58 protein-coding genes and 1 pseudogene are annotated in these 54,379 nt (G+C 69.3%); 29 read left to right on the top strand and 30 right to left on the bottom strand.

The window, feature by feature from the left end; translation table 11 throughout:
* Positions 1 to 55: 55 nt before the first annotated feature.
* Positions 56 to 1,126 carry an SIS domain-containing protein gene (locus tag ABD355_RS36735; RefSeq protein WP_344405353.1) on the top strand — a complete coding sequence of 357 codons (1,071 nt, stop codon included), beginning with the start codon at positions 56 to 58 and terminating at the stop codon, positions 1,124 to 1,126.
* Between the two features lie 39 nt (positions 1,127 to 1,165).
* On the opposite strand, the gene ABD355_RS36730 is transcribed toward ABD355_RS36735, so the two are convergent.
* Positions 1,166 to 1,918 carry an SDR family oxidoreductase gene (locus ABD355_RS36730; protein WP_344405352.1) on the bottom strand — a complete coding sequence of 251 codons (753 nt, stop codon included), beginning with the start codon at positions 1,916 to 1,918 and terminating at the stop codon, positions 1,166 to 1,168.
* Positions 1,919 to 2,015: 97 nt separating this feature from the next.
* Between ABD355_RS36730 and ABD355_RS36725 the strand changes: the two genes are divergently transcribed.
* The gene (locus ABD355_RS36725) at positions 2,016 to 2,648 is read left to right on the top strand and encodes a TetR/AcrR family transcriptional regulator (protein ID WP_344405351.1); all 633 of its coding nucleotides are present in this window, start codon (positions 2,016 to 2,018) and stop codon (positions 2,646 to 2,648) included.
* A gap of 387 nt (positions 2,649 to 3,035) precedes the next feature.
* On the top strand, positions 3,036 to 4,502 hold the full coding sequence (locus tag ABD355_RS36720) for a sensor histidine kinase (protein WP_344405589.1): 1,467 nt from the start codon (positions 3,036 to 3,038) through the stop codon (positions 4,500 to 4,502).
* 209 nt (positions 4,503 to 4,711) lie between these two features.
* Here ABD355_RS36720 and ABD355_RS36715 read toward each other — a convergent pair whose 3' ends face one another.
* Both ABD355_RS36715 and ABD355_RS36710 read right to left on the bottom strand, forming a co-directional pair.
* Positions 4,712 to 4,969: a WhiB family transcriptional regulator gene (locus tag ABD355_RS36715; protein WP_016639615.1), complete on the bottom strand. Its 258-nt coding sequence runs from the start codon at positions 4,967 to 4,969 to the stop codon at positions 4,712 to 4,714.
* Positions 4,970 to 5,288: 319 nt separating this feature from the next.
* Positions 5,289 to 6,257: a diacylglycerol/lipid kinase family protein gene (locus ABD355_RS36710; RefSeq protein ID WP_344405350.1), complete on the bottom strand. Its 969-nt coding sequence runs from the start codon at positions 6,255 to 6,257 to the stop codon at positions 5,289 to 5,291.
* A gap of 168 nt (positions 6,258 to 6,425) precedes the next feature.
* Here ABD355_RS36710 and ABD355_RS36705 point away from each other — a divergent pair, with 168 nt between their 5' ends.
* Positions 6,426 to 6,875 carry a hypothetical protein gene (locus tag ABD355_RS36705; RefSeq protein ID WP_344405349.1) on the top strand — a complete coding sequence of 150 codons (450 nt, stop codon included), beginning with the start codon at positions 6,426 to 6,428 and terminating at the stop codon, positions 6,873 to 6,875.
* A gap of 36 nt (positions 6,876 to 6,911) precedes the next feature.
* On the opposite strand, the gene ABD355_RS36700 is transcribed toward ABD355_RS36705, so the two are convergent.
* The 3 genes from ABD355_RS36700 to ABD355_RS36690 all read right to left on the bottom strand — a co-directional run bounded on the left by ABD355_RS36700 (position 6,912) and on the right by ABD355_RS36690 (position 8,988).
* The gene (locus ABD355_RS36700; RefSeq protein WP_344405348.1) at positions 6,912 to 8,027 is read right to left on the bottom strand and encodes an RNA polymerase sigma factor SigF; all 1,116 of its coding nucleotides are present in this window, start codon (positions 8,025 to 8,027) and stop codon (positions 6,912 to 6,914) included.
* A 17-nt stretch (positions 8,028 to 8,044) separates the two neighbouring features.
* Positions 8,045 to 8,458, bottom strand: coding sequence for an ATP-binding protein (locus ABD355_RS36695; RefSeq protein ID WP_004925829.1), 414 nt, complete (start codon positions 8,456 to 8,458; stop codon positions 8,045 to 8,047).
* 269 nt (positions 8,459 to 8,727) lie between these two features.
* The gene (locus tag ABD355_RS36690) at positions 8,728 to 8,988 is read right to left on the bottom strand and encodes a UBP-type zinc finger domain-containing protein (protein WP_344405347.1); all 261 of its coding nucleotides are present in this window, start codon (positions 8,986 to 8,988) and stop codon (positions 8,728 to 8,730) included.
* A 62-nt stretch (positions 8,989 to 9,050) separates the two neighbouring features.
* Here ABD355_RS36690 and ABD355_RS36685 point away from each other — a divergent pair, with 62 nt between their 5' ends.
* The gene (locus ABD355_RS36685) at positions 9,051 to 10,655 is read left to right on the top strand and encodes a Na+/H+ antiporter (RefSeq protein WP_344405346.1); all 1,605 of its coding nucleotides are present in this window, start codon (positions 9,051 to 9,053) and stop codon (positions 10,653 to 10,655) included.
* Here ABD355_RS36685 and ABD355_RS36680 read toward each other — a convergent pair.
* Both ABD355_RS36680 and ABD355_RS36675 read right to left on the bottom strand, forming a co-directional pair.
* Complete coding sequence (locus tag ABD355_RS36680) at positions 10,628 to 11,560, bottom strand: 1-aminocyclopropane-1-carboxylate deaminase/D-cysteine desulfhydrase (RefSeq protein ID WP_344405345.1); 933 nt, start codon at positions 11,558 to 11,560, stop codon at positions 10,628 to 10,630. The two genes, ABD355_RS36685 and ABD355_RS36680, sit on opposite strands and share 28 nt — an antisense overlap.
* A 62-nt stretch (positions 11,561 to 11,622) precedes the next feature.
* The gene (locus tag ABD355_RS36675; protein WP_344405344.1) at positions 11,623 to 12,213 is read right to left on the bottom strand and encodes an N-acetylmuramoyl-L-alanine amidase; all 591 of its coding nucleotides are present in this window, start codon (positions 12,211 to 12,213) and stop codon (positions 11,623 to 11,625) included.
* Between the two features lie 295 nt (positions 12,214 to 12,508).
* On the opposite strand from ABD355_RS36675, the gene ABD355_RS36670 reads away from it, so the two are divergent.
* The 4 genes from ABD355_RS36670 (at position 12,509) to ABD355_RS44790 (ending at position 16,168) form a co-directional block, all read left to right on the top strand.
* Entirely contained in the window at positions 12,509 to 13,915 is a 1,407-nt protein-coding gene (locus ABD355_RS36670; protein WP_344405343.1) for a family 2B encapsulin nanocompartment shell protein, read from the top strand.
* Positions 13,916 to 14,028: 113 nt separating this feature from the next.
* Positions 14,029 to 15,114, top strand: a complete 1,086-nt coding sequence (locus ABD355_RS36665) for a family 2 encapsulin nanocompartment cargo protein polyprenyl transferase (protein ID WP_344405342.1) — start codon at positions 14,029 to 14,031, stop codon at positions 15,112 to 15,114.
* A 270-nt stretch (positions 15,115 to 15,384) separates the two neighbouring features.
* Complete coding sequence (locus tag ABD355_RS36660) at positions 15,385 to 15,990, top strand: GNAT family N-acetyltransferase (protein ID WP_344405341.1); 606 nt, start codon at positions 15,385 to 15,387, stop codon at positions 15,988 to 15,990.
* Positions 15,983 to 16,168, top strand: a complete 186-nt coding sequence (locus tag ABD355_RS44790; protein ID WP_425585833.1) for a hypothetical protein — start codon at positions 15,983 to 15,985, stop codon at positions 16,166 to 16,168. Before ABD355_RS36660 ends, ABD355_RS44790 begins: the two co-directional genes overlap by 8 nt.
* On the opposite strand, the pseudogene ABD355_RS44785 reads toward ABD355_RS44790, so the two are convergent.
* A pseudogene (locus ABD355_RS44785) lies at positions 16,168 to 16,335 on the bottom strand (TetR/AcrR family transcriptional regulator); the annotation flags it as partial. The gene ABD355_RS44790 and the pseudogene ABD355_RS44785 sit on opposite strands and share 1 nt — an antisense overlap.
* Positions 16,336 to 16,417: 82 nt before the next feature.
* Here ABD355_RS44785 and ABD355_RS36650 point away from each other — a divergent pair.
* Positions 16,418 to 16,999 carry a dihydrofolate reductase family protein gene (locus tag ABD355_RS36650; RefSeq protein ID WP_344405339.1) on the top strand — a complete coding sequence of 194 codons (582 nt, stop codon included), beginning with the start codon at positions 16,418 to 16,420 and terminating at the stop codon, positions 16,997 to 16,999.
* A gap of 422 nt (positions 17,000 to 17,421) precedes the next feature.
* On the opposite strand, the gene ABD355_RS36640 is transcribed toward ABD355_RS36650, so the two are convergent.
* Genes ABD355_RS36640 through ABD355_RS36630 form a run of 3 tightly spaced genes read right to left on the bottom strand, consistent with a single transcriptional unit; the run spans position 17,422 to position 19,010 of the window.
* On the bottom strand, positions 17,422 to 18,180 hold the full coding sequence (locus tag ABD355_RS36640; RefSeq protein WP_344405335.1) for a VOC family protein: 759 nt from the start codon (positions 18,178 to 18,180) through the stop codon (positions 17,422 to 17,424).
* Complete coding sequence (locus ABD355_RS36635) at positions 18,177 to 18,590, bottom strand: VOC family protein (protein ID WP_115905991.1); 414 nt, start codon at positions 18,588 to 18,590, stop codon at positions 18,177 to 18,179. Before ABD355_RS36635 ends, ABD355_RS36640 begins: the two co-directional genes overlap by 4 nt.
* 27 nt (positions 18,591 to 18,617) lie before the next feature.
* The gene (locus ABD355_RS36630; protein WP_115913281.1) at positions 18,618 to 19,010 is read right to left on the bottom strand and encodes a helix-turn-helix domain-containing protein; all 393 of its coding nucleotides are present in this window, start codon (positions 19,008 to 19,010) and stop codon (positions 18,618 to 18,620) included.
* A gap of 102 nt (positions 19,011 to 19,112) precedes the next feature.
* Here ABD355_RS36630 and ABD355_RS36625 point away from each other — a divergent pair, with 102 nt between their 5' ends.
* The 6 genes from ABD355_RS36625 to ABD355_RS36605 all read left to right on the top strand — a co-directional run bounded on the left by ABD355_RS36625 (position 19,113) and on the right by ABD355_RS36605 (position 24,428).
* Positions 19,113 to 20,267, top strand: coding sequence for an inorganic phosphate transporter (locus ABD355_RS36625; RefSeq protein WP_344405334.1), 1,155 nt, complete (start codon positions 19,113 to 19,115; stop codon positions 20,265 to 20,267).
* 18 nt (positions 20,268 to 20,285) lie between these two features.
* Positions 20,286 to 20,519, top strand: coding sequence for a hypothetical protein (locus ABD355_RS36620; RefSeq protein WP_344405333.1), 234 nt, complete (start codon positions 20,286 to 20,288; stop codon positions 20,517 to 20,519).
* A gap of 20 nt (positions 20,520 to 20,539) precedes the next feature.
* The gene (gene ppk2 / locus ABD355_RS36615; protein ID WP_344405332.1) at positions 20,540 to 21,448 is read left to right on the top strand and encodes a polyphosphate kinase 2; all 909 of its coding nucleotides are present in this window, start codon (positions 20,540 to 20,542) and stop codon (positions 21,446 to 21,448) included.
* 824 nt (positions 21,449 to 22,272) lie between these two features.
* A complete protein-coding gene (locus ABD355_RS36610) occupies positions 22,273 to 22,857 on the top strand; it encodes a sporulation delaying protein family toxin (RefSeq protein ID WP_344405331.1) in 585 nt (194 codons plus the stop codon).
* A gap of 60 nt (positions 22,858 to 22,917) precedes the next feature.
* Complete coding sequence (locus tag ABD355_RS44780) at positions 22,918 to 23,460, top strand: SdpA family antimicrobial peptide system protein (RefSeq protein WP_425585828.1); 543 nt, start codon at positions 22,918 to 22,920, stop codon at positions 23,458 to 23,460.
* Entirely contained in the window at positions 23,394 to 24,428 is a 1,035-nt protein-coding gene (locus ABD355_RS36605) for a sporulation-delaying protein SdpB family protein (RefSeq protein ID WP_344405329.1), read from the top strand. The genes ABD355_RS44780 and ABD355_RS36605 overlap by 67 nt, the downstream gene beginning before the upstream one ends.
* Before the next feature lie 240 nt (positions 24,429 to 24,668).
* Here ABD355_RS36605 and ABD355_RS36600 read toward each other — a convergent pair whose 3' ends face one another.
* From ABD355_RS36600 to ABD355_RS36580, 5 genes are all read right to left on the bottom strand, one after another.
* Positions 24,669 to 25,169: an NUDIX domain-containing protein gene (locus tag ABD355_RS36600; protein ID WP_344405328.1), complete on the bottom strand. Its 501-nt coding sequence runs from the start codon at positions 25,167 to 25,169 to the stop codon at positions 24,669 to 24,671.
* Positions 25,170 to 25,352: 183 nt separating this feature from the next.
* Positions 25,353 to 25,709 (bottom strand): ASCH domain-containing protein, encoded by a 357-nt coding sequence (locus tag ABD355_RS36595; protein WP_344405327.1) that lies wholly within the window; start codon positions 25,707 to 25,709, stop codon positions 25,353 to 25,355.
* On the bottom strand, positions 25,706 to 26,821 hold the full coding sequence (locus tag ABD355_RS36590; protein ID WP_344405325.1) for a hypothetical protein: 1,116 nt from the start codon (positions 26,819 to 26,821) through the stop codon (positions 25,706 to 25,708). The genes ABD355_RS36595 and ABD355_RS36590 overlap by 4 nt, the downstream gene beginning before the upstream one ends.
* Before the next feature lie 28 nt (positions 26,822 to 26,849).
* Positions 26,850 to 27,326 (bottom strand): hypothetical protein, encoded by a 477-nt coding sequence (locus ABD355_RS36585; protein WP_344405324.1) that lies wholly within the window; start codon positions 27,324 to 27,326, stop codon positions 26,850 to 26,852.
* Entirely contained in the window at positions 27,320 to 27,781 is a 462-nt protein-coding gene (locus ABD355_RS36580; protein ID WP_344405322.1) for an ATP-binding protein, read from the bottom strand. Before ABD355_RS36580 ends, ABD355_RS36585 begins: the two co-directional genes overlap by 7 nt.
* A 104-nt stretch (positions 27,782 to 27,885) precedes the next feature.
* Here ABD355_RS36580 and ABD355_RS36575 point away from each other — a divergent pair, with 104 nt between their 5' ends.
* A complete protein-coding gene (locus tag ABD355_RS36575) occupies positions 27,886 to 29,208 on the top strand; it encodes a helix-turn-helix transcriptional regulator (protein ID WP_344405321.1) in 1,323 nt (440 codons plus the stop codon).
* Positions 29,205 to 30,023, top strand: a complete 819-nt coding sequence (locus ABD355_RS36570) for a class I SAM-dependent methyltransferase (protein ID WP_344405320.1) — start codon at positions 29,205 to 29,207, stop codon at positions 30,021 to 30,023. Before ABD355_RS36575 ends, ABD355_RS36570 begins: the two co-directional genes overlap by 4 nt.
* Before the next feature lie 12 nt (positions 30,024 to 30,035).
* On the opposite strand, the gene ABD355_RS36565 is transcribed toward ABD355_RS36570, so the two are convergent.
* The 4 genes from ABD355_RS36565 to ABD355_RS36550 all read right to left on the bottom strand — a co-directional run bounded on the left by ABD355_RS36565 (position 30,036) and on the right by ABD355_RS36550 (position 34,600).
* On the bottom strand, positions 30,036 to 31,733 hold the full coding sequence (locus ABD355_RS36565) for a relaxase/mobilization nuclease domain-containing protein (protein WP_344405319.1): 1,698 nt from the start codon (positions 31,731 to 31,733) through the stop codon (positions 30,036 to 30,038).
* Complete coding sequence (locus ABD355_RS36560) at positions 31,723 to 32,328, bottom strand: hypothetical protein (RefSeq protein ID WP_344405318.1); 606 nt, start codon at positions 32,326 to 32,328, stop codon at positions 31,723 to 31,725. The genes ABD355_RS36565 and ABD355_RS36560 overlap by 11 nt, the downstream gene beginning before the upstream one ends.
* A 318-nt stretch (positions 32,329 to 32,646) precedes the next feature.
* On the bottom strand, positions 32,647 to 33,819 hold the full coding sequence (locus tag ABD355_RS36555; protein WP_425585826.1) for a DUF3631 domain-containing protein: 1,173 nt from the start codon (positions 33,817 to 33,819) through the stop codon (positions 32,647 to 32,649).
* Positions 33,820 to 34,405: 586 nt separating this feature from the next.
* Positions 34,406 to 34,600, bottom strand: a complete 195-nt coding sequence (locus ABD355_RS36550) for a helix-turn-helix transcriptional regulator (RefSeq protein ID WP_019889361.1) — start codon at positions 34,598 to 34,600, stop codon at positions 34,406 to 34,408.
* A gap of 120 nt (positions 34,601 to 34,720) precedes the next feature.
* Here ABD355_RS36550 and ABD355_RS36545 point away from each other — a divergent pair, with 120 nt between their 5' ends.
* Positions 34,721 to 35,224, top strand: coding sequence for a helix-turn-helix domain-containing protein (locus tag ABD355_RS36545; protein ID WP_344405316.1), 504 nt, complete (start codon positions 34,721 to 34,723; stop codon positions 35,222 to 35,224).
* A gap of 21 nt (positions 35,225 to 35,245) precedes the next feature.
* A complete protein-coding gene (locus ABD355_RS36540) occupies positions 35,246 to 36,400 on the top strand; it encodes a tyrosine-type recombinase/integrase (protein WP_344405315.1) in 1,155 nt (384 codons plus the stop codon).
* A gap of 7 nt (positions 36,401 to 36,407) precedes the next feature.
* Here ABD355_RS36540 and sodN read toward each other — a convergent pair whose 3' ends face one another.
* Entirely contained in the window at positions 36,408 to 36,803 is a 396-nt protein-coding gene (gene sodN / locus ABD355_RS36535; protein WP_031140564.1) for a superoxide dismutase, Ni, read from the bottom strand.
* A gap of 145 nt (positions 36,804 to 36,948) precedes the next feature.
* Here sodN and sodX point away from each other — a divergent pair, with 145 nt between their 5' ends.
* Positions 36,949 to 37,383, top strand: coding sequence for a nickel-type superoxide dismutase maturation protease (sodX, locus tag ABD355_RS36530; RefSeq protein WP_344405586.1), 435 nt, complete (start codon positions 36,949 to 36,951; stop codon positions 37,381 to 37,383).
* On the opposite strand, the gene ABD355_RS36525 is transcribed toward sodX, so the two are convergent.
* Entirely contained in the window at positions 37,287 to 37,916 is a 630-nt protein-coding gene (locus ABD355_RS36525; RefSeq protein WP_344405313.1) for a CGNR zinc finger domain-containing protein, read from the bottom strand. The two genes, sodX and ABD355_RS36525, sit on opposite strands and share 97 nt — an antisense overlap.
* A gap of 98 nt (positions 37,917 to 38,014) precedes the next feature.
* On the opposite strand from ABD355_RS36525, the gene ABD355_RS36520 reads away from it, so the two are divergent.
* Positions 38,015 to 38,794, top strand: coding sequence for a class I SAM-dependent methyltransferase (locus tag ABD355_RS36520; RefSeq protein WP_344405312.1), 780 nt, complete (start codon positions 38,015 to 38,017; stop codon positions 38,792 to 38,794).
* Positions 38,795 to 38,862: 68 nt separating this feature from the next.
* On the opposite strand, the gene ABD355_RS36515 is transcribed toward ABD355_RS36520, so the two are convergent.
* From ABD355_RS36515 to ABD355_RS36505, 3 genes are read right to left on the bottom strand one after another with little or no spacing between them, the layout of a single operon-like run.
* Complete coding sequence (locus ABD355_RS36515) at positions 38,863 to 39,624, bottom strand: amino acid ABC transporter ATP-binding protein (protein ID WP_344405311.1); 762 nt, start codon at positions 39,622 to 39,624, stop codon at positions 38,863 to 38,865.
* Positions 39,625 to 39,627: 3 nt separating this feature from the next.
* A complete protein-coding gene (locus tag ABD355_RS36510; RefSeq protein WP_344405309.1) occupies positions 39,628 to 40,554 on the bottom strand; it encodes an amino acid ABC transporter permease in 927 nt (308 codons plus the stop codon).
* Positions 40,555 to 40,583: 29 nt separating this feature from the next.
* Entirely contained in the window at positions 40,584 to 41,543 is a 960-nt protein-coding gene (locus ABD355_RS36505; RefSeq protein ID WP_344405308.1) for an ABC transporter substrate-binding protein, read from the bottom strand.
* Positions 41,544 to 42,125: 582 nt separating this feature from the next.
* On the opposite strand from ABD355_RS36505, the gene ABD355_RS36500 reads away from it, so the two are divergent.
* From ABD355_RS36500 to ABD355_RS36480, 5 genes are all read left to right on the top strand, one after another.
* Positions 42,126 to 43,349 (top strand): NAD(P)-dependent malic enzyme, encoded by a 1,224-nt coding sequence (locus ABD355_RS36500; RefSeq protein WP_344405306.1) that lies wholly within the window; start codon positions 42,126 to 42,128, stop codon positions 43,347 to 43,349.
* A 212-nt stretch (positions 43,350 to 43,561) separates the two neighbouring features.
* Positions 43,562 to 44,527 carry a zinc-binding dehydrogenase gene (locus tag ABD355_RS36495; RefSeq protein WP_344405305.1) on the top strand — a complete coding sequence of 322 codons (966 nt, stop codon included), beginning with the start codon at positions 43,562 to 43,564 and terminating at the stop codon, positions 44,525 to 44,527.
* 103 nt (positions 44,528 to 44,630) lie between these two features.
* Positions 44,631 to 44,840, top strand: a complete 210-nt coding sequence (locus ABD355_RS36490; protein ID WP_030038196.1) for a helix-turn-helix domain-containing protein — start codon at positions 44,631 to 44,633, stop codon at positions 44,838 to 44,840.
* Positions 44,840 to 45,409, top strand: coding sequence for a Clp protease N-terminal domain-containing protein (locus tag ABD355_RS36485; RefSeq protein ID WP_344405304.1), 570 nt, complete (start codon positions 44,840 to 44,842; stop codon positions 45,407 to 45,409). The genes ABD355_RS36490 and ABD355_RS36485 overlap by 1 nt, the downstream gene beginning before the upstream one ends.
* A gap of 110 nt (positions 45,410 to 45,519) precedes the next feature.
* Positions 45,520 to 46,125 carry a YwqG family protein gene (locus ABD355_RS36480; protein ID WP_344405303.1) on the top strand — a complete coding sequence of 202 codons (606 nt, stop codon included), beginning with the start codon at positions 45,520 to 45,522 and terminating at the stop codon, positions 46,123 to 46,125.
* Between the two features lie 45 nt (positions 46,126 to 46,170).
* Here the strand turns inward: ABD355_RS36480 and ABD355_RS36475 are convergent, their stop codons facing one another.
* Positions 46,171 to 47,229 (bottom strand): PadR family transcriptional regulator, encoded by a 1,059-nt coding sequence (locus ABD355_RS36475; protein WP_344405302.1) that lies wholly within the window; start codon positions 47,227 to 47,229, stop codon positions 46,171 to 46,173.
* Between the two features lies 1 nt (position 47,230).
* Positions 47,231 to 48,247, bottom strand: a complete 1,017-nt coding sequence (locus ABD355_RS36470) for a DUF4097 family beta strand repeat-containing protein (protein ID WP_344405301.1) — start codon at positions 48,245 to 48,247, stop codon at positions 47,231 to 47,233.
* Positions 48,248 to 48,394: 147 nt separating this feature from the next.
* Between ABD355_RS36470 and ABD355_RS36465 the strand changes: the two genes are divergently transcribed.
* Entirely contained in the window at positions 48,395 to 49,204 is an 810-nt protein-coding gene (locus ABD355_RS36465) for a hypothetical protein (protein WP_344405299.1), read from the top strand.
* A gap of 81 nt (positions 49,205 to 49,285) precedes the next feature.
* Here ABD355_RS36465 and ABD355_RS36460 read toward each other — a convergent pair whose 3' ends face one another.
* A complete protein-coding gene (locus ABD355_RS36460; RefSeq protein ID WP_003992906.1) occupies positions 49,286 to 49,465 on the bottom strand; it encodes a DUF6104 family protein in 180 nt (59 codons plus the stop codon).
* A gap of 318 nt (positions 49,466 to 49,783) precedes the next feature.
* On the opposite strand from ABD355_RS36460, the gene ABD355_RS36455 reads away from it, so the two are divergent.
* On the top strand, positions 49,784 to 50,833 hold the full coding sequence (locus ABD355_RS36455) for a tetratricopeptide repeat protein (protein ID WP_344405298.1): 1,050 nt from the start codon (positions 49,784 to 49,786) through the stop codon (positions 50,831 to 50,833).
* Positions 50,834 to 50,900: 67 nt separating this feature from the next.
* On the opposite strand, the gene ABD355_RS36450 is transcribed toward ABD355_RS36455, so the two are convergent.
* On the bottom strand, positions 50,901 to 54,379 hold a 3,479-nt coding region (locus ABD355_RS36450), incomplete at its 5' end, for a multifunctional oxoglutarate decarboxylase/oxoglutarate dehydrogenase thiamine pyrophosphate-binding subunit/dihydrolipoyllysine-residue succinyltransferase subunit (protein ID WP_344405297.1).

The following is a 54,379-nucleotide window of genomic DNA, read 5'->3' as shown; positions in this document are numbered from 1 at the left end:
GCCGCCCCGCGCAGCACCTCCCGGCACTCCGCAACCGACCCGCAAGGAGCCCACCATGACCGCCGCGACACCGGACCCCCCAACCGACGTCCCGGGCCGGATCATGGCCCGTGAGATGGCCGAGCAGCCCGCAGTGCTGCGCCGCCTCCTGGAGGAGGGCGCCCCTGGCATCCGGCAGGTGGCCCAGGACATCGCCGCCCGCAACCCCCGCTTCGTCCTGCTGACCGCCCGCGGCACCTCCGACAACGCCGCCCTCTACGCCAAGTACCTCCTGGAGATCCGCCTCGGCCTGCCCTGCGGCCTCACCTCGATGTCCACCACCACCGCGTACGGCGCCCGCCCGGACCTCACCGACGTCCTCGTCGTCACCGTCAGCCAGTCCGGCGGCTCCCCGGACCTGGTGGCCTCCACCCGCGCCGCCCGCGAGGCCGGCGCGATCACCCTCGCCGTGACCAACAAACCCGGCTCACCGCTGGCCGGCGTCTCCGAGTACCACATCGACATCATGGCCGGGCCGGAGCAGGCCCTCCCCGCGACCAAGACCTATACGGCCTCCCTCCTCGCTCTCTACCTCTTCGTCGAAGGCCTGCGCGGCGGCGACGGCGCCCCCGCGAAGGTGCTGCCGGACCTCGCCGAGCAGTTGCTGACCCGGCAGGACGAGGTGCGCGCCCTCGCCGCCCGCTACCGCTTCGCCGAACGCATGGTGATCACCTCCCGCGGCTACGGCTACCCCACGGCCAAGGAGGCCGCCCTCAAGCTCATGGAGACCAGCTACATCCCCGCCCTCTCCTACTCCGGCGCCGACCTCCTGCACGGCCCCCTCGCCATGGTCGACAACGTCTCCCCGGTCATCGCGGTCGTCACCGACGGCAAGGGCGGCGAGGCCCTGCAGCCCGTCCTCGACCGGCTGCGCGGCCGCGGTGCCGACCTGTTCGTCGTCGGACCCAGGGACCAGGTCGAGCAGGCCTCCGCCGGATTCGTCCTGCCCACCGAGGGCGTGGCCGAGGAGGTCCAGCCGATCCTGGAGATCATCCCGCTCCAGCTCCTGGCCCACGAGATCACCATCGCCCGGGGCCAGGACCCGGACGCCCCGCGGGCGCTGGCCAAGGTGACCGAAACCCACTGAGCCTTTCTGCGGGCGGCCACTACGCCGTCGTAGGAACCCTTACGTCAGCGAACCCCCTGTCGCATCCACCCAGCTCCCCGTCACCCACCGGCCGGCGTCCGACGCCAGGAACGCCACCACGTCCGCCACATCGGCCGCCTCGCCCACCCGACCCAGTGCGGAGAGCCCCGCCCCCCACTCCCACGCGCCCGGGCTGCCGTGCAGGACCTCGTACGTGTTGTCCGTGTCGATGAGCCCCGGCGCCACCGAGTTCACGGTGATGCCCCGTGGGCCCAGCACCTTGGACAGGTCGCGGGAGAGAACGTCCAGGGCGCCCTTCGTCATCGAGTACGCCATGTTGTCCGGCATCGCGGCGCTCCTGGCCAGCCCCGACGAGATGTTGACGATGCGGCCTCCGTCCCGAAGCCGCCTCGCGCCCTGTTTGACGATGAAGAACGGCGCCTTCACGTTCACAGCGAAGAGCTTGTCGTACTCCTCCTCGGCTATCTCCTCGAGCGAACGCGACTTCCCGATACCGGCGTTGTTCACGAGGATGTCCAGCCCGTCCGCATGCCGGTCGAACTCCTCCCACAGGGCGTCCACGTCCCCCGGCCGCCCCAGCTCCACGCCGATCGCGAACGCCGAGCCGCCGGCCTCCTCGATCGCGGCCACCGTCTCCTTCGCCGCCGCCCTGTTTTTCCCGTAGTGGACGGCGACCCGTGCGCCCTCGCGCGCCAGCCGCTCGGCGATGCCGCGCCCGATCCCCCTGCTCGACCCCGTGACGAGTGCCGTCCTGCCTGCAAGCACGCCCATGCCGGCGCCCCCTTCGCGCAATATCTAGCGGTCGCTACAAAAAGACCGTACAGCAGCCCGCCGACATTTCTCTAGCGCCCCCTATATAATTCACTCCATGGTGGGCAGCGAGGACACGAAGACGAACGCGCAGGCCGCACCCAAGCCCCGTGGTCGCCCTCGTTCCTTCGACCGCGAGACCGCGCTGGAGAAAGCCGTCATGGCCTTCTGGGAGCACGGATACGAGGCGACCTCCGTCTCCGACCTGACCCGTGTCATGGGCATCGGCGCGCCGAGCCTGTACGCGGCCTTCGGTGACAAGCGCGCGCTGTTCGACGAGGTCGTCACCGTCTACGGCGCCCGCTACGGCTCCTTCGCCGACCGGGCCCTCGCCGAGGAGCCCACCGCCCGTGCCGCCGTGGAGCGGATGCTGCGGGAGGCCGCCGCCGAGTACACGGCACCCGGCCGACCGCACGGCTGCCTCGTCATCCACGCGGCCACGAACTGCACGAGCCCCGAGGTCGAGGCGTCCCTGCGCGAGCGGCGCAACGCCAACATCGCCGCCTTCGAGAGTCGTATGAAGGCCGACATCGCCTCGGGGGAGCTGCCGCCCGGCACCGATGCCGCCGCCCTCGCCCGCCATACGGGCGCCATCATCCAGGGCATGTCCCAGCAGGCGCGTGACGGCGCGAGCCGCGAGGAGTTGGAGGCGCTCGCGGAAATTGCCATGTCCATCTGGCCCCGCACATGAACCCACACGGGTTAGGCTGCGTGGTGGATGCCAGGACGTCCGACCAGTTGGGGACCGTCCGAGAAATAACAACAACGAACAGGCTCCAACGCATGGACACGGACAGTGGTCTAGTCCACAATTGAACTGATGAGACTTCCGTCTTCCCCGCACAGGAAGACGGACGGAGGATCCGGAGCTCTCTGCCCTGACTGCCCCGGCTCCTCATCCTTCGGCCATCCGGGACCGCACACCCCGCGGCCGATATTGCTCCGGGCTGCGGTGCCGGGAGGGTTGAGGGTCCCTCCCAGGCGCCGCGGCCCGCGGGTGTTCTCAGGGCCGGTGCGGCCCTCCGGTCGTATTTAGGACCAGCACATACCCCCAGGTACGCTCACACACGTGCCCTCCATGAACGAACTGGTCCGCCAGCACACCGCCCTCGACGACTCCGACCTCGAGTGGCTCCATCTGCTGGTCTCGGAGTGGCAGCTGCTGTCCGACCTCTCCTTCGCCGACCTCGTCCTGTGGGTCCCCACCCGAGACGGCACGCGCTATGTGTCCGTCGCCCAGATGCGCCCCAACACCGGCCCCACCTCCTACCAGGACGACATGGTCGGCCACCTCGTCCCGCGCGGCCGCCGCCCCATGCTGGACGCGGCCCTGGACGAGGGCCGGATCGTGCGCGAGGGCGACCCCGAGTGGCGCGAGGAGGTTCCCGTCCGGGTCGAGTCCATCCCCGTACGACGGGACGGGCGCGTCCTCGGCGTCATCGCCCGCAACACCAACCTCCTGACCGTGCGCACCCCGAGCCGCCTCGAGCTGACCTATCTGCAGAGCGCCTCGGACCTGGCGCAGATGATCGCGGCCGGCTCCTTCCCGTTCGCGAACCAGCAGATGGACATGGACGCCGCGCCACGTGTCGGCGACGGCCTGATCCGCCTCGACGCGGACGGCATCGTCCAGTACGCCTCCCCGAACGCCCTGTCGGCGTACCACCGCATGGGCCTCGCCTCCGACCTCGTCGGCCAGCACCTCGGCAGGACCACCGCCGAACTCGCCCCGACCCGCGGCCCGGTGGACGAGGCGCTGTCCAAGGTGGCCAGCGGCTGGGCGCCCCGCGAGTTCGAGATCGAGGCCAGGGACGGGGTCATCCAGTTCCGCGCGATCCCGCTCAAGCCCAAGGGCACCCGCATCGGTTCACTGGTCCTGCTCCGGGACGTCACCGAACTGCGCCGCCGCGAGCGCGAGTTGATCACCAAGGACGCGACCATCCGGGAGATCCACCACCGGGTGAAGAACAACCTCCAGACGGTCGCGGCGCTGTTGCGCCTGCAGGCCCGGCGCATCGACTCCGACCGCGGCCGGGAGGCCCTCGAAGAGGCCGTCCGCCGCGTCGGATCGATCGCGATCGTGCACGAGACGCTCTCCCAGAACCTGGACGAGCGCGTGGAGTTCGACGAGATCGCCGACCGGGTGCTGGCCATGGTCGCCGAGATCTCCCCGGGCAAGGTCACCGGCCGGCGCAGCGGCCGCTTCGGCATCCTGGACGCCGAGGTGGCCACCCCGCTCTCCATGGTCCTGACGGAGATCCTGCAGAACGCGCTCGAACACGGCTTCCGCGAGGGCGACACCGGCACGGTCGAGGTCTCCGCGGTCCGCGGCGGCACGACGAAGGAGGCCCGCCTCCTGGTCACCGTCCAGGACGACGGCGTCGGCCTGCCCGAGGGCTTCGACCCGCACACCGCCGGCAACCTGGGTCTGCAGATCGTACGGACTTTGGTGGAGGGGGAGTTGGGCGGCACGTTCGACATGGTCCCGGCGCCGGAGCGGGGGACCCGGGTGATCCTGGACGTGCCGGTGCGGGCGAACAAGTAGCGCCGGTACACGAGCAGTGCCGTACGGCAGACCCGTACGGCGGGACGCCGTCCGCAGCAAGAAGCCCCGGACCGTTCCCAGGTCCGGGGCTGAAATGCTCGTTGCCAGCTTGTGCTGCGCATCGGGGGTACTGCGCGCTGCGGCTCGGGGGCGGGAGATGCGTACTCGCTGTACGCGCCGCCAAGCTCAGGCTGTTGCGGGGCGGGTTGTCAGGCGGAGGCCTGACGGGCCCGGTTGCGGGCGGCACGGCGCTTCATGGCGCGACGCTCGTCCTCGCTGAGACCACCCCAGACGCCGGAGTCCTGGCCGGACTCGAGCGCCCACTGCAGGCACTGCTCCATGACGGGGCAGCGGCGGCAGACGGCCTTGGCTTCCTCGATCTGCAGCAGCGCAGGACCGGTGTTGCCGATGGGGAAGAAGAGCTCGGGGTCTTCCTCGCGGCAAACGGCGTTGTGACGCCAGTCCATGGCTGCTACCTCTCCTTGGTATTACATGCAGGTTGCTTGTGAATGTGAACGCTTTCACGAATCCCTCAACAAGTGAAGGGCCGAGCGCCAGGTTCCCTGGCGAGGTCCTGTGAATTGAAGAGGGGTTCCGGTGATCTGTGGAGGCCGGTGTTGCGGGCCGTCCCGATCGCCACGTAGAGACTCGCAAACCTCAGCGGCGGATACAACCCCTTCCGGAAAGTTTTTTTTGATTCCTCGGTGTCGACTAGGTCACAGCCGTACTTCCATGGGGTGGATCCTGGCCTAAACGTTCGAGTGAAAGGACTTCAGCCCTTTCTGCTCACACAATCACACGCAGTGCACGGCGTACGCCTGTGAACGTCACGCTTGTACGCAGCCCGAGGTGGTCGCCGTCCATCTGGAGGGGCAGGGGCGCCTTCGAATGCAAGGTGAACCGGTCCAGGTCGTGCAGGGACACCACGTGCTTGCCATGGGGGCCGCGCTCGGGGGACGAAGTGAGCAACTGCGTGGCATACCGGGCAGCCGAGAACAGGGACATACGGCTGGGACTCAGCAGGTCGAGCCCGGTATCGAACGAGGCCTTAGGCGCCGCGTACACCGGACGATTGCCCAGATACGTCCACGGTGACGTATTGCAGATTATCGACATCACCAGCCCGGTCACCGGTTCCTCACCGGGCCGCTCCAAAGTGATCGAGCCGTGCCGCCGGTCGGGTTCCTGCAGGAACTGGCGTGCGACCTGGCGCAGATACAGGGCGTGGGTGGATCTGCGCCCCTGCTCGCGCTGCTGCTCCACCCGCCCGACCACGCCCGCGTCGAAGCCGAGCCCCGCGCAGAAGGTGAACCAGCGGGAGGGCACCGCCTCGTCCTCGGTGCCCGGGGTGCCTTCGGCGAGGCCCATGCCGACCGTACGTTCGCTGCCCTCGCGCAGGGCGTCCAGCAGTGCGCCGGTCGCCTCGACGGCGTCGTTGGGCAGGCCCAGGGCGCGGGCGAAGACATTCGTGGATCCGCCGGGGACCACCGCGAGGCGGGGGAGGCCCTCGGGGGCCGGGCCCGCGTGCAGCAGTCCGTTGACCACCTCGTTGACCGTGCCGTCGCCGCCGAGGGCCACGACCAGGTCGATGTCGTCGCTCTCCGCCGCCTGCCGGCCGAGGTCGCGCGCGTGCCCGCGGTACTCGGTGGTGACCGTCTCGAGCTTCATCTCGCTCGCCAGGGCGTGGATCAGGACATCGCGCGTACGTGCGCTTGTGGTGGTTGCTGCCGGATTGGCCACGAGAAGTGCACGCATGGGTTGCAGCGTACCTACTGGGAAGTACCGGGCACAGTTCGAGGTAGGGAACAGGTAAGAGGTGGGGGCGTGAGGCTCACCACGGGGTTGTCTCTCAACCTCGCCATGACGGTCCGCGTCACCCGGGCTCGCCATGGAGGCGCACACCCTCAGGGCTACCCTTCAGGGGTGACCAGTGAGCAGACCCCCGCCACCGAGGCAAACACCGGCCCCCGCCCGCGCCGCCTGACGTATGCCGCCGGGCTCGCCGCGCTGGAGGGGCTCGCGCTGGCCGTCGGAGGCGTCTGGATGCTCGTGGAGGGCCTCACGGGTGCCCCGGACGACCGCCGGTCCGCCGTCACCGGCGGTATCACTCTGGTCGTCCTCGCCCTGCTGCCGCTGCTGGCCGCGCGCGGGCTGCTCAAGCAGAAGAGCTGGAGCCGGGGCCCTGCGGTGATCACGCAGATCATGGCGCTGCCGGTGGCCTACAACCTGCTCCAGGCCGACAGTGTGGCGATCCCGGCGGGCATCGCGCTGGCCGTCGTGGCCGTCGTCGCGCTGGTGCTGCTGGTCAATCCGGCGACGACCCAGGCCCTCGGGATCAAGGGTCCGGGCCGTGCGCAGGACGGCAAGCAGTAGTCGTACGGCGCCGCGGTCGCCGTAGGGCGACGGGTCCTACTCCTCCACCAGGAGCTTCTCTCGCAGCTGGGCCAGGGTGCGGGCCAGCAGGCGGGACACGTGCATCTGCGAGATGCCGACCTCCTGCGCGATCTGCGACTGGGTCATGTTGCCGAAGAAGCGCAGCAGCAGGATCCGCTTCTCCCGGGGCGGGAGGTCCTCAAGGAGCGGCTTGAGCGACTCGCGGTACTCGACGCCCTCCAGGGCCTCGTCCTCGGCGCCCAGGGTGTCGGCCACCGCCGGGGACTCGTCGTCCGTGTCGGGCACGTCCAGGGACAGTGTGGAGTACGCGTTGGCGGACTCCAGGCCCTCCAGGACCTCCTCCTCGGAGATCGCCAGCTTCTCGGCGAGCTCGTGGACCGTGGGGGAACGGCCGTGCTGCTGCGAGAGCTCAGCGGTCGCCGTCGTCAGGGCCAGCCGCAGCTCCTGCAAGCGGCGCGGCACGCGCACCGCCCAGCCCTTGTCGCGGAAGTGGCGCTTGATCTCGCCGACGACCGTCGGGGTCGCGTACGTCGAGAACTCGACACCGCGCTCCGGGTCGAAGCGGTCGACGGACTTGATCAGGCCGATGGTGGCGACCTGGGTGAGGTCGTCCAGCGGCTCGCCGCGGTTGCGGAAGCGGCGCGCGAGATGCTCGACGAGCGGCAGGTGCATACGGACGAGCTTGTTGCGCAGCTCCGCGTACTCCGGGCTGCCGTCCTTCAGGCCGCGCAGCTCGATGAACATCGCGCGCGCCCCGCTGCGGTCCTGTGCGTCGTGCTGCGTGGCCTGCTGCACGCTCGGCGCGGACTGCCCGTCGCCCTCGGCGTTTCGCTCGTGCTCGCTCATCGTCCCGCCCGTCGCCCTTCTCCGAGCCCTCGCCTCTGCTCGGACCGGGGTGACCCCGTTCCGTCCGTCCAGAGGCGTGCTCTGCACGGCACCTTCCCGATCCCGCCGACCGTCGTCCGGGAAGCCGGCCGCCGCAGCGCTGTCGGCGTCGTCCTCCGGATGCGGCCGGGCCTGCTCGGGGATGCCGTCGATGCCGTCGGCGCCGCCGACGGGGTCCCCGATGCGTCGGGACCCGTCTGCGCCATCGGCCGGCAGCTCTCGTGTGCCGCGCTCTTCGTCACGCACCGGCCCGTCCCCTGTCCTCACGCCGGCCCGGGTCCCGCGCCGCGCTGTTTGTAGAGGCTGATCGAAACGGTTTTGTCCTCGTCCACGGCGGAGGAGACCTTGCCCGCGAGCGCGGACAGGACGGTCCAGGCGAAGGTGTCCCGCGAGGGGGCGTGGCCGTCCGTGGTCGGGGCCGAGACGGTGACCTCGAGCGAGTCGTCGACGAGCCGGAAGACGCAGCTCAGCACCGAGCCGGGCACGGCCTGCTGGAGCAGGATCGCGCAGGCCTCGTCCACCGCGATGCGAAGGTCCTCGATCTCGTCGAGGGTGAAGTCCAAACGGGCCGCGAGGCCGGCAGTCGCCGTACGCAGCACCGACAGGTAGGCACCCGCAGCCGGCAGCCGGACTTCCACGAAGTCCTGGGTCGCGGGCTCGCCTGCGATCTGGGACACCCTCACCTCCAAGGTGGTACAAGCTTCTCGGGGCCGAGGGTCGCCCCCCGGGATAACGCGTTGTGTGTTCAGCGGTGACGCTATCGCGCTCTCAAGTTTCCCGTCCCCGGGACCCCAACCCCTTGCCGTCACTCACAGTAAAACTGTGGACACGCTCCGTGTCTAGGGGTCTGCGGCTCCAATTGGGAAGAACGCGCGCCGGGTTGACGTACCCAGACGTCAGACGGTCGAACCGTCCGGATTCTGGGTCGTCCCCCGGCTGTCCAGGGTCACACGAGAACGTGGTCCACGAAGCACCAACGCCAGTTCTCGCCGGGCTCGAAGGTGCGCATGATCGGGTGGCCGGAGTCCTTGTGGTGCTCCGTCGCATGCCGGCCGGGCGAGGAGTCGCAGCAGCCGACGTGGCCGCAGGTGAGGCACAGCCGCAGCTGTACCGGGTGCGTGCCCGCTGCCAGACACTCCGGGCATGTCTCGGTCACCGGACCGGGTTCCGGATCCGGCAGCGCGTCGGCGTGCGTGCACTGTTTCATGATTGCCAGATTACGACGGGCGTGCGGATGACCGCGCGGAAAAACGAGGGCGGGCGAGGACGATGGACGTGATGCCACTGCTGTTGCTGGTGGCGGGGAGCGCCGCGATCGCCGCGGCGGCCCGGCGCACCCCCGTGCCGGCCCCGCTGCTGCTCGTCGCGGTGGGGCTCGCCGTCTCGTACGTTCCCGGGGTCCCCGACTACACCCTCGACCCGGACATCGTGCTGCCGCTGGTGCTGCCTCCGCTGCTGCACAAGGAGGCCGTCGAGAGCTCGTACCTCGATCTGCGGGCGACGATGCGGCCGGTGGCGCTGCTGTCGGTCGGCTATGTGCTCTTCGCGACCTTCGTCGTCGGGTGGGTCGCCTATCTCGTCGTGCCCGGACTGCCCCTGACCGCGGCGCTGGTGCTGGGAGCGGTGGTGGCGCCGACGGACGCGGTCGCCGCGGCGGCGGTCGCCCGCCGGGTGGGGCTGCCCTCCCGGATCACCACGATCCTGCAGGGCGAGTCCCTGCTGAACGACGCGACCGCGATCACCGCGTACCGGGTGGCCGTCGCGGCCGCCGTCGGCGAGGGCGCCTCCTGGATCGGCGGGATCGGCGAGTTCCTGCTGGCGGCGGTCGGCGGGGTGGTGGTCGGGCTGGTGCTGATGCTCCCGATCCACTGGCTGCGCACGCACGTCAAGGAGGCGCTGCTGCAGAACACCATGTCCCTGCTGATCCCGTTCGTCGCCTACGCGGTCGCCGAGCAGGTGCACGCCTCCGGTGTCCTCGCGGTCGTGGTCGTCGCCCTCTATCTCGGACACCGCGCGTGGGAGGTCGACTTCGCCACCCGTCTCCAGGAGGAGGCGGTGTGGAAGGTGGTCGCGTTCGTCCTGGAGTCGGCGGTGTTCGCGCTCATCGGCCTGCAACTGCCCGTGGTCCTCAAGGGCCTCGGCGAGTACAAGGGCGTGGATGCGGCCTGGTACGCGGTCGCCGTCTTCCTGGTGGTCGTCCTGGCCCGGTTCGTATGGGTGTATCCGGGGACGTTCGTGCCTCGCATGCTGTCCGCGCGGATCAGGGAACGCGAGGAAAACCCCACCTGGAGAGGGCCGATCGTCACCTCCTGGGCCGCGATGCGCGGCGTCGTCTCCCTCGCCATCGCCTTCTCGATCCCGCTCACCGTGCACGGCGGCGGCCCCTTCCCCCAGCGCAACCTCATCCTCTTCCTGACCTTCACGACGGTCATCGGAACCCTGGTGGTGCAGGGACTGACCCTGGCCCCGGTGATCCGCCTGCTGCAGTTCCCCGGCCGGGACGCACAGGCAGAGACCCTCGCCGAGGCCAACGCCCAGGCGCAGGCCTCCCGGGTCGCCGAGCGGCGCCTGGACGAACTGCTCACCGACGAGCGCAACGCCCTGCCGCCACCCCTCGCCGACCGTCTCCGGCAGGTCCTGGAGCGCCGCCGCAACGCCGTCTGGGAACGCCTCGGCCAGACCAACCCGGTCACCGGTGAATCCGTCGACGACACCTACCGCCGGCTGTCCCGGGAGATGATCGGCGCCGAGCGTGCGATGTTCGTGAGGCTGCGGGACGGCCGCTACATCGACGACGAGATGCTGCGCACGCTGCTGCGCAGGCTGGACCTGGAGGAGGCGGCGGCCTACCGGGAGACGGTGGAAGGCTCCTGAGGAAAGGGCCGCCCGGTGACGACGGCCGCGACGGTCGTCCCGCGGGCGAACGCACCCTCCGCGGCCAGGGCGACAAGTCCGTACAGCAACTTGGCGACATACACACGCTCGACCGGCACCGCGTGGCGCTCCTCGAAGTCCTCGGCGAAGGCGTCGAGTTCGCCCGGCACGCGCGCGTAGCCGCCGAAGTGGAAGCGGTCGTCGAGAGCCCATGCGCCGCACCGGCCGCCGAAAGCGCGCTCTTGCAGTGCCTCTATGTCGGCGGACAGGAAGCCGCCCTTGAGGACGGGTACGCCGAGCACGCGCTGACCGGGGGCGAGACCGGCGGCCAGCCCGGCCAGCGTTCCGCCGGTACCGCAGGCGAGGCCGACGACATCGGCCCGCCCGCGCAGCTCCTCGCCCAGGGCCCGGCAGCCGCGCACGGCTTCGGCATTGCTGCCGCCCTCCGGGACGACATATGCGTCCTGCGCGCCGACCGTGCGCAGCACGCGCGCGAGGACGTCGGCCTCGGTCTTGCGGCGGTACGTCGACCTGTCGACGAAGTGCAGCCGCATCCCGTCGGCCGCGCACCGGGCCAGGGAGGGGTTGAGGGGCCGGTCCGCCAGCTCCTGGCCGCGGACCACCCCGACGGTCGGCAGCCCGAGGAGCCGGCCCGCGGCGGCCGTCGCCCGCAGATGGTTGGAGTACGCGCCGCCGAAGGTGACGACGGTACGGCCGCCCGCGGCGGCGAGATTGGGCGCCAGCTTGCGCCACTTGTTGCCGATGAGTTCCGGGTGGATGAGATCGTCTCGCTTGAGAAGGAGGCGGAGGCCGCGATGAGCGAAACGGTCGTCGTCGATCTCCTGCAGGGGTGAGGGCAGCTGGGGGTGCAGCGCTGCGAGGTCGAGGTCGTCGGGGCTGCTCACGGCATCATTGTCACGCCGGTCAGTGATCTCAGCCCAGCGGCCCGCACCACTGCCGGGTGCCGTCACTTCAGCCGCTCGCGGATCCGCCCCCTCAGCCAGTCCATCGTGAACCCCCGCGGATCCACCTTCCCCGGCTGCCACTCCAAGTGGCCGATCACCGACCGTTCCGTCCAGCCGTGGTGCCGGCACACCGCCGTCGCGGCCTTCTCGATGGCGTCCAGCTGGGCCTTGGGCCAGGGATCCTCGCCGTCGCCGAGGTTCTCGCACTCGAAGCCGTAGAAGTGACGGTTGCCGTCGGTGTTCGCCTCGTTGACCGGCGGGAGCGCCTTCTCGGCGATCACCGCACGCAGCACGTCGTCGTCACCGAGACCGGCGTGGTTGGCGCGGCCGTAGCCGACCAGATGGATCGTGCCGTCCTTGGTGATCACGCCGTGGCAGAGAGGGCCGGGCAGGCCGGCGTAGCCGTCCCGGCAGAGCTCGACGGTATGTTCGCTGCCGCTGGTGGCGGTGTGGTGGATCACCACGCCGTACACCGGACCCCACGGTCCCTTGTGGTTGCGGTTGTGATGGACCCAGTCGCCCACCTCGACGACGGTGAGGCCCTCCGCTCTGAGGCCGTCGAGGAAACTGCCCGCGGACATGGGTGAGGCCATGACCGCCTCCTTCGTACCGTGCCGACGGCCACCCGACGCGGCCGCCTGTGAAGGAGCTTGTACCGAAAGTAATGGAGCCATCACACATCGTGTTCGGAAGGAGGGGGTGGATCCGGCCATTCCGCACGTGCTCGCCGCTGGACAGGATCCCCATTTGTGCCCAGCCCGGCGGTGATCCATTCCCGCTCTTTCGGGTAATAGCACAGATACGTTCCGTGATGGAAGGCTTGACCGCGGAGATCGATGCAGCCGCGCACATCGGCGCGGGCTGTTGGAGCGGGAGGGCAATTCTCATATGTCGGTAGGCGAAGAGGTCCGTTCGGAGCAGGGCAAGCCGCAGCAGAGCCTCGGCACTGCCGCCGCGCGGAACCTGGCCACGACGACCAAGTCGGCACCCCAGATGCAGGAGATCAGCTCACGCTGGCTGCTGCGCACACTGCCGTGGGTGAACGTCCAGGGTGGTACGTACCGGGTCAACCGGCGACTGACCTACGCAGTGGGGGACGGCCGCATCACGTTCGTGAAGACCGGCGACCGGGTCGAGGTCATCCCCGCGGAGCTGGGCGAACTTCCCGCGCTGCGGTCGTACGAGGACGAGGAGGTGCTCGCGGAGCTCGCTCAGCGCTGCCGGCAGCAGGAGTTCGCGCCCGGCAGCCTGATCGCCTCGTTCGGCAGCCGGACCGACGAGGTCCATCTGCTGGCGCACGGCAGGGTCGAGAAGGTCGGCACCGGCCCGTACGGCGACGACGCGGTCCTCGGGGTGCTCGCCGACGGCGCCTACTTCGGCGAGGCGGCGCTGCTCGACCCGGACGCCATCTGGGAGTACACGGCCCGCGCGGACACCGCGTGCACGGTGCTGACCCTGACCCGCCAGGACGTCGAGCTGGTCGCGGAGCGCAGCGACTCCCTGCGCGAACACCTCCAGCAGCTGCGCTCGATCCCGGAGCAGCGCACCAACAAGTACGGCGAGAAGGCCGTCGATCTCGCCGCCGGCCACAGCGGCGAGCCGGACATCCCGCACACCTTCGTGGACTACGAGCCCAGGCCCCGCGAGTACGAACTGAGCATCGCCCAGACCGTGCTGCGCATCCACTCGCGCGTGGCCGACCTCTACAACCAGCCCATGAACCAGACCGAGCAGCAACTCAGGCTCACCGTGGAGGCATTGAAGGAGCGCCAGGAGCACGAGCTGGTCAACAACCGCGAGTTCGGACTGCTGCACAACTGCGAGTACGACCAGCGGCTCCAGCCGCACGACGGCGTGCCCAGCCCCGACGACCTGGACGAGCTGCTCAGCCGGCGGCGCGGCACCAAGCTGCTGCTCGCCCACCCGCGCGCGATCTCCGCGATCGGCCGCGAGCTCAACAAGCGCGGCCTCGTCCCCGAGACGATCGAGGTGGCCGGCAACCGCATCCCGACCTGGCGCGGTGTGCCGATCTACCCGTGCAACAAGATCCCGGTCTCCGAGGCCCGTACGAGCTCGATCATCGCGATGCGTACCGGCGAAGCCGAGCAGGGCGTCATCGGACTGCAGCAGGCCGGGATCCCGGACGAGATCGAGCCGAGCCTGTCCGTGCGCTTCATGGGCATCAACGAGCAGGCGATCATCAAGTACCTGGTGACGGCCTACTACTCGGCTGCGGTCCTGGTGCCGGACGCGCTCGGCGTGCTGGAGAACGTCGAGATCGGCCGGTGGCGGTGACGTTTCTGCACCTGGGAGCCGTGTCCCCGCCCTCCCGGGCGGGTACACCCCGGTCGTACGCGCCCAGCCACAGCGGAAGCGCCACCGTCCGCGGACTGACCGAGGGAGATCCCATGGCCGAGTTCATGACGGAGGCGAAGCAGCGTCCCACGGGGGCGCAGCCGCTTGAGGGGCACGAGGCGGCCGCGATCCTGGAGCGCACCCGGTCCTGCGTCGACCCCGAACTGCGCGCCGCCATCGACTCGTTGCCCGGCTCCATGCGCCGGATCGCGCTCTACCACTTCGGCTGGGAACACGCGGACGGCACTCCGGCGGCGGGCAACGCGGGCAAGGCGATCCGTCCCGCGCTCGTGCTCACCGCGGCCGCCGCGCTCGGCGGCCCGGGTGCGCGCGAGGCGGCCGGGCGGGCGGCCGCGGCAGTGGAGCTGGTGCACAACTTCACGTTGCTGCACGACGACGTGATGGACCGGGACACCACTCGCCGGCACCGGCCCACCGCGTGGACCGTGTTCGGCGACGCCGACGCGATCCTCGCCGGGGACGCCCTGCAGGCACTGGCTCTCGGACTGCTCGCCGAGGACCCGCACCCGGCGTCCGGCCCGGCCGCGGCCCGGCTCGCGGCCTGCGTCGTCGAGCTGTGCGCGGGCCAGCACGCGGACACGGAGATGGAGCGGCGCGCCCCCGGCGAGATCACCCTCGACGAGGCGCTGACCATGGCCGAGGCCAAGACGGGCGCGCTGCTCGGCTGCGCCTGCGCCCTGGGGGCGCTGTATGCGGGGGCCTGCGACGACGACGTCGAGGCGCTGGACGCGTTCGGCCGCCAGGCCGGGCTTGCGTTCCAGCTCATCGACGACGTCATCGGCATATGGGGCGACCCGCACCGCACCGGGAAACCGGTCGGCGCCGACCTGATGGCCCGCAAGAAGTCCCTGCCGGTGGTCGCCGCGCTCACCTCGGGCACCCCGGCGGCCGCGGAACTGGCCGAGCTGTACGAAGTGCCGTACGGGAAGGGGGACGAGGAGGAACTCGCTCAGACGGTGCTCGCCGTGGAGCAGGCCGGCGGGCGTGACTGGGCTCAGGTCCAGGCCGGCGACCGGATGGCCCGCGCCCTGCAGGAGCTGGCCCGCGCGGTTCCCGACCCGGAGGCGGCAGGCGGTCTGCTCGCGCTGGCGGAGTTCGTGACGCGGCGCACCGGCTGACCACCGCCCGCACAGACCCCGGAGCCCACCGGGGCGGCCGCGCGGCTCCTGACCCCGCACTGCCGTCGAGGCTCCGGTCGGCGGGTCCCGCACATCCCCACGGTGTGCGGGGCCCGCCTCACGTGTTGTGCGCCTGAACCGGCGCCGCTCTCGCGGACCTGGTTGCTCGCCGTCGTGGTTCCTCAATTGATGGTTGCGGTAGGGGCCGGACAGTCCCCTATAGGCTCAACAGCCATGGAACAGAGGGCGTTTGAGGTGAGAGGGCAGCACATGGGTGTGGCGATCCGGACGGCGGACGAGGGCGACCGGGAGCTGGTCGTGCGGCTGCTGGACGAGGCCTTCCAGGACGATCCGGTCAGCAGCTGGGTCTTTCCCGGGGGCGAGTACCGCCGTACGACCCACCACAGGCTGATGGACGCCTTCACCGGGATCGTGTTCGACGAGGGCCGGATCGACGTCACGGAGGACGGCAGCGCGTGCGCGTTGTGGCTGTCCGTGCCCGCCGGGGAGCACGAGGCCGCAGAGGACGCTGCCGACGACGGGGCCGCCCGGCTGCGCGCGGCCGTCGATCCCGGGAACGAGCGCATCGAGCTGATCGCCCGCCTGACCGCGGAGATCCACCCCGCCGGACGCGCCCACGAGTACCTGTGGATGATCGGCGTGACTCCGGAACGCCAGGGCGAGGGGATCGGCAGCGCGCTCGTCCAGCACGTCCTCGACCGCTGTGACCGCGAAGGTCTTCCCGCGTATCTGGAGGCGAGCAGCGCCCGCAGCCGCGTGCTGTACGAGCGCCTCGGCTTCGAGTTCACCGGCCGCCCCCTCGACCTGCCGAACGGTCCGCAGATGTGGCCGATGTGGCGGGAGCCCCGTGGCTGACCTGCCGCTTCGGGGCGACCGCTGGCTCTACGGCGCGACCGCCGCCACGAACCGCTTCACCAGCCGCACCGAGTCGGTCCGCGCCGATCTGGAGCAGGGCATGGAGTTCCACTGGTCGGCGGGGCTGCCCGGCGGGAGTGAGACCGTCGCCGTGCTCCATCTCGCCATCTCGGCCTGATCGATCGGGCGGAGCAGGTCGTCGCGTCCGGTGAAGTAGTTCGGCGCTCCCCACGGGCACCGCGGTCAGGCGTCCACGGCGCGGAGCGTCAGACCGCGCGCCCTCGCGCGCGAGCACCTCGGCGCCCGTGTCGAACAGGCGGCACGGCGCCCCGGGGCACGCGTCATGGAAATCTCCTTGCAGCCACTACAGCTGAAGCACTATAAATGTAGTTGTTCAACTCCCTGCTTCCTAGCGAAAGAGATCGGTTTGCGAAAGCTCACCTACTTCGTCGCCTGCTCCATCGACGGGTTCATCGGGGCCCCGGACGGCGACGCGTCGTCGATGTTCGCGTTCCTGGACGAGGAGTTCCTCGGCTTCCTCGCCTCGACGTACCCGGAGACGGTCCCGACCCAGGCCCGCGAGCCGCTCGGCCTCAAGGGCGACAACCTCCGCTTCGACACCGTCATCCAGGGCCGGACCAGCTACCGGCTCGCCCTCGACGCCGGGATCACCAGCCCGTATGCCCATCTGCGCGAGTACGTCGCCTCGCGCACCCTGACGGAATCCCCCGACCCGCATGTCGAGATCATCTCGGAGGACCTGGTCGGCAGGGTCCGCGAGCTGAAGGCCGAGGACGGCGAACTCGGCATCTGGCTGTGCGGCGGCTCGCAGGTCGCCGGTGAACTGCTCGACGAGATCGACGAGTTGGTCATCAAGACGTATCCGCAGGTCTACGGCTCGGGCATGCCGATGTTCGGCGCGGGCTTCTCCGTCACCGACTTCACGCTGGAGTCGGTGCGCACCTTCGACAACGGCGCTCTCGTCCGCACCTACGCGCGCCGCCGCTGACCGGCCTACGCTGAGGACATGGACAGCTCAGAACACGTCTGTCCGGTCTGCGGACAGCCCGTGGAAACGGTCGTCAGACGCCACAAGACCCTGGGCGCGTGGGTCCCGGCCTGGGTGCCGGGCCCCTGTCGCAACCCCGAGTGCGAGGCGTACGTCACCCAAGGCGCCGAACCGGACCAGCAAACCGGAAAACCCGCCGCGAAAAAATCCTGAGCCCCGTGTACCTGAGCCCCGTGTAGCAGAAGGTGCGGGGCCGGCCGCCGGCGGAGGGCTCACCCTGTGGCTGCAGGACTCCGCAGAACCGCGGCCGCCGGTCGGCTGGGAACAGGCAGATCCTTGATGAGCCTGCCCCCGCTGCTGAAGGCCACCGCGTGTCCGCACGACGACGGGGGCACGGTCGCTGCGTGCGTTCGTGCGTGGCCCTAGGAGCCGCGAGCCCCCTGCGCAGGCAACCCGCCCGTCTGCGGATCCCGCCCCGTCAGGCAGTACGTTCCGCCCGTCGGGTCCTGCATCACCGTCCAGTGGGTTCCGCGGGCGACCGGCCGCGCGCCGAGGCGTTCGTGGGCGGTACGGGTCGCTTCGATGTCCGTGCAGGCCAGGTCGAGGTGGGCGGTGGTGGGGCGGTCCTCGTCGAGGCGCTGGAGGAGGATGCGGATCGGGAGGCCCACCGGCGGCGTGAGCACATGGAACTCGGGGAGCGAGCCCGCCCGTGACTGCCACTGCGGCAACAGGGCGCTCCAGAAGGCGACTTCGGCGTCGTATGCAGAAGGCGCGATGTCGATGCAGACCTGGTCGAGGCGGCTGCCCCGCACGACGGGCGGCCGCGTCGCCTCCGCGCGCCACGGCATGGTGCACAGCTGCTGGCCCCCGGGCGACCGCAGCACGGCCCACGTCCCGTGATCGGCGACCACCTCCGCCCCGAGAGCCACCGCAGAGCGCATGAACTCACGTTCGTCGGCCACCGGGAAGTCCAGATGCGCACCGCCGGGACCCGAGGTGATCCCTTGCACCTTGATGCAGGCGTCGGCCCCGTCGTGCAGAAGGGTCGTGAACTCCTTCTGCTCACCGCGGAGTTCGGAAAGGTGCGTACCGGTGACGGCCGTCCAGAACTCGCAGGCGGCTGTGAAGGACTCGATCGGCCGGTCTATGAAGGCGTAGGTCCACAAGGCCTGTCGGCTCATCCCTTCCGCTCCATGAACCGCAGCATGTTCCCCGCCGGATCCCGGAACGCGCAGTCCCTGACCCCGTACGGCATGTCCGTCGGCTCCTGGAGCACCTCGGCGCCGGACTCCTGGACGCGGGCGAAGAGGGCGTCGCAGTCCTCGGTGGTGAAGTTGACCCCGCGCAGCACGCCCTTGGCCAGCAGCTGCTCCATCGCGTCACGGTCGGCGGGGGAGAGGTCGGGGTTGGCCGCGGGCGGCTCCAGGACGATCGACACGTCCGGCTGCAGAGGAGACCCGACGGTCGTCCACCGCATTCCCTCGTACTTGACGTCGTTGCGGATCTCCAGGCCCAGGACGTCGCAGTAGAAGGCGATCGCCTTGTCGTGGTCGTCGACGGCGATGAAACAGGTGTGCAGTTTCAGGTCCATGGGGCCAACCTAAGGTCGATACCGGCGTCACGTCCTTCTGGGACGCGTGTATGCGCGCACCACGCACGGCGGGATCTCCGCGCTCTCCTCGTGCGAGCGGGCCCGGTAGGAGCTCGGCGTCTCGCCCACCAGTTCGGTGAAACGGGCACTGAAGGAGCCCAGCGAGGTACAGCCCACCGCCATGCAGACCTCCGTGACGGTGAGGTCGCCGCGCCGCAGCAGGGTCTTGGCGCGTTCGATGCGGCGCGTCATGAGATAGCCGTACGGGGTCTCGCCGTACGCCTCGCGGAAGCTGCGCTGGAAGTGCCCGGGGGACATCAGGGCGGTGCCCGCGAGGGCGGCCACGTCGAGGGGCTCGGCGTACTCCCGGTCCATACGGTCGCGGGCCTGTCGCAGGCGTACCAGATCCTCACGGTTCACCACGTCAGCATCGCACGGCCCTCACCGGCCGGGCGCGGGGTTCTGGGGTGGGCTTTGCCTTGAGTTCGCCTGCCGTATGAAAGCGCTTGTTCCCCTGGGGGAATGGACCACATCACGTTCCTCGTGGCGGTAGTCGTCGTCACGGCCCTGGCGTTCGACTTCACCAACGGATTCCACGACACCGCCAACGCGATGGCCACCTCCATCGCCACCGGCGCGCTCAAGCCGAGAACAGCGGTGCTCGTCAGCGGAGTCCTCAACATCGTCGGTGCCTTCCTGTCCACCGAGGTCGCCAGGACAATCTCCGGCGGCATCGTGGACGACACCCTCGTCAGCCCGGGGATGATCTTCGCTGGGCTGGTCGGGGCGATCCTGTGGAACCTGCTGACCTGGCTGGTGGGACTGCCCTCCAGCTCCTCGCACGCCCTGTTCGGGGGGCTGATCGGCGCCGTGTGGGTCGGCGCGGGATCCCACGGCGTGCACTTCGACAAGGTTGTCGAGAAGGTGCTGATCCCCGCGGTGGCCTCCCCGGTCGTGGCCGGAGTCGCGGCCCTGATCGCCACCTACCTCGCCTACAGGCTCACCGCCCGCGGCCGCAAGGACTCCGTCACCAAGGGCTTCCGCATCGGCCAGATCGCCTCGGCCTCGCTGGTCTCGCTCGCCCACGGCACCAACGACGCACAGAAGACCATGGGCATCATCACGCTGACCCTGATCTCCGCGGGCGCCCTCGGCCATGACGCCGGCCCGCCGGTCTGGGTGATCGCCTCCGCCGGCCTCGCCATCGGCCTCGGCACCTACCTGGGCGGCTGGCGGATCATCCGCACCATGGGCAAGGGCCTGACCGAGATCCAGTCCCCGCAGGGCTTCGCCGCCGAGACGGCCTCCACGACCGTCATCCTCACCTCCGCCCACCTCGGCTTCGCCCTGTCCACCACACAGGTCGCCTCGGGCTCCATCCTCGGCGCCGGTCTCGGCCGACGCCTCGCGGAGGTCCGCTGGGGCGTCGCCGGCCGCATGGTCGCCGCCTGGCTGATCACACTGCCCGCGGCCGCGCTGGTCGGCGGAGTCTCGGCGAGCGTGGTCAAGCACGGCGGCAACCTCGGCACCGTCGTCGTCGCCCTGGTCGGCGCCGCCGTCGCCACCGGCATCGTCCTCGTCTCGCGCCGCAACCCGGTGCACGCGAGCAACGTCAACGACGCCCACGAAGTCACCCTCCGCACCGAACCGCCGGCCCGCGTCGGCACGGCCGCCTGAAACACGGGAGTTCCCCTCATGAACCTCGACTGGAACGCACTCGGCCAGGTCACCGCGGTGAGCGTCGGCGTCACCGTCGCCGTGGTCGTCGTCTTCGCCCTCGGCGTACTCGGCCTCGCCCGCTTCGAAGGGGCACGCGAGGACGGCGGCGGGACCTCGTCCCTCGGCCTCGCCCAGGCGGGCCTGTGCTTCCTCGCCTGCGCCGCCGTGGTGGCGTACGGGATCTATCTGATCGTGCCGCAGTTCCACTGAGATTCCGGAAGGACAACGGGATGACGACGACGCCACCCCTGCCGGCCGATCTGAAGGTCGACTACACCGACCCCGACGACCCGGTGCTCATCCGCCCGGACGGCAGCCCGATCGACACCTGGCGGGAGAACTATCCGTACGGGCACCGCATGGAGCGCAAGGAGTACGACTGGCACAAGCGGCTCCAGCAGATCGAACTGCTGAAGCTGCAGAGCTGGATCAAGGAGACCGGGCGCCGGCTCGTCATCGTCTTCGAGGGACGGGACGCGGCCGGCAAGGGCGGCACCATCAAACGATTCACCGAGCACCTCAACCCGCGCGGCGCCCGGGTGGTGGCGCTGGAGAAGCCGACCGAACGCGAGCGCGGGCAGTGGTACTTCCAGCGCTACGTCGAACACCTGCCGACCGCGGGCGAGATCGTGCTGTTCGACCGCTCCTGGTACAACCGAGCGGGCGTCGAGCGGGTCATGGGCTTCTGCTCGGACGACGAGTACCGGCGCTTCATGCGGCAGGCGCCCGCATTCGAGCGGATGCTCGTGGACGACGGCGTCGACCTGATCAAGTTCTGGTTCTCGGTCTCCCAGGGCGAGCAGCGCACCCGCTTCACCATCCGTCAGGTCGACCCCGTACGGCAGTGGAAGCTCAGCCCCATGGACCTCGCCTCCCTGGACCGCTGGGACGACTACACCGCCGCGAAGGTCGCCATGTTCCGCGAGACGGACACGGAGCACGCGCCCTGGACGGTGGTCAAGAGCAACGACAAGAAACGGGCCCGCGTCGAGGCCATGCGCAGCGTGCTCGCCCGCTTCGACTACACCGGCAAGGACGAGGAGGTCGTCGGCAGCCCCGATCCGCGGATCGTGGGGGCGGCGGCCGGCCTGCTGGAGGTGGGGGAGGGCGATGACGAGGGCCTGGTCGGCGGTCGGTAGGCACGCCACCGTTCCTCACGGCCTGCCCGCAGCGAGCTGCGCGGACGCGTCCGCCCACTCCGCCGGGACCGGCCCGACGCGGTCGGGGAGTTGTCCGGAGACCGCCTCACGTCGGTAGCCGAAGGGGCCCGGCCGGTTCCCGGCCGGGCCCCTTCGGAACGCCCGTGGACCTGCGATGGTGCACCGATCGCGGTCCACGCGAACGGGCCGTTCGTCAGGCCTTCTTGGTCTCCTAGTAATGGGCCAGGTCGGTGACCTGCGGGGATGTTTCCTGTGGGGCGCTGACCTGGCCTTTTGGTGATGGGTGGAGATGGGGTGCGACGGTCTTGAGCGGGTGTCTTGCGGACTGTGTGCGGACTGCTGGTCCACGTGTGCGAGGGGATGCCACGGCGCGAAGGCTGTCGTGGTCCTGAGCTGTCAGGTTGTGATCGTTTGCCCGGCCGCAACTGAAGCACGGGCAAAGGAGCGGCTGGCCCTTTCTGAGGGGCCGTGGAGTCGCAGATCGCAGCGACTGCAACGTTTCAATCCAGCCAGGTCGAATCGGCAGCTGATCACGACGTGTCCCGTTTGCGGCGACCGGTGTCTGTCCACGTCGGACGCAATTTTCCGCCGGTCGATTGCAAAGGGAACACAAAAATACCTGATCATGGCTTTCTGCTGAGCGGAATATTCCACTTCGGCCGTGTCTGATGCAGGTCGATACTGGACGGCTGAAACGTGCGAGGCGGTAATTCTCTGCTGTGACTAGTGTTCGATATCGCACGTCTCTGCACGACGACCTGAAACGAGGGGAAATGAAAAAGCGGAGATCATTAGGTAGAGGGGTGGCGGCAGGAACTCTCGCCGCCGTGGTCGCCCTAGGGGCATCGGCTGGTGTTTCATGGGCCTCCTCATCGACCGGAAAAGAGAAGGCGGAATACTCGACGGCGGAGATCATTCTGGGGGTTATGGGTAAGGGACCTGTCGCCCACGACCACCCGGAAGTCGCCCTCGTGCCGGCCGGCCAGGCCAAGGGTGCCGACAGTAAATCTGTGGCCGCTTTCCTGCAGCTTGCGGCAGCAAAGGACTCGGGGTTCGCGGAGAAGTTCCGCAGCGAAGTCACGTCGGGCGATCCCTATCAGGTCCAGAACGGGCTCAAGCGGCTGGAGAGCATGTCCCGGGACGTCGCCAGGGATGTGGCCGAGAAGCGCACCTCGGTGACCCCTGCGTCCTCCGCTGGTTGGTTCTTCACCAATGACACGGTCGCGGCCGACGCGGTGGCTGTGCAGCACTGGAGCTTCGCGACTACCGGTGCCGTCGCAGCTGAAGCCGTAGGTGTCGTGGTCGTCGTGCTGACCGTCTCGCCGGAGCATCAGAACCTGACCACCGACAAGGCCGTAGCGGCGCTGTCGACGGGGTTGGCTGGCTGACCATTGTTTGAAGGGGGCGGCTCCGCCTGAAGCGGACGCCTACGGGGAGTATGGAAAATAATGTCTCGCATAGGCTTCTTTGGCGGCGCCGCCCTTTGGGGCGTGCTCGGCGTAATCTCTGTTATGGCGGCACTTCCTGATGCTGCGGCATCTCCACCCGGAATGGCAACGTCGCGTCAGACGATCAGTAGGGTTTGGCCGCAGGGGTGGGGGTTCTTCACCAAGAGTCCCAGGACACCGGCTAATGTGGCCTACAAGATTGCCGGAGATGGAATGCCGAAGAATGCTCTCATCGGCCCCAACGCCACTCCGTCGAATCTTTTTGGTGCCAGCAGGAGAGCAAGGGCTCAAGGGCCCGAGATAGCCAGCCTGCTCCACTCGATACCAGAAAGCGCGTGGAAAGAATGCGGCGCGTACGTCGTTGCCGACTGCCGGGTTAGCGAATTTAAGGCTGCTCCCCAGGTGGCGAATGGGTCTCCGATTCCGACGCTGTGCGGACAGATCATCCTGACTTCAGAGGAGCCCGTCCCCTGGGCGTGGCGCAGCATCGCAAAGCATCAGTACCGGATCACGAAGGCGGCGGCGGTGAACGTTCAGTGTTGAAACTGACTAGATGGCAGCCACCCGCCGATGCACAACGATTCGACCCTCGTACCAACGTCTACGGCCTCGCGCGCACGTTGTTGGCGATTGGTATGTTCGCCACCCTCGTGTTCACGTCGGCTGGGGCTCTCTTTCACCCGGTTATCGGCATGGGGAGAGCGCCGTACTGCGACGGGGTGTCGGCTGTTTCAGGGTTCTGCGTCGGTGGGCACGGTTTAAGTCCCGACGTGCGCAGATACCTTCTGGCCCTGCTCTTGGTGCCGTCCATCATCGGCTGGCGGCCTAGGATCTTTGTCATTCCGCAGTGGTGGGTTGCGTTCAGTATCGCCAACTCGCTCAGCCTGCCGGACGGCGGCGACAACGTTGCTCTTATTCTGACTCTGACCATGATCCCCTTCGGGCTGGCGGACGATCGAGTATGGCATTGGGCTGTCAAAGACACGACGAAACCCTTGGCGAACTCGGCAGCCGCGTTCTGCTATGTCACCCATTGGGTGATACGCATTCAAGTAGCAGGCATCTACTTTCAGTCAGCCGTGGCAAAATTTGGCGTGAAAGAGTGGGCCAACGGTACGGCGCTCTACTACTGGCTGAATGATCCGACCTTCGGGCTTCTTGGGTTCTGGAAGCCGGTTGCGCAGCTCTTCCTGGAAAACAGATACACAGTCTCCGCTTTCACTTGGGGTACCATTATCGTCGAGCTCACTTTATCATTTGCATTGTTCTGGAAGCTCGCGATGCGGAGGCGTGTGTTCTGGCTGGGTATCATGCTTCATGCTGGCATAGCGATCTTCATGGGGCTCTTCAGTTTCGCGGTCATCATGTTCGGTGCGCTGGTCCTGGCGCTGCAGGATCCGAACGTAAATCTCGACTTCCGCCGTATGGTGCGAAAAGGTGCAGCAAGGAAGGATGGGGCTAATGGCGCGAGTAGTGGTGCAGTGCGCGGTGGGTCACTTGTTCTCGACTGAGTGGGTCAGTTTTGTCTCGTTCAAAGCTGTAAGGCTTGGACGGAAGCGCTATCAGAAGTGTCCTGAATGCGGTCGATACCGGATGGTACAGAAGGTGTCCCGTCAAAGCGTCGGAGACGCACGGTATCGTGAGGCGATGCACCGTTTCGACGGTAAAGGCGTGTGACCGCCGAAACGAGGAGTGTTCCCTGTCTAAGTCCGCCGGAGTGTGTTCCTACAATAACTCTGCAGTTGGCGCCCCTATTGCCAGCCGTCGAGGGAGACCTCCGGGCCTGCCGAAAGATACCGGTGGAGGGCGCTTGAGGTGGTGTCCACGAAGTTCTCCGGGATTGAGCCGGCGTCGACCCACCGGACCTGGGCGTGCTTGCGTGGCTCGCGGTTTTCGGGCTCGCCGGTCCATTCGTGGGCGGCGAAGACAACGGTGAGGAAGCCGTTGGGCGCCTCCACACCCCAGGCGCCATGGATGATGTGGGCAACCTTCAGAGACTCCGGCTTCACGGTCAGACCGGTCTCCTCGTGCAGTTCGCGCACGGCGGTTTCGGTGATGGGCTCGCCGGGTTCGCTCTTGCCGACGGGGAGGTCCCACATGCCCTGGGCGAACTTGGCGTTCTGGCTGCGCTGGAGGAGGACGACGCGGTTGGTGGCTTTGTCGTGGACGATGACGGCGGCGACCAGAAGGGTCATGGATTCGAGGGCGGGCGGCAGGGCTTTGGGCTGATCGTCGGTTGTCCGCTGAGACACGGTTACGTCCCTTCGTCGACCACCTTGGACAGATTGAGCCAGTGCTTCGCGAGCACAGCGGACCACGGTGCCCCAGGCTCCTTGGGCAAGCCATATGTGTGAGCGTCGGAGGCCGAGTCACTGTATGCAGGGCAGCCGATGCTGGAGGGCGGTAGGCGGCAGCTGCCCTCCAGCTCAGTCGCATCATGCAACAGCGCGTTGGATCTGGATGGCGAGGGCGCCGAGGGCTTCCTTCTCGGGCGGGTAGATGGTGCGGATGTTGGCGAGCTGCTGTTCGCGAGTAGCGGTCGGGTTGATGTTGGCCGGTCCCTCGCCGTCGAGCAGCGCCTCGAAGTCGGGGTACTCGGCGACCCGCTTGACATTGACCTCGCAGGTCTCGTCGGTGCCCTTGATGCGGAAGCGAATGGTGTCACCGGCGGCGAGGTCGGCGAGGTGTGGGTATTTCACCCGCACCTCGATGGTCTTGGTGCCCGCGGCCACGAGATCGAAGTACTGGCGGTAGAGATTGAGTTCGCGGACGCGGGCGGTGGAGTCGGTCATACGACGGGAACGCTCCTGGCGGCTGGTGCGGTCATCATGCGGCCGATCTCGGCGGCCGAGTACGAACGGAAGAAGTGACGGGGGTCGGACAGAAACGTATCGGTCATGGCCAGCAGTTGCTCCGCATACTCCGTAACCGTGCCTGGCCACTGTCGCGTGTCGAGCATCCAGTCCGCTGCGCCGTCGGGCAAGGGAGCGCGGCCCTCACGGATCAGCGACTTGGACAGCTTGGCGCCGGTGTCGGTGACGACCTGCGGGCAGAACAATCGGGTGGGGAGCTGGGCACGGGTGAGGCCGACCGCCTGGAGCGCTTCGTCGACCAAGTGGGAGCCGAAGACCCAGTCACCGCCCTTGACCATGACGTGCAGGGTGCCGCGGGGGTCGGACAGGGCGAGTTCCTTGACCGTGTTGCGGTACAGGGTGGCCAGGTCCAGGTAGGCGCCTCCCGTCGGGGTGATCGTGGCCTGGTACGGCCCGTGGTGCAGGCAGACGGCAGCGACTTGCGCGGCCTCGCGACCGGCGAGGTGGACGCGGGTGTGTTCGGCGTACTTCTCGGCCCAGCCGCAGCCGTGGTGTGGGCAGGGGATGCGCAGGTGCGGGTTGCCGGTGGAGGGGGCGAGCCACCAACGGGCGGCGTCGAGGCGGGGCAGGAGTCGCAGCCAGGTGCGGCGGAAGTGTTCGCCAGCCTGCTGCTGAGTGTAGGTCTCGACGCGGTGGGGGATGCCCAGGCGTCGCGACAGCGTGATGAATAACGGCTGGTAGAGGGCCGAGACGAGGTCGCCGAGAGCCTGGTCCCCGAGGGCCTGGGCGTAGGCGCGCTGGTAGCGGTTGCCGGTCGCGGGGTCGGTGGCCAGCTCGTAGGGGGCGTTGTCGAGGGCGCTGAACAGGACTTCGGTGGGAATGCCGAAGCGGTCGCGCAGGCGGGCGGCCATGGCGAAGGCCAGGGACTGCACGAGTGAGGTGCCGATGTGCGGGGCGCCGTTGATCTGAGTGCCGACGACCAGCACGATCCGCTCTGGTGGGGTGGCCAGGATGCGTGGGGTCAGGACGTCCTCGGCGTGGTGGAGGGCGTTGGCCAGGACGGTGTTCGGTGAGACGGGGTGGGTCGTCACGGGATGTCCCCCTGGGGTGGGTTGGGGTTCATTCGGTTCGGGTGTGGCCGAGGAGGAGGCGCCGGCGGAGCGCGGCGCGGTCCAGGTAGGAGTCGATCTCCGCGGATGCGGCGCTGCGGGAGAGTGGGTCGAGGCCGAGGACGAGAGCCGCCGGGGTCCCTTGGCCGAGCAGCAGAGTCCAGGGGCGGCCGGTGGGGATGCGTTTGCGGTAGGGGGTGCCGTCGAAGCGCAGGGCCACCTCAGTCGGGGCGATTAGACGTAGGCGTGGCCCGATGTCCGGCGGGGGTGTGGTCGCTGGGCCGAGGTGCAGAGCTTCGGCGACTGCGCGCATGCGTTGCTCGATGACGGCCGGCGTCTCATAGCAGTTGCGGGGCGGTTGGGGCACCAGAAGGAGGCAGCACAGAGTGGCGCCGGTCGGAGTGTTGTCCAACCACGTGGTGGTGGCCAGGGAGGCGATCAGTCCGGCGGACGGCGTGAAGGACTCGGTGCGGACAGGCGTCACCATGTGCGCACCGCGCTGTGGTGGAAGGCGGCCCAGACGCACTTGCCGGGACCCTGGCGTTCCTCCACGCCCCAGTGGTCGGCGACTGCGGAGACCAGATGCAGACCACGGCCGCCGTCGGCCGTGCCCCGTAGCTCCCGCTTGGCGGGTGCGCCATTGCCGCCGTCGTGCACCTCGATGCGCAGCACGGTGGCGTGTATTTCGACGCGTACGAGGACCTGACCGCCCGCAGGCGCTCCGTGCACGACGGCGTTGGTGGCGAGCTCGGAGATGCACAGCCGGATGTCGTCAAGGCGTTCGGTCCGGCCCCACTGGGTAAGGGTCTCGGCGACGAAGGATCGGGCGGCGCCTGGGGTGGTCCGGCGCCGCTCGAAGAGCATCGTTTCGTGCTCGACAGCGCCGTCGAGGGCTTGGTCCGGCGCCAGGGTGTCCGGCTCGTCGGGCAGAGTGCTGGGCATGGCCAACAGCCAACCGCCGTCGCTCGTTTGGGTCGGGAGCCAGCGTGGGGGCCGTGCAGGGGGCCACTATGGGGGCCAGAGTTCGCATGCTCAGGGGAGAGGGGATGGGCGACACGGGGATCGGCGCGCTGCTCATCCGGCTGCGCACTGAGCGTGGCTGGACCCAGCAGCGGGTGGCCGACGAGTACAACGCCCTGGAAGGGCGTGCCACCAAGACCGGTAAGGAGATCGGGCGTTACGAGCGCGAGGCGCGTATCCCGGTTCCGTATACCCGCAGGTATCTGGCGCAGGTGTTCGGCGTCGACATCGGAGCGCTCGACCGTGCTGTGGCGGTCAGCAAGAGCCGCCAGGATGGAGCCAAGGCCGTGGAGGCCGCTCCGGCGCGGCCTGTGGCGCCTTCGCGCTCGGGTGCCGTGTCGGCGGACGCGGTGGTGTCGGCGGACTTCGCCCAGTTCATCGCGCAGCGCAACGCCGACGAGTTCGTTGTCGAGCAGTTGGAGGCCGATGTCGCGAGACTCGCCCGCGCCTACGTCAGCCATCCGCTGATGGAGCTGTACATCGAGATCAAGCGGCTGCGGGACGGGGCGTTCGAGCTGCTGCGCGGACGCCAACATCCCCGGCAGACTGCTGACCTGTACGTCGCGGCCTCACGGTTGTGCGGTCTGTCCGCGCACGTCTGCCTGGACCTGGGAGACTACGACTCCGCTGCCACCCACGCCCGTACCGCTCGGGCGTGTGCGGAGGCGGTCGGGCACGAGGGGATGCTGGCCTGGGTGCGGGCCGTGGAATCCCTGATCGCCTACTGGACCGGGCGGTACGAGCAGGCAGCGCGGCTGGCGCAGGCAGGCCGTCACCACCGGGCTCCCGGCAGCATCGGAGCCCGGTTGGCGAGCCTGGAGGCGCGGGCGCTGGCCATAGTCGGAGACAGGGTGGGCGCGGTGGCTGCTCTTGCGGACGCCGAGCGCTCCCGCGAGGCGATGGCCGGCCACGACGAGGTGCCGGGCGTCTTCGCCTTCCCGGCCGCGAAGCAGTTCGCGTACGCCGGGACGACCAACCTGGCGGTGGGCGGCCGGGAACACGTTCAGCAGGCGATCGCCAGCGCGGACACCGCGATCCGGCTCTACCGCAGCGCTGAGGACGACGACCAGTCGGTCGGCGACCTGTTCGCCGCCCATGTCGATCTCGCCCGCGGCCACCTGCTGTTGGGTGACCTGGATGGCACCGAGGCGATGCTCGGATTCGTCCTTGGGTCCCCGCCCGAGCGCATGTCGGCCAGCATCGTGCGCCGACTCACTGCTCTGGGCCGGGAGCTGGGAGGGCCGCAGTACGGTGGAGCCGCGCAGGCCACATACCTTCGCGAACGACTCCAGCACACGGCCGTCCTCGCGGCCTCACCTGCCGCCCACTCACCGGAGCTGCCGACGTGACCGAACTGTCCGCCGCACACGATGCCGCCGTCACCGACCGGGACCGCCTCGCCGGAAGCGCCTACAACAGCGACGCGGATCTGGCCGCCCGCCAGTCTCTCTACCGGTGGCAGACGCCCCGTCACGACCTGCCCGGCATCGTCGTCGAGCTGTTGAGCGGTGTACGCGGTCGAGTGGTCGATGTCGGCTGCGGCAACGGCAAGTTCATCCAGAGGCTTCGCCACGACCGGCCCGATCTGGCCCTGCTCGGACTGGACATCGCGCCGGGCATCCTCGCCGGAGTGCCCGGCCCGGTCGCCGTGGCGGACGCCACTGGCCTGCCGCTGGCCGCGGCGAGCGTCGACGCCGCCTTGGCGCTGCACATGCTGTACCACGTCCCCGACATCCCCCAGGCGGTGCAGGAGCTGTCCCGCGTCGTCGCCCGTGACGGGCTGGTGATCGCCTCCACCAACAGCGACCAGGACAAGGCCGAACTCGACGACCTGTGGCAGCGGGCCGCGGGCGACGTCCTCGGCACCGGACGCGGCCCGGCCCGCATCTCGCTCAGCGCCCGCTTCTCTCTGGAGAAGGCCCCGGCCTTTCTGGGGGAGGAGTTCGGCCGGGTGGAGACGATCGAACTGCCCGGCACCATCACGGTCCACGATCCCGAGCCGGTCATCGCACACATGGCCTCCTACCGGGCGTGGGCGGACCAGCACGACGTGCCCTTCGAGGCCACGATCGAGCGGGCCCGCGCGATTCTCGTCGATCACATCGCCCAGCACGGGGCCTTCGAGGTCACGTGCCTGGGCGGCATTCTCGTCTGCCGTCGCTGAGAGCCGACTTGGCTATCGGCGTCGGCCGCGCTCCGTAGGCCGTTCGCTCATCGTCGTGGGCGAGGACGTGGGCTGTGGTGTGGGCGTCACGGGTGTGGTGATGCGGGTGCTCCGGCTGCGAGCCGCCTGGGCTCGGCTGTTCGGCTGCACGATGATGCGCCAGTTGAGAACTTCTGCGGGGCGATCGGCGGTGTCGAGTTCTCGCCGTGCGGTGACCTCGGCCAAGAGGCGTCGGGGGTTGTGGCCGGCGGTCTCGGCACGGGCGAGGGTCGTGGTCAGGGCCGGCCAGGCGGGATCGGCGAGGACGCGGTCGGCGTGGTCGGGGAGGACTGCGCGCAGGTCCTGCTCGAAACGGCTGGCGGTTGTGGCGCGCGGTGCGCGACGGGTGAGATCCGCCAGGACTGGGTGGGCGGCCTGCTGGTAACCGGCCTGCAGGTAGCGAAGGGCTTCTTCGGCCGCTGCGGCCTGCTGCTCGTGGCCGTGCTGCTCATGCCACTTGGCGGCGGCGCGCGCCACCTGGAGCGCGGCGAAGATCAGGGCGATGGCGAGTCCGCCCGGCTCGTGCGAGGCGTAGGCGAGTTCTTTGACGGCTTCCCGTAGGGCGGTAGCGGCCTGGTGGTCGGCTCGGATCGCCGAGCGGCGGGCGCGGTTGAACGCCCTTGCGGCGGCTTGCAGTTCGGCCCGGTGCCCGCTGTTGGTGGCGAGGGCCAGGTTGTGGAGGGCGTCGCCGAAGGCATCCAGATGCCCCTGGGCTACGGCGTCGTCGTCCGAGTCGAGGACTGCCTGGGCGTCGTGGATGGCGGTCTCGGCTCGGTGCCACGATTCGGCCGGGTCCGTCACCTGCTGAGGGCGGTCGGTTGGCTCCTGGGTGGGTAGGCGTTCGCAGAGGCGGTTGTAGGACAGGTCGGGGGCGAGCTTTGAGCCGCCGTACCAGACCGGCTCGCCGTTGGCCGTGTCGCCGGGCGCGGCCAGGCTGTAGCCGGTCACCTCGCCGGTCTCCGGGCCGATGCGCGGCCTGACCTGGATGCCGAGGGACCGCAGCACGGTGAAGTACTCGTCGATGCTGCGTACGGCGGCGGCGACCGCGTACGCCTGCTCGCGCAGCCACTCCCGCGCGGTCTCCTCCCGGCCCTGGCGTTCCGCCTTCGCCCGCTCGGCGCCGGTCGGGGTACGCGGGGCGGTGAGGTCACCGGACTTCAGGCGGCGCAGCCCGAACTCGGCCTCGATCTTGCGGCATTCCAGCTGTGCCCGCCAGCCGTCCCGGTTAGTACGAGGGCGGCGGCCGTCGGCTCGGACGGTGGTGGCCATGATGTGGATGTGGTCGTCGGCGTGCCGGACCGCGATCCAGCGGCACGCCTTGTCGTCTCCCTCGGGGGCGATGCCCGTGGCGGCTACGACGCGGCGGGCAACCTCGGCCCACTCAGCGTCGGTGAGGTAGCGGTCGCCGGGCGCGGTGCGCACCGGGCAGTGCCACACATGTTGCGGTGGCTGCTTTCCGCCGAGTTCCCGGGTGCGGAGGTCGACGTGGTGGTCCAGGCGCCGGGCGAGCTGGGTGTAGGTGGCGGTGGGGTCGCGGCCGGGGTCGGGGGCGCCGGCCATGTCCCAGGCAGCCACGATGTGGGGGTCCGTGTGCTCGTCGCGCCGCCCCTTGCCGAAGAGGTAGTTGATCAGGCCGAGGGTGCTGGAGCCGGTGGAGACGTCAGGCACCATGACCGGCTCCTACCGCCAGGAGCCGGTCCATGAGTGCGTAACTGGCCTGGGCGGCCTGCTCGATGCGGTCGAGGACGGCCTCGGTGCGGTCGGGTATCGCACCGGAGTGGACGGCTGTCGTGACCTGGTTGAGGTTGGTGCCGATCCGATTCAACGCCTTGGTGTGCGCTTCGATGGCCTCCACCAGAGGGCGGATGGGGTCGTCCTCTGGGCTGCCGACCATGCCCGCCTTGCCGAGCGCGACGGCGAGGGCGGCATCGCCTACGAAGCTGGCGAACTTCTGGTGGCGCCGCCTGGCCTCGGCATCGATGAGGCGGACCGCGGTCGGGGTAAAGCGGATCTTCTTCTCCTGGTCGCGTTTCTCGATGGTGCGCTTGCGGTTCATCCGCGCGGGCAGTGTGGGGGCGTCGGGCTCACGCCACGAGAGCTGCTCAACGGCGGCGGGCGCTTGACGGGCAGACGGCTCGGCGAGCGGGCTGTTGGAGTCGGCGACGGGCTGCTCGGCGCTGTCGGCGGGAGACGCGGTGCGGGGCTCGTTCACCCCCTCCTCAGGCTCGGGCGCCCGCTGGCGCCCGGCCCCCTCTCCCTCCGCCACCCCAGGGGCGGGGGCAAGCGCGGACGAAGCCTCTTTAGGGGCTCGTTCGCTCCAGCTTGCTGCTGTTCGTCGGTCCCGGCTGAACCAACCCCAGCGGCGGGAAGAAGAGTGGTTCGTGTCGTTCTCGGTGTGCATGGTGGTGCTCCGAAGGAGAGGGGGCACGGGCTGTGTCACGTCCGTCGCATCCGTCGCATGCCTGGTCAACACAGGTACGGAGACGCGGGTAGGTACGGAGAACTCCGTCCCGGCGACAGAGTCCGTCCCCGCGCTGACCTGCGCGGGGACGGATGCGACGAAGTGATACGGACCCCGGTGGGATCAGAGAGCGTGCTTCGGCCCGGCGGGGCCACCAGGCGGGCCGACAGGCAGTGTCCCCGCCGGGGCAGCGGGCGGCCTGCCCCGCGGCATGCGGGCGGGGGCGGCGCCGTGTTCGGGCTCGGGTGCCGCCTCGACGAGGTCCGGGCAGTTGCGGGCCCAGGCGTCCAGGAACCGGTTCCGCATGTACGCCTTGGCCTGCCTGCCCTTGTCGAACCGGTAGTTGGCCGGGCTGATGTTGAAGTCCCGCAGCAGGTTGCTCAGGTGGTACGCGTTCAGCCCTTTGGTGCCGTACTCCGCCCACGGGGCCTCAGCGTCCTGGAGCAGCGAGGCGACCAGATCCTGAGTGGCCAGGGCCTCGGGGTTGTCCGCCTGCGCGAAGATGCGGTGGATGTCGCGCAGGAGCCGCGTCTTCAGGCTGCTCTGCTCGTCCTGGGCCGCCTCGTGGCGGGTCATGGCCAGGCAGGCGGCACGGGCCTGGGCGGGCCACTGGCCGCCGGCGAGGTCGGCGATGATGACCAGCGGCTCCCAGGTGTCCGCTGCCCGGTCCTCCACCGGCATCTGCGGCACCGTGCGGGCGGCCTGCCCGCGCAGCGGACCCAACCAGGCGGCCAGCCGGTCACGCAGCGCGTTGAGTGCGGGCACCGAATACCGGGAGCGGAAGGGGGTGACCTTCTCGCCCGGCTTGCGCTTCTGCATCCGCAGCACGACCGCCCGGTCCATGACCGTGTCCGGCAGGTCGCCGATCCCCGCGATGGCGGCCATGGCGAAGGTGGGGAATGGGGTCGGCTTGTGCTCCGGACCAGAGATCCGCCAGGCGGGCCGGTTGCGCTGGTGCCCGGCATTCAGCAGGCCGCGCAGGATCTCACTGTCACCACTCGCCTTGGGGCCGAAGATGGTGTCCGCCTCGTCCACCAGCAGGGTGGGCGGGTTCTTGCCGATGACCCGGAAGACGACCGCCGGTGAAGTGTTCACCGTCATCATCGGCTGGTGCACGGTCTCGTGGAGCACGTCCAGAACCCGGGACTTGCCGCAGCCCTTCGTCGGGCTTACCACCGCGAGACGCGGCGCGTGCTGCAGTGCCGTCTGGATGTGCGTGGCCGCCACCCACAGGGTGACCGCGGTCAGCGCCTCCTCGCTGGGCAGCACCACGTACTTGCCGATCGCTGCCCTCAACTCGTCCAGCAGCGCGACCCCGTCAGCGCCTACCTGAGCACCGGCGCCTTCATGGCTGCCAGCGCGTGTCCCGCCATCGGTGGCTGCGATCTCTTGTTGCTCGGCCCGCTCCACGGGGACGTCCGTCCCCGGCGACAGGTGACGGCCGCTGTCTCGGTCCCCACTGCGGTCCCCTGGTGCAACTCCAGAGTCTTGGGGACCGGTCCCCGTTGGCGCGCCAGTGCCGCTGACCTGCACGTCTCCAACGGATGTGGGTATGGGGACCGTAGCTCGCGCCGCCAGGGGACCGGATGTATCGAGGGGACGGTCCCCTGATACCGCAGCAGCAGAATGCTCGTCCCCGCGGCGTCCGGGGACACCTTGGCCGGGGACCGCGACCTCGGGCCAGCTGACCTTGGGGACCGTGTTCGGGTTGGTGGGGGACGTAGAGTCCTCCATAGACGTTCCTCTCAGACGAGGGGAAGGACGGGCAAGGTCCAACACCTCGTCGGCTTGTTCGCTCAGGGATGGGCGGTGTGCGGGGGACTCTCCGGCCTTCGGCGTTGGCGCGCCGAGGGCCGTTTCCGTGTCCCGGGCCTCCGGCGGCTCAGGAGGCCAGACCCCACTCGTCTCGGCCCTCGATCAGCGCCCGCTCGTAGCGCAGCAGTTCGGCCTCGGGGTACAGCACACGCTTGCCGATCTTGATGCCGCGCGGGCCCTTCTCGATCTGGCGCCAGTAGCGGACGGTGCTCTCCGCTGTGCGGTAGCGCTCGGCGACCTCGGCGGTGGTCAGGTATCGCATGCATTCCCAATCGACTAGGTGGCAATCCGGTCTGCATAGGTTGTACCCGACGATCGCCGGTCAGCCAAATTGGCAAGCGTGTGTTTCAATTGGGAAAGTGATGGTCAGGATGGAGGTCCGATGACGGGCGACAAGTCCGACGGCGGTGAGGTGCCGCTGCTCTACAGCGAGGGCAACATCGCCGCGCGGGTGGCGCTGGAGCGCGAGGTCAGGGGGTGGAGCACGATCGAGTTGGCGGACCGGGTGTCCAAGGCCGGCGTCAAGATGAACCAGACCGCGGTCTGGCGCATCGAGAACGGCACCCCACGTCGCCGTATCAACGTCGACGAGGCCCTCGCCTTCGCCCGCGTCTTCGAACTGCCCCTCGAAGAGCTGATGTCCCCGCCGTTGGAAGGGCTGGACCTCGACAGCAGACGGCTCGTCCAGGAAGCCGTCGAGGCGTACTACGAGACACGCGACGCCGAGGACCGCCTGCACCACGCGGTCGTCGGCATCGCCGAGTACATCCAGACCCACCCCGACAGCTCACGGGCCATCCACGAGCAGTGCCTTCGCCTCATGGGTGATGAGCGCGACGCCCGCACCCTCACCCAGCACATCGAGGGCGGCGGCTACCACCGATAACCAACCCAAGGGAGAAGCCACTTGGCGAACATTCAGAAGCGCCCCAATGGCAAATGGCGGGCCCGCTACCGAGACCTCGACGGCAAGGAGCACGCCCGCCACTTCGACCGCAAGATCGACGCCCAGCGCTGGCTCGACGAGGTCACGGCCAGCATCGTCACGGGCCAGTACGTCGACCCTCGTGCCGGACGGATCACGTTCGAGAAGTACGCGAAGAAGTGGGAGGAGTCACTCATCGCCAGCGAGGCGGGCGAGCGCATCACCGACAACGCGCTCCGGCTCCACCTCGTCCCGGCGCTCGGCTCCCGAGCCATGGCGGCGATACGCCGCAACGACCTCCAGGTGCTCTTCAAGAACCTGTCGGAGCTGCTCGGGCCTGGCAGTGTGCGCAACGTCTACGACGTCCTCGTACGCCTCATGACCGCGGCCGTCGAGGACAAGGTCATCGCCTCCAGCCCGTGCCGCCGGATCACCCTCCCGCCCATGCCGGACGAGGAGGTCACCCCGCCCACGGTCGCGCAAGTCGAGGCCATGGCCCGCGTGATGCCGCCGTACATTCGCGCGGCGATCGTCACGCTCGCCGGATCAGGCTTGCGGATAGGCGAGTTGCTCGGCCTCAAGGTGTCGGACGTCGACTTCAAGGCCGGCACCATCCGCGTCGAGCGCCAGCGCCTCCAGTCCGGGAAGATCGGCCCGCCGAAGACCGCCAAGTCCCGGCGCACCGTCCCGGTCGGAGAGGTCGTCACCGACGCACTCCTCACGCACCTGGCCGCACGCCCCTCCAAGGACTGGCTGTTCACGATGGAGGAGGGCGAGCCGCTCAACTACCGCCGCTGGAAGACCGAATGGAACTGCGCTCGTAAGGAGCTGCAGAAGGCGGAGAACGAGGCGGCCGAGCGCGAGGGCCGCAAGCCCGTCGAGCTGCCGCACATGGTGACCCACGACCTGCGGCACTTCTACGCCTCCGCCCTCATCGCCGGCGGAGCGAGCGTCAAGCAGGTTCAGCTGGTCCTCGGCCACGCGTCCGCCGTCATCACGCTGCGGATCTACGCGCACCTGTGGCCGGGCGAAGAAGACCGCACCCGGACCGTCATGGACGCCGTTCTCGGCGGCCTGCGGACCGGGTGCGGACTCGGAGACACTGCAACCAAGGAAATCGCAGGTCAGAGGGCATGATCGAAGATCAAGCCTTCTTGGTCTCCCAGAAGATCTTGTCGATCTGGGCGATGTAGTCCAGAGCCTTCTGGCCCGTGGCCGGGTCGGTCGAGCCCTTGGCGGCCGAGAGGGCCTTCAGGGTGTCGTTGACCAGCTGGTGCAGCTCCGGGTACTTCTCGAAGTGCGGGGGCTTGAAGTAGTCGCTCCAGAGCACGGAGACGTGGTGCTTCGCAAGCTCGGCGCGCTGCTCCTTGATGACGGTGGCGCGAGCCTGGAAGTGCGGGTCGTCGTTGGCGGCCATCTTTTCCTGGACGGCCTTCACGGACTCCGCCTCGATGCGGGCCTGGGCCGGGTCGTACACACCGCAGGGCAGGTCGCAGTGCGCGCTGACCTTGACCTTGGGGGCAAACAGGCGGGAAAGCATGGAGCATTCCTTCCTCGTGATCGTCTTCTCAGGTGGGACATTACTCCCTGGGGGAGGGGATTTCGCGGGTGCCCCCATGGGCTTAGGACAAAAGTCCGGGGTCAGACTGAGACTGGTGGAGGAACGTACCGGGGAGGTGCCGGGCATGCCGGAGCTGTCGCAGGAGATCGAGCGCGGGCGGGCGCTGCTGCCCTTCGGGGCGGCAGAGGTGACCGGTCCGTCCATGGTGCCCACGCTCCACCACGGGGACCGGCTCGTGGTGCAGTACGGCGCCCGGATCAGGCCAGGAGACGTGGTCGTCCTGCGGCATCCGTTCCAGCAGGACCTGCTGGTCGTGAAGCGGGCCGCTGAGCGCCGCGACGGCGGCTGGTGGGTGCTCGGCGACAACGCCTACGCGGGCGGTGACAGCACCGACTACGGCACCGTCCCGGAGGACCTGGTCCTCGGCAAGGTGCGCTTTCGGTACCGGCCGCTGAGGGCGGATCAGCGCTCGCCGTTCGCGCTGGCGCGCTGGGCGCTGTCGGCCGCGAGGCCAGTGCTGTCGGACCGGTCGGCCTCCAGGCGTTTGCGGGCGCGGTAGGCGGCCACGTTGGCGCGGGTCGCGCAGCGGTCGGAGCAGTAGCGCCGCGAGCGGTTCGTGGAGGTGTCCAGATAGGCGTTGCGGCACGGCGCCGCCTCGCACAGGCCCAGCCGGTCGACGCCGTACTCGGTCAGGTGGAAGGCCAGGCCCATCGCCGCGATGGCCGCGTAGCCGGCGGTCGCGTTCGAGGGGTGGTCGGCCAGGTGCATGTGCCACAGCGGGCGGCCGTCGTCGTCCCGGAAGTCGTGGCCCGAGATCTGCGGGCTGACCGGGAACTCCAGCAGGAGTGAGTTCAGCAGGTCCACCGCGAGTGTCTCGTCGCCCTTGTCGGCGGCCTCGAAGACGGCGCGCAGCCGGGCCCTGACCGAGCGGAAGCGGGTGACGTCGGCGTCGGTGGCGCGGCGGGCCGCAGACGCGTTGCCGCCGAACAGGTCGCGCACGGCCTCGACGGAGGTCAGGTTGTCCTTGCCCCGGGCCGGTTCCTCGCTGTTGACGAGTCGTACGGCGTAGTCCGAGTAATAGGCCAGTTCCACTTGTGGTCCTTACGGAGGGGCTCTATGGTCGTGGGTGCGAAGAGGTAACGACTGCCTGTACTTCCAGGGTATTACGCGGGTGAGGGGAGAGGGATTCCATGACAGGAACCACGGCAACCGGAACCGGTACGGCGGGAACCGACTGGCAGGCCTGGCAGGAGAGCTGGGACCGCCAGCAGGAGTGGTACATGCCGGACCGCGAGGAGCGGTTCCGCATCATGCTCGACATGGTCGAGGCCTGCGTCGGGACCGAGCCGCGCATCCTCGACCTCGCCTGCGGCACCGGCAGCATCACGGCCCGGCTGCTCGCCCGCTTCCCGGGCGCCACCAGCACCGGCATCGACCTCGACCCCGCGCTCCTGGCCATCGCCCGTGGCACCTTCGACGGCGACGACCGGGTCACCTTCGTCGAGGCCGACCTCAAGGACCCCGACTGGCCGGCGCGGCTGCCGTACGAGACGTACGACGCGGTGCTCACCGCCACCGCCCTCCACTGGCTGCACAGCGCCCCCCTCGCGGCCCTGTACGGCCGGATCGCCGGGCTGGTCCGCCACGGCGGCGTCTTCATGAACGCCGACCACATGATCGACGAGACCACGCCCCGGATCAACGCGGCCGAGCGCGGCCTGCGCCACGCCCGCATGGATCAGGCCACGCGGGACGGTGCCCTGGACTGGGCGCAGTGGTGGCAGCTCGCCGCGAAGGACCCCGCCCTGGCGGGCCCGACCGCCCGCCGCTTCGAGATCTACGGCGACCACGCGGACGGCGACATGCCCTCGCCGCAGTGGCACGCGCGCGTGCTGCGGGAGAAGGGGTTCGGGGAGGCCCGGGCGGTGTGGTGTTCGCCCGCGGACACCTTGCTGCTGGCGCTGAAGTGACATCGGCGGCTCCGAACTGAGAAGGGGCGGTACGGGATGTCCCGTACCGCCCCTTTCCCGTCGTACCGCTACAGCACCTTCGACAGGAACGACTTCGTGCGCTCGTGCTGCGGGTTCGTCAGCACCTCGCGCGGGTGGCCGGACTCGACCACCACGCCGTCGTCCATGAAGACGAGCGAGTCGCCGACCTCGCGGGCGAAGCCCATCTCGTGGGTGACGACGATCATCGTCATGCCGTCCTCGGCGAGGTCCCGCATCACGTCCAGGACCTCGCCGACCAGCTCCGGGTCGAGGGCCGAGGTCGGCTCGTCGAAGAGCATCAGCTTGGGCTCCATCGCCAGCGCCCGGGCGATGGCGACGCGCTGCTGCTGACCGCCGGAGAGCTGGGACGGGTAGTGGCCGGTCTTGTCGCCGAGACCGACCCGGTCCAGCAGCCGCGCCGCGCGCTCCCGGGCGACCGCCTTCGACTCGCGCTTGACCTGGACCGGCGCCTCCATGACGTTCTCCAGCGCCGTCATGTGCGGGAAGAGGTTGAAGCGCTGGAACACCATGCCGATGTCCCGCCGCTGCGCGGCGACCTCCTTCTCCTTCAGCTCGTAGAGCTTGTCGCCGCTCTGCCGGTAGCCGACCAGCTGGCCGTCGACGTACAGCCGTCCGGCGCTGATCTTCTCCAGGTGGTTGATGCACCGCAGGAACGTGGACTTGCCGGAACCGGACGGGCCGATCAGGCAGAACACCTCGCGCGGGTTCACCTCCAGGTCGATGCCCTTGAGGATGTGCGCGAGACCGAAGGACTTGTGCACGCCCTCGGCCTTCACCATTGCGTTCATGGGTTACCGCCGCCAGCTGGAGAGGGAGAGCATGTTCATCTTGGCCAGGTTGGTCCTGACCTTCTGCAACGGCGTCGCCGGCAAGTTGCGGGTCGAACCGCGGGCGTAACGGCGTTCGACGTAGTACTGCACGATGCTGAAGATCGTGGTCAGGAACAGGTACCAGATGCAGGCCACGAAGTACATCTCCACCACCGCCAGCGAGGTGCTGGAGATGTCCGTGGCCTTCTTGATCAGCTCGGGGAGCTGGACCGCGTACGCCAGCGACGAGGTCTTCAGCATGTTGATGTACTCGTTGCCGGTCGGCGGGACGATGACCCGCATGGCCTGCGGGAGGATCACACGCCGCAGCGTCTGGCCGTGGGTCATGCCCAGGGCGTGCGAGGCCTCCGTCTGACCCTCGTCGACCGACTGGATGCCGGCCCGGACGATCTCCGACATGTACGCGGCCTCGTTCAGGCCGAGCCCCAGCAGGGCCGTCAGGACCGGCGTCATCACCTGGTTCATCTCGTTCTTGTAGAACCCCAGGTTCAGGATGGGGAAGACGAGCGAGATGTTGTACCAGAGCAGCAGCTGCACCAGGACCGGGGTGCCGCGGAAGAACCAGATGTAGAACCAGGCCACGGTGCTGGTGACCGGGTTCGAGGACAGCCGCATCACGGCCAGGACGATGCCGAGGGCGACACCCAGCACCATGGCCAGCACGGATATGTACAGCGTCGTCCAGGCACCGCTCATGATGCCCTTGTCGAACAGGTAGTCCGGGATGATGCTGTAGTTGATCTTCGCGTTGGAGAAGGCGACCCCGATCAGCGCCAGGACCGCGATGACCAGGACGCCGGCCACCCAGCGCCCGTAGTGGCGCACCGGTATGGCCTTGATCTGCTCCGGCGGCACGGCCGCCGGAGCCTTGTCGAGCGTGTCAGTCACGGTGACTGCCTTTCAGTGCTGCGCGTGGCTCAGGAGCCGCCGTTGATCTTCGCCTCGGTCACCGCGCCGTCCGTGACGTTCCACTTCTGCAGGATCTTGGTGTAGTCGCCGTTCTTGATGATCGCGCTCATCGCGGCCTGGAGGGCGTCACGCAGCTGTGTGTTGCTCTTGCTGACGGCGATGCCGTACGGGCCCGCCTCGATCTGGTCGCCGGTGACCTCGAAGTCCTTGCCGCCGCCGGAGGTCTTCGCGTTGTACGCCGCGACCGGGAAGTCGTTCAGGTCGGCGACGGAGGCGCCCTGCTTCAGACGGAGCAGCGCCTCGGGGTCGGTGTCGAAGGTCTGCAGGTCGATGGCCTTCTTGCCGTCCTTGGTGCACTTCTTGCTCTGTGTCTTGGCGATGCCCTCGGAGGTGGTGCCCTTCTGCAGGGCCACGACCTTGCCGCACAGGTCGTCGAGCGACTTGATGCCCTTCGGGTTGCCCTTCTGCACCAGGATCGAGGTACCGGCGGTGAAGTAGTCGACGAAGTCGACTCCGTTGCCGACCTTCTGGCCGTTGTCGGAGTTGATGCCGTTCTGGCGGTCCTTGGTGTCGCTCATCGCCGACATGATCACCTGGAAGCGGTTGGCCTGCAGGCCCACGATCAGGTTGTCGAACTTGCCGTTCTGGAACTCGAACTTCACGCCGAGCTGCTTGCCGAGGGCATCCGCGATGTCCGGGTCGATGCCGGCGGTGCTGCCGTTCTGGACGAACTCGACCGGCGGGTAGGCGATGTCCGAGCCCACCTTGATGACGCCTGCCTTGCGGATGTCGGCAGGGAGCTTGGAGGCGAGGGGAGCCGAGGACGAGGACGTCCCCGAGCCGTTGCTGCCCTTGTCCGTGTGGTCACCGCAGCCGGTGAGGACCAGGGCGCCTGCGACCGCGATCGCACCGACCGCTGCCAGACGGGTGCGTGCCGCGGTCGTACGAGGGGTGGAGCTTGCGGTCATGTTGGGTTCCTCCGGCGGATGGGTGGAGTTGCCGACGGGTCGACGAGCACACACACCTTCGGGTGTCGCGACCTCGCGGGTTTACGGCATCTTGCCATTCGGACTAAGCCGTTCAGGGGACCCGTCATGTCAAAATCGGATAACGGGTGACCCCCGAACCGCACCAGGCCGGTACAACATGGCCGGACCATCTGCGGGAATCCGGCCTTCCGGCCGGAAGATCTTCGACGCATCTCGGGATGCGGACCTGCACTCCGAGGCGTTGATCACTGTTCGGCCGCCGGTCAAGGGACCGTCGAGGATTCGTCGAGGGCGTGTCCCTATATTTCGGGACGAACCTTGTGGCCGAGATGTGACCTTCGGGTTCCGCGATGTGACCTTGCCCTTATTGGACTCGTCCTTGGCCCGGTGCGTCCGGTAAGAAGGTTCTTTACACCCCTCATCCGGGGCTCAGGGCGCGTGTGCGGCGCGCCCGTCGCGCAGGACCCGTACGCAACACCGACCGGGACTGACGCGGTGCCCGCCCACCCCTCACCAGGAGTGGCCACCCTCAACCAATGAAGACTTAAGGGGTAAAACAAAGTGGCAGCGGAGATCGTCAATCCTCGCAGCGACAGCAGTACGGATCAGGACGGCGGGGCCGAGCCCCTCGATTCCTTCGATCCGGCGTTCGCGCTGCACCGCGGCGGCAAGATGGCCGTGCAGGCCACCGTGCCGGTCCGTGACAAGGACGACCTGTCCTTGGCGTACACGCCCGGCGTTGCGAAGGTGTGCAGCGCCATCGCCGAGCAGCCGGAACTCGTCCACGACTACACGTGGAAGTCGTCCGTCGTGGCCGTGGTCACCGACGGCACGGCCGTGCTCGGACTCGGGGACATCGGCCCCGAGGCCTCCCTTCCGGTGATGGAAGGCAAGGCGATTCTGTTCAAGCAGTTCGGTGGCGTCGACGCCGTTCCGATCGCGCTCGACTGCACCGGTGTCGACGAGATCGTCGAGACCGTGGTGCGGCTCGCGCCGTCCTTCGGCGGCGTCAACTTGGAGGACATCTCGGCGCCGCGGTGCTTCGAGATCGAGCGGAAGCTGCAGGAGCGGCTGGACATTCCGGTCTTCCACGACGACCAGCACGGTACGGCGGTCGTGACGCTGGCGGCCCTGCGCAACGCCGCGCGGCTGAGCGGGCGGGCCATCGGGGATCTGCGGGCCGTCATCTCGGGTGCCGGTGCGGCCGGTGTCGCCATCGCCAAGATGCTGGTCGAGGCCGGTATCGGGGATGTCGCGGTGGCCGACCGCAAGGGCATCGTGTCGGCGGACCGGGACGACCTGACGGACGTCAAGCGGGAGCTCGCCTCCTTCACCAACAAGGCCGGCATCACCGGGCCGCTGGAGGCGGCTCTGGAGGGTGCGGACGTCTTCATCGGCGTCTCCGGCGGTACGGTCGCGGAGTCCGCGGTGGCTTCGATGGCCGAGGGCGCGTTCGTGTTCGCGATGGCCAACCCGAACCCCGAGGTGCACCCCGACGTCGCGCACAAGTACGCGGCGGTGGTGGCGACCGGGCGGTCGGACTTCCCGAACCAGATCAACAACGTGCTGGCGTTCCCGGGCATCTTCGCGGGCGCGCTGCAGGTTCGTGCCTCCCGGATCACGGAGGGGATGAAGATCGCGGCGGCCGAGGCGCTGGCGGGGGTCGTCGGGGACGACCTTGCTGCGGACTACGTGATTCCGTCGCCGTTCGACGAGCGGGTGGCTCCGGCTGTCACGGCGGCTGTCGCTGCGGCGGCCCGTGCGGAGGGTGTCGCCCGGCGCTGACGTGCCGTCGGCTTTGATGGCCCCGCCCGGTTGGGCGGGGCCATTTCCTTTCCCGCTCGCCCACCCGTTCGGGTGGTTCAAGGGCTGAGCGTTTCCCGTGCGTGGGGTCTCCGTCGGCGAGGGCGGGTACGTCGGGGCCGGTAGTGCAAGAGGGTGTGTGTCACAGAGCTCTGCGGTTCCGCCGCGCCGGTGTGCCGCCTATCGTCAAGGTCATGTTCGCCGTCTACGCCGCCCGAATCGACCGTGACCAGCCACTGAACGGCCTCGAGTTGGGGGACCGGCCCGCTCCTGAGGCCCGGCCCGGCTGGAGTGTCGTCGACGTCAGGGCCGCCTCCCTGAATCACCACGACCTCTGGTCCCTGAGGGGCGTGGGCCTGTCCGAGGACAAACTGCCGATGATCCTCGGCTGCGACGCCGCCGGTGTCGACGAGGACGGCAACGAGGTCGTCCTGCACTCCGTGATCGGACAGAGCGGTCACGGCGTCGGCCCCCGGGAGCCCCGTTCCATCCTCACCGAGCACTACCAGGGCACCTTCGCCGAGCGGGTCGCCGTGCCGACCTGGAACATCCTGCCCAAGCCCAAGGAGCTCTCCTTCGCGGAGGCCGCCTGTCTGCCGACGGCCTGGCTGACGGCGTACCGCATGCTCTTCACCAACGCGGGCGTACGTCCCGGCGATTCGGTCCTCGTGCAGGGTGCCGGCGGCGGGGTCGCGACGGCCGCGATCGTGCTCGGGAAGGCGGCCGGGCTGCGGGTCTTCGCCACCAGCCGGGACGAGGCCAAGCGGAAGCGGGCCGTGGAGCTGGGTGCCGTCGAGGCGCTGGAGTCGGGGGCGCGGCTGCCGCAGCGCGTCGATGCCGTCATCGAGACCGTAGGCGCCGCCACCTGGTCGCACTCGGTGAAGTCGCTGAGGCCGGGGGGCACGCTGGTCATCTCGGGCGCGACGAGCGGTGACCGGCCCTCGCATGCCGAGCTGACCCGGATTTTCTTCCTCGAACTCAAGGTCGTCGGCTCCACGATGGGCACCAAGGACGAGCTGGAGGACCTGCTCTCCTTCTGCGCCGCGACCGGCGTACGTCCGGTCATCGACGAGGTGCTGCCGATGGACCGGGCCCGGGAGGGCTTCGAACGGATGGCGTCCGGCGAGCAGTTCGGGAAGATCGTGCTCACCCACGACTGACATCTCCTGTCCGCGCGTGTGACGGCCGGCCCGGCTTCGGGCCGGCCGTCGGCATTTGTCAACCGGGGTTGACGGGGTCGGCATGTCAACGTAGGTTGACATTATGACCGAAGCAACGGATCTCGCCGAGCGCGCGGGCGACCGCGATCCACGGGTCGGACTGCGTGCCGTCGCCGCACTGCGCAGGCTGCTGGAGCAGCTGGAGGCGGTGCAGGTGCGCAGTGCGCGCCATCAGGGCTGGTCGTGGCAGGAGATCGCCGCGGAACTCGGAGTCAGCAGGCAGGCCGTGCACAAGAAGTACGGGAGGCATTGATGTTCGAGCGGTTCACAAAGGACGCCCGTGGGGTGGTGCAGGCGGCGGTCGAGCACGCGGAACGGACAGGGGCGCCGTCCGTCGACGCCGAGCACATGCTGCTCGCGCTGCTCGACCGCGAGGGCAGCCGCGCCTGGTTCGCGTTCACCTCCCTCGGGGTGACCGCTGAACGCAAGGAGTCGATACGGGAGGCGGTGGCCGAGGCCCGTCGGCGGGCCGGGCTGTCCCGGTCCGAGGCCGACGCTCTCGCCGGGCTGGGGATCGACGTGGCGGAGATCGTCGCCCGCGTCGAGGCGGTGCACGGCATCGGCGCGATGTCCGGCGACCGCAGGGACAAGAGCTGGTGGTCGGGGCGCCGCAGCTTCGGCCGGAGCGCCAAGCAGATCCTGGAGACGTCGCTGCGCACCGCCGTCGCCCACGGCGACCGGCACATCGGCGACGAGCACATCCTCCTGGCGCTGACCGCCCGCCCGGGCATCCCCGCCGAGATCCTCGCGGACCGCGGGGTGACATACGAGTCGCTGATACGGGTGCTGTTCGGCGGGGGCGGTGAGGCGAAGGCCGGATGACCGGGCGCACGTGACGGGCTCGGAAGGCGGGTGTGCTGGGCCGGGGGTGTCCGTGGTGGGTCCTAGGGTGGAGCCTGCCGAGGTTGGCCTGGTCCTTCGAAGGAGCTCTCATGACCGTGTCCGAGCCCGTGCCGCTCGTGTTCGTCCCTGCGGACGGGGCCGTGCGGGAGGCGGTGACCAAGGTGGGCGGGCAGCCCGTGTGGCTGGAGGAGCCGCAGTGGCCGCTGTCGCGCGAGACGGGCCGGCCGATGGAGTTCCTGGGCCAGTTCGCCCTGGAGGGCGGCCGGCTCGCCCTTCTGTTCATGACCGGGGACGAGGGGGAGTACGTCGACGGCACCTGGGAGCCGGAGGGCGGGGAGAACGCCCTGGTGATCCAACCCGGCGGCCGCGTCCCTGACTTCGTGACCGTCGAGCGTCGGGCGGAGGGGCCGAGCGCGGGGCCCGACCATCTGCCGCGGCACATCGACTCCGCAGAGCACTCCGGTGAGCATTCCAACGAGGAAGAGGACCGCAGGCCCTGGCAGTTCCTCGGTGGGCCCGGGGTCGAACCGCACTGGCTCCAGGGCGACGAGACACCCGGCGACGGATGGCAACTGGTGGTCCAGCTCGACTCCGGGAAGCTGCCCTTCGACGTCAACTTCGGCGACGCAGGCGTGGGTTACGCCTTTCTCTCGCCGGACGGCAAGGAGGGCCGCTTCCTCTGGCAGTGCACCTGACGACTGCCTCCGCCTCCGCCTCCGCGGCAAGCGGCCCGCCGGCTGCTACACCCTCGGTGTGCGCAGTATCGCTCCGATGTGTGCCGCCGCCGTCGACAGATGGCGGCGGGCGTCGCGGAGCTGTTCGTCCGTGACGCCGTGGTCCCGGGCCGCGTCACGGATGTCGTCCCGGAAGCGGTCCAGCAGGCGGTCGAGGTCGCGGGACGGGTCTCCGGTGGTGGCCTCGTGCGCCCACGACGGTTCGTACTCCGCGGGGAAGTCCTCCTTGGTGTGCGAGTACTCCGGCCGCGGAGCCGCGGTGCCGGTACCGGCCCGTCCGAACCCGAGGTCCTTTCCGAACTCCCGGCCGAAGTCCTTCCCGAAATCCCCGAACTCCTTGGCCAGTTCGGTCAGGCCCTCGCGCACCCCCGTCGGCCAGTCGCCCCGCGCGAAGTGGTCCTGTACCTGCTCCTGCACCCGCTTGGCGATGCGCTGCAGCTCCTCCTGGGCCTGGGCCCGGGCCTGCTCCTGCGCCTCCTTGGCCTGGCGCCGGGCCCGCTGGGCCTCCTCGCGGGCCCGGCGGCTCTCGTCCTTGGCGCGCCGGGCCTGCTCCTTCCACTCCTGCTTGACGCGCCGCATCTCCTCCTTCGCGGCACGCCAGGACTCCTTGTCGCCGTACTCCCCGAAGTCACCGAGGGAGCCGTCACCTTCGCCGCGCCCCTTGCCGGCGGCGCCCCGCCGGGCCTCCGTGGCCGCGGCCCGCATCTCGCGCCGCAGATCGCCCGCCGCGCCGCGCACATCGGCCCGGATCTCGGCGGCCAGTTCCGCGACCGACTCGCGGATCTCCAGCTCCAGGTCGGCCAGCTCGCCGCTGCGGTCGGCCAGTTCGGCGCGGCCCGCGTCCGTGATCGCGTACACCTTGCGGCCGCCCTCGGTGGTGTGGGTGACCAGGCCCTCGGCCTCCAGCTTGGCCAGGCGGGGGTAGACCGTGCCCGCCGACGGTGCGTACAGCCCCTGGAAGCGCTCCTCCAGGAGGCGGATCACCTCGTAGCCGTGGCGCGGGGCCTCGTCCAGGAGCTTCAGCAGATAGAGGCGTAGGCGGCCGTGGGCGAAGACGGGAGGCATGTCAGAGCACCTTCTTGTCGGTCGTGCCGTCGGCAGGGTCGTCGGTCGAGCCGTCGTCCTGGCCGGAAACGGAATTGTCCCCCGAGTCGTTGCGTGGTCCGTCCGCCGGGGTGCTGGCCGGTGCGGTCTGCGCGGCCGGCTCCGCACCCGCCGGAGGCGTGTCCTCGATCAGGGGGCCGATGTCCTCCGGCGCCACGTCCCACGGCTCGTCCTCCGCCGGGGGCCGCCGCAGCAGGGCGATCGAGCCCGAGACGGTCGTCGCCTTCAGGCTTCCGCTGCCCGAGCCGAGCCGCCCGGTGATCCTCTTGGCGCCCCACTGGCCGCTGACCCGCAGGTCCTCGAAGGCACTGGACACCGTCCCGCTCGCCGTGTTCGCCTCCACCTCCGCATCCGCCGGGTGGGGCAGCCGGATGGCGATCTCGCCGGAGACGTTCGCCAGGACGATGTTCGTCGGGCGGCTCGCCGGATCGAGGTCGACGATCATCGAGCCGCTCACCGAGTCCGCCTTGACCGAGGAGCCCGCCTCGACCACGGTCAGGTCCCCGGAGACCGAGTTGAAGCGGAGGTCGCCGCGCAGGGCCTGCGCCTCCAGATTCCCCGAGACGGTGTCGGCGCGCACCGGGCCCGTCAGCCCCACCAGGGTGGTGTCCCCGGTGACGCCCTTCACCTCCGTACGCCCGTCGATCCCGGAGACGACCGCCGCGGCGCCGACCACGCCCACCTCCACGCGCGTGTCGGCCGGGACGGCGAGGGAGACGACGGCGCTGCGCCGCCATCCCTTGCGGTCGAGCCACTTGAGGAAGCCCTTCCACGGCAGGTCGTCGTACGCGACGGTGAGCGTGCCGCCCTGCTGGCTCACCAGCAGCGGTGGTCCCTCGATCTCGGAGACCTCCAGTCGGGCGGAATCTTCGTCCGTGCCCACCACGTTCACCGTTCCGTTGACGATGCGTACGTGGAGTTCGCGGACGGGCTTGTCGAAGGTGAGCTTCCGCGGCTCACCGACAGACCACTCGGACATGGTGCAGACCTCCCCGTCGCAACGCGCCATATCGCGTCTCCTGCAATTCACGATATATCGCGGGCGGCGAAAGTCAAGGCACTCGTTCTGGTGATCTGCGCGGGCTCCGAAATGACCGGAGTGGTCGAATCGCCCTAGCGTGTGAGCATGTCGAACGCCGGTGCCCTGCTCCTGTGCCGGGCGCAGCCCGAGTCCGTCGCCCCCGCCGCCCATCTGCTGCGCGACCGCATGCTGCTCGCCCCGGCAGGCGACGCCTGGAGCGTGCTCCTTCCCGAGGGCGGGCCCTGGCTGCACGGCGGCGAACCCGTCGACCGCGTCCTGACCGGCTGGGCCACCGCTCTCGCTGTCGGCGCCCCCTGGCCCGTACTCGCCCTGTGGTGGGACGCCGACCGCGCCGGCTTCACTCTGGCGTCGGGCTTCCGCCGCCCGGTGGGCTATGTCTGGCTCGCGAACGGCACCCCGGCCGCGGAGGACGAGGCCATGCGCGCGTTCGCCGACCGCCTGGGCCTGGACCCGGTGCTCGACGTGCAGGACCTGGACCACCTCACGAAACCCGACCCCGGGACCGACGCGCGCGCCCGGCTGCGCGCCCTGATCGCGGTCCTCACGCGCGCGGGCGTCGCACTTCCCGAGGGCATCACCCCGGGTGAACCCGCCGACCGCCTCCGCGAGGCCGCACACGCCCTGCCGGACGCCCGCCCGGCGGAGTGGCCGGGCGGGCGCGAGGCGGTACGGGCGGAACTCGACGCCGCCGAGAGCAGCCACCTGGGCCCGTGGCTGCCCTGGTCGGGGACACCGCGGGCGCGGGCTCTGGCCCTGGCCCAGGTCGCGGCCGGGCTCCCGCTCACGGCCTGGGGGCTACGACGCCGCAGCGGCGGCTGGACGACGGCGGGGGCGCTGCTGCTGGCGCACGGAGCGGTCGGACTGGCGTACGACCTGGTGTGGCCTTGGGACTGAGGGGGACGTAAGCGCTGGGGCCCAAACCCACAAAAAGAGGGGCGCCACGCGGACACCCCGGCAGCCGGACTCCCCGGGCTCCTACTCGTCGTCCTCGTCGTCCAGCCGCGCCAGCCACGTCGCCAGCCGCTCCACCGGCACCTCGAAGTCCGGGTTGAGGTCGACGAACGTACGCAGCTGCTCGGCAAGCCACTCGAAGGTGACCTCCTCCTCGCCGCGCCGCTTCTCCAGTTCTTCGATGCCTCGGTCGGTGAAGTACATGCTGCGCTCCTGGCCTGGGATGTCTCCTGTCCAGGGTATGTGCTCGTTTCCCTCCCTCGACACCGATCCTCTTTGCACAAGCCCTGCGTGACACCTGCCTGGGCGGGCACAATGACCGTGCGCTCCAACATGCCTCGGGAGCGCGGAACTTGCCTGTGACAAGGCGGTACGGGGGAGCCATGGAGCGTAGGATCCAGGAGGTCGAGCTGCCGGGCGGGCAGATGGTTCTGGCCCGGGTCGGTGTGCTCGAGCCGGACGAGATTCCCGAGGGTCTGGACGACGACTTCGCATACGAGGACGTCGGCGTGCTCGAACGCCTTGGGCCCCGGACATGTTCTGCTCACCTCCCGCAACCGCGCCTGGAGCGAGTACACCGACGCCCTCGAGGTTCCGGCCTTCCGGCGTTCGGAGGGGCTCCCTCCTCCGTGCCAGCGGCAGCACGACCTGGGTGCCAGCCTGCGACTCCTCGGCAGGTACGCGCAGGCGTACGAACTCGACCTGGACACCCTGGCTCGGCGGGAGGACGTCCTCCGCGCCCGGCACATCAGCACGCTCGACTCGGGCAACGCCGTCAGCCAGAACTTGATGCTCCTCGGCCGCTATCGTGACGCACTGGCCCGGCAGGAGCCGCTCGTCCGGCTGCACGTCCAGGTGCTCGGCCCGCAACACCAGCAGACTCTGGCGGCCCGGGCCCAGCTGGTCATGGCCCGTCGCTGGGAGAACGACGGAGCCCCGGACTTCGGAACCTCGATGGCCGGCCTCCTGGAACAGATACGGCAACGGCACGGCCGGGAGCACCACCGTACGTTGTCCTTCCTCACCGTTTACGGCAACTACCTGCGGGAGTACGGCGACCTGAGCCACGCTGGCGAGCTGATCGACGAGGCCGAAGCCGGCTACCGTACCCTCCTCGGTCCCGCCCACCCCGTCGCCACCGGCATGCTTTCCAACATCGGCCTGGTCATGCAGACCATCGGCGAGCGCGCCGAGGCCATGTCGATGTTCGAGGCTGCCCTGGCCGGTCTCACCGCCAACCTGGGCCCCGACCATCCCTGGGCCTTGGGCTGCGCCCTGAACGCGGCCGGCGCCCGGAACGCCAACGGCCGTGTCCGGGAAGCCGTCGAGCTGAGCCGGGACACTCTGCGCCGGGCCCGGTCCGTACTGGGCGACGAACATCCGCTCACGTTGTCCTGCCAGGTGGCACTGGCCGCGGACCTGCGGGCGGCGCAGGAGATGGAGGAGGCAGGTAAGCACGAGGAGAACGGTCTGCTCGGACTTACCCGCACCTTCGGAGCCCAGCACTCGCACACTGTCGCAGCTCGCCGACGTACCCGTCCCTACTGGGACTTCGAACCCCAGCCGATCTGACCGCGCCGGAGCGCCGAAGGGCCCGGCCCCCCGAGGGGACCGGGCCCTTCGGCACTGCTGCCGAGACCTACGCCTCGAACACCTCACGCACCAGCTGCTCCTGCTCCGCCTGGTGCCGCTTCGCGGAACCGACCGCCGGAGACGACGAGTGCGGGCGCGAGATGCGGCGCAGGCGCTCGCCGTGCGGGACGTCCGCGCCGACCGCCAGGTCCAGGTGGTCGATCAGGTTGAGGGCGATGAACGGCCAGGCGCCCTGGTTCGCCGGCTCCTCCTGGGCCCACAGGTACTTCTCGACGTTCGGGTACTTGGCGATCTCCGCCTGGAGCTCGGCACCCGGCAGCGGGTACAGCCGCTCGACACGGACGATCGCGATGTCCGTGGCGCCGCGCTTGGTGCGCTCGGCCTCCAGGTCGTAGTACAGCTTGCCCGCGACGAACACGACCTTGCGGACCGCGGCCGGGTCGACCGTGGAGTCGCCGATGACCGGGCGGAACTGACCCGAGGTGAACTCCTCCGTCTTCGACGCGGCGGCCTTCAGGCGCAGCATCGACTTCGGGGTGAAGACCACCAGCGGCTTGTGGTGCGGGTTGTGCACCTGCCACCGCAGGAGGTGGAAGTAGTTCGACGGGAGGGTCGGCATCGCGACCGTCATGTTGTTCTGCGCGCACAGCTGGAGGAAGCGCTCGACGCGGGCCGAGGAGTGGTCCGGGCCCTGGCCCTCGTAGCCGTGCGGGAGGAGCAGGGTGACGCCGGACGTCTGGCCCCACTTCTGCTCGGCCGCCGAGATGTACTCGTCGACCACCGTCTGCGCGCCGTTGACGAAGTCGCCGAACTGGGCCTCCCACATCACGAGCGCGTCGGGACGGGCCAGCGAGTAGCCGTACTCGAAGCCCATGACGGCGTACTCGGAGAGCAGCGAGTTGTAGACGTTGTAGCGGGCCTGCTCCTCGGCGAGGTACTGGAGCGGGGTGTGCTCCTCGCCCGTCTCGCGGTCGATGAGGACCGCGTGGCGCTGGCCGAAGGTGCCGCGCTGGGAGTCCTGGCCGGACAGGCGCACCGGGGTGCCCTCGAGGAGGAGGGAGCCGACGGCCAGCGTCTCGCCCATGCCCCAGTCGATCGTGCCGTCCTCGACCATCGTCGCCCGGCGCTGCAGCTGCGGCAGCAGACGCGGGTGGACGTGGAAGTGGTCGGGGATGTTGACCTGGGACTCGGCGATCCGCTTCACGACCTCCGAGGTGATCGCGGTGTTCACCGGGACCGGGAACTCGGCCTGCGGGTCCGAGACCGGGGCGGCACCCGGCTGCGAGGTGGCCTCGCGGACCTCCGTGAAGACCTTCTCCAGCTGGCCCTGGTAGTCCTGCAGGGCCTGCTCGGCCTCTTCCAGGGTGATGTCGCCGCGACCGATCAGGGACTCGGTGTACAGCTTGCGCACCGAGCGCTTCTTGTCGATCAGGTCGTACATCAGCGGCTGGGTGAAGGCCGGGTTGTCGGACTCGTTGTGACCGCGGCGGCGGTAGCAGATGAGGTCGATCACCACGTCCTTGTTGAACGCCTGGCGGAACTCGAAGGCCAGCCGCGCGACGCGGACCACGGCCTCCGGGTCGTCGCCGTTCACGTGGAAGATCGGGGCCTCGATCATGCGGGCCACGTCCGTCGCGTACATGGAGGAACGCGAGGACTCGGGGGCCGCGGTGAAGCCGACCTGGTTGTTGATGACGATGTGGACCGTGCCGCCGGTGCGGTAGCCGCGCAGCTGCGACATGTTCAGGGTCTCGGCCACCACGCCCTGGCCCGCGAAGGCCGCGTCACCGTGCAGGGCGACCGGCAGGACCGTGAAGTCCGTGCCGCCCTTGTTGATGATGTCCTGCTTGGCGCGGGTGATGCCCTCGATGACCGGGTCGACCGTCTCCAGGTGGGAGGGGTTCGCGGCCAGCGAGACCGTGATCTGCTCGCCGTCCAGGCCGGTGAAGGTGCCCTGGGCGCCCAGGTGGTACTTCACGTCGCCGGAGCCGTGCATCGACTTCGGGTCGAGGTTGCCCTCGAACTCGCGGAAGATCTGCGCGTACGACTTGCCGACGATGTTGGCGAGCACGTTCAGGCGGCCGCGGTGGGCCATGCCGATGACGACCTCGTCCAGACGCGACTCGGCGGCGGAGTCGATGACCGCGTCGAGCAGCGGGATGACGGACTCGCCGCCCTCCAGGGAGAAGCGCTTCTGGCCGACGTACTTCGTCTGCAGGAAGGTCTCGAAGGCCTCAGCCGCGTTCAGCCGGCGCAGGATGCGCAGCTGCTCCTCGCGCTCCGGCTTGGAGTGCGGGCGCTCCACCCGGTCCTGGATCCACTTGCGCTGCTTGGGGTCCTGGATGTGCATGAACTCGATGCCGGTGGTGCGGCAGTACGAGTCGCGCAGCACCCCGAGGATGTCGCGCAGCTTCATCATCGACTTGCCGGCGAAGCCGCCGACGGCGAACTCGCGCTCCAGGTCCCACAGGGTGAGGCCGTGCTCGGTGATGTCCAGGTCGGGGTGCTTGCGCTGGCGGTACTCCAGCGGGTCGGTGTCGGCCATGACGTGGCCGCGGACCCGGTAGGAGTGGATCAGCTCGAAGACCCGGGCGGCCTTGGTGACGTCGTCGTCGTGCGAGGCGTCGATGTCCTTGAGCCAGCGGACCGGCTCGTAGGGGATGCGCAGGGCCTCGAAGATCTCGTCGAAGAAGCCGTTCTCGCCGAGGAGGAGGTTGGCGACGATCCGCAGGAACTCGCCGGAGGCGGCGCCCTGGATGACCCGGTGGTCGTAGGTCGACGTGAGCGTCATGACCTTCGAGATGCCGAGCTTGTTCAGAGTGTCCTGGCTGGTGCCCTGGAACTCCGCCGGGTAGTCCATGGAGCCGACGCCCATGATGACCGACTGGCCGGGCATCAGACGCGGGACCGAGTGGACGGTGCCGAGGCCGCCGGGGTTGGTCAGGGAGACCGTGACGCCGGTGAAGTCGTCCATCGTCAGCTTGCCGTCGCGGGCGCGGCGGACGATGTCCTCGTAGGCCTGCCAGAACTCGAAGAAGTTCAGCGTCTCGGCCTTCTTGATGCCCGCGACGACCAGCTGGCGGTCGCCGTTGGGCTTCACCAGGTCGATGGCGAGGCCGAAGTTGACGTGCGGCGGCTTGACGAGGGTGGGCTTCCCGTCCTTCTCCGCGTAGTGCCAGTTCATCGACGGCATCGTCTTGATGGCCTGCACCATCGCGTAGCCGATCAGGTGCGTGAAGGAGATCTTCCCGCCCCGGGCGCGCTTGAGGTGGTTGTTGATGACGATGCGGTTGTCGAACAGCAGCTTCACCGGGACCGCGCGCACGGACGTGGCCGTGGGCAGCTCCAGGGAGGCGTTCATGTTCTTCGCGACGGCGGCGGCGGGACCGCGCAGGGTCACCAGCTCGGGGCCGTCGGCGGCCTCGGTCGCGGGGGCGGCCTTGGCGGCGGGCTTCGCGGGAGCCGGAGCCGGGGCGGCGGCCTTCGCGGGGGCGGGCGCCGGAGCGGCGGCCGCGGGCTCCGGGG

The sequence above is a fragment of the Streptomyces longisporus genome (assembly GCF_039532765.1).
Classification (GTDB): domain Bacteria; phylum Actinomycetota; class Actinomycetes; order Streptomycetales; family Streptomycetaceae; genus Streptomyces; species Streptomyces longisporus.
Note: the sequence above shows the minus strand (reverse complement) of the source record. Positions and strands in the feature narration are given on the sequence as shown.

Bases quoted from the DNA above. Each gene is read 5' to 3' on its own strand.
- ABD355_RS36735 (WP_344405353.1), top strand. From the start codon at position 56: ATGACCGCCGCGACACCGGACCCCCCAACCGACGTCCCGGGCCGGATC.
- ABD355_RS36730 (WP_344405352.1), bottom strand. From the start codon at position 1,918: ATGGGCGTGCTTGCAGGCAGGACGGCACTCGTCACGGGGTCGAGCAGG.
- ABD355_RS36725 (WP_344405351.1), top strand. From the start codon at position 2,016: ATGGTGGGCAGCGAGGACACGAAGACGAACGCGCAGGCCGCACCCAAG.
- ABD355_RS36720 (WP_344405589.1), top strand. From the start codon at position 3,036: ATGAACGAACTGGTCCGCCAGCACACCGCCCTCGACGACTCCGACCTC.
- ABD355_RS36715 (WP_016639615.1), bottom strand. From the start codon at position 4,969: ATGGACTGGCGTCACAACGCCGTTTGCCGCGAGGAAGACCCCGAGCTC.
- ABD355_RS36710 (WP_344405350.1), bottom strand. From the start codon at position 6,257: ATGCGTGCACTTCTCGTGGCCAATCCGGCAGCAACCACCACAAGCGCA.
- ABD355_RS36690 (WP_344405347.1), bottom strand. From the start codon at position 8,988: ATGAAACAGTGCACGCACGCCGACGCGCTGCCGGATCCGGAACCCGGT.
- ABD355_RS36685 (WP_344405346.1), top strand. From the start codon at position 9,051: ATGGACGTGATGCCACTGCTGTTGCTGGTGGCGGGGAGCGCCGCGATC.
- ABD355_RS36675 (WP_344405344.1), bottom strand. From the start codon at position 12,213: ATGGCCTCACCCATGTCCGCGGGCAGTTTCCTCGACGGCCTCAGAGCG.
- ABD355_RS36670 (WP_344405343.1), top strand. From the start codon at position 12,509: ATGTCGGTAGGCGAAGAGGTCCGTTCGGAGCAGGGCAAGCCGCAGCAG.
- ABD355_RS36665 (WP_344405342.1), top strand. From the start codon at position 14,029: ATGGCCGAGTTCATGACGGAGGCGAAGCAGCGTCCCACGGGGGCGCAG.
- ABD355_RS36660 (WP_344405341.1), top strand. From the start codon at position 15,385: ATGGGTGTGGCGATCCGGACGGCGGACGAGGGCGACCGGGAGCTGGTC.
- ABD355_RS36640 (WP_344405335.1), bottom strand. From the start codon at position 18,180: ATGAGCCGACAGGCCTTGTGGACCTACGCCTTCATAGACCGGCCGATC.
- ABD355_RS36635 (WP_115905991.1), bottom strand. From the start codon at position 18,590: ATGGACCTGAAACTGCACACCTGTTTCATCGCCGTCGACGACCACGAC.
- ABD355_RS36625 (WP_344405334.1), top strand. From the start codon at position 19,113: ATGGACCACATCACGTTCCTCGTGGCGGTAGTCGTCGTCACGGCCCTG.
- ABD355_RS36620 (WP_344405333.1), top strand. From the start codon at position 20,286: ATGAACCTCGACTGGAACGCACTCGGCCAGGTCACCGCGGTGAGCGTC.
- ppk2 (WP_344405332.1), top strand. From the start codon at position 20,540: ATGACGACGACGCCACCCCTGCCGGCCGATCTGAAGGTCGACTACACC.
- ABD355_RS44780 (WP_425585828.1), top strand. From the start codon at position 22,918: ATGTCTCGCATAGGCTTCTTTGGCGGCGCCGCCCTTTGGGGCGTGCTC.
- ABD355_RS36595 (WP_344405327.1), bottom strand. From the start codon at position 25,709: ATGACCGACTCCACCGCCCGCGTCCGCGAACTCAATCTCTACCGCCAG.
- ABD355_RS36585 (WP_344405324.1), bottom strand. From the start codon at position 27,326: ATGGTGACGCCTGTCCGCACCGAGTCCTTCACGCCGTCCGCCGGACTG.
- ABD355_RS36580 (WP_344405322.1), bottom strand. From the start codon at position 27,781: ATGCCCAGCACTCTGCCCGACGAGCCGGACACCCTGGCGCCGGACCAA.
- ABD355_RS36575 (WP_344405321.1), top strand. From the start codon at position 27,886: ATGGGCGACACGGGGATCGGCGCGCTGCTCATCCGGCTGCGCACTGAG.
- ABD355_RS36565 (WP_344405319.1), bottom strand. From the start codon at position 31,733: ATGGTGCCTGACGTCTCCACCGGCTCCAGCACCCTCGGCCTGATCAAC.
- ABD355_RS36550 (WP_019889361.1), bottom strand. From the start codon at position 34,600: ATGCGATACCTGACCACCGCCGAGGTCGCCGAGCGCTACCGCACAGCG.
- ABD355_RS36545 (WP_344405316.1), top strand. From the start codon at position 34,721: ATGACGGGCGACAAGTCCGACGGCGGTGAGGTGCCGCTGCTCTACAGC.
- sodN (WP_031140564.1), bottom strand. From the start codon at position 36,803: ATGCTTTCCCGCCTGTTTGCCCCCAAGGTCAAGGTCAGCGCGCACTGC.
- sodX (WP_344405586.1), top strand. From the start codon at position 36,949: ATGCCGGAGCTGTCGCAGGAGATCGAGCGCGGGCGGGCGCTGCTGCCC.
- ABD355_RS36520 (WP_344405312.1), top strand. From the start codon at position 38,015: ATGACAGGAACCACGGCAACCGGAACCGGTACGGCGGGAACCGACTGG.
- ABD355_RS36515 (WP_344405311.1), bottom strand. From the start codon at position 39,624: ATGAACGCAATGGTGAAGGCCGAGGGCGTGCACAAGTCCTTCGGTCTC.
- ABD355_RS36505 (WP_344405308.1), bottom strand. From the start codon at position 41,543: ATGACCGCAAGCTCCACCCCTCGTACGACCGCGGCACGCACCCGTCTG.
- ABD355_RS36495 (WP_344405305.1), top strand. From the start codon at position 43,562: ATGTTCGCCGTCTACGCCGCCCGAATCGACCGTGACCAGCCACTGAAC.
- ABD355_RS36490 (WP_030038196.1), top strand. From the start codon at position 44,631: ATGACCGAAGCAACGGATCTCGCCGAGCGCGCGGGCGACCGCGATCCA.
- ABD355_RS36485 (WP_344405304.1), top strand. From the start codon at position 44,840: ATGTTCGAGCGGTTCACAAAGGACGCCCGTGGGGTGGTGCAGGCGGCG.
- ABD355_RS36480 (WP_344405303.1), top strand. From the start codon at position 45,520: ATGACCGTGTCCGAGCCCGTGCCGCTCGTGTTCGTCCCTGCGGACGGG.
- ABD355_RS36475 (WP_344405302.1), bottom strand. From the start codon at position 47,229: ATGCCTCCCGTCTTCGCCCACGGCCGCCTACGCCTCTATCTGCTGAAG.
- ABD355_RS36470 (WP_344405301.1), bottom strand. From the start codon at position 48,247: ATGTCCGAGTGGTCTGTCGGTGAGCCGCGGAAGCTCACCTTCGACAAG.
- ABD355_RS36465 (WP_344405299.1), top strand. From the start codon at position 48,395: ATGTCGAACGCCGGTGCCCTGCTCCTGTGCCGGGCGCAGCCCGAGTCC.
- ABD355_RS36460 (WP_003992906.1), bottom strand. From the start codon at position 49,465: ATGTACTTCACCGACCGAGGCATCGAAGAACTGGAGAAGCGGCGCGGC.